General features: G+C 70.3%; 58 protein-coding genes, 1 tRNA gene and 1 pseudogene (1 of these 60 cut by a window edge). 16 read left to right on the top strand and 44 right to left on the bottom strand.

Translation table 11 applies throughout. The annotated features are described in order from the left end of the window. The 4 genes from GC203_RS20705 to GC203_RS20690 form a co-directional block, all read right to left on the bottom strand. On the bottom strand, positions 1-250 hold the 5' portion of the coding sequence (locus tag GC203_RS20705) for a CBS domain-containing protein (RefSeq protein WP_293458448.1). Its footprint begins 188 nt before the window's first position; only the first 250 of its 438 coding nucleotides appear in the window; its start codon is at positions 248-250; the stop codon falls past the left edge of the window. Between the two features lie 90 nt (positions 251-340). Continuing rightward, positions 341-889 carry a type 1 glutamine amidotransferase domain-containing protein gene (locus tag GC203_RS20700; protein WP_293458447.1) on the bottom strand — a complete coding sequence of 183 codons (549 nt, stop codon included), beginning with the start codon at positions 887-889 and terminating at the stop codon, positions 341-343. A 47-nt stretch (positions 890-936) separates the two neighbouring features. Next, entirely contained in the window at positions 937-1,191 is a 255-nt protein-coding gene (locus GC203_RS20695) for a hypothetical protein (RefSeq protein WP_293458446.1), read from the bottom strand. Further along, entirely contained in the window at positions 1,175-1,840 is a 666-nt protein-coding gene (locus GC203_RS20690) for a hypothetical protein (protein ID WP_293458445.1), read from the bottom strand. Before GC203_RS20690 ends, GC203_RS20695 begins: the two co-directional genes overlap by 17 nt. Between GC203_RS20690 and GC203_RS20685 the strand changes: the two genes are divergently transcribed. Further along, on the top strand, positions 1,839-2,231 hold the full coding sequence (locus tag GC203_RS20685) for a DUF4142 domain-containing protein (protein ID WP_293458462.1): 393 nt from the start codon (positions 1,839-1,841) through the stop codon (positions 2,229-2,231). The two genes, GC203_RS20690 and GC203_RS20685, sit on opposite strands and share 2 nt — an antisense overlap. A 68-nt stretch (positions 2,232-2,299) precedes the next feature. Continuing rightward, positions 2,300-2,548: a hypothetical protein gene (locus GC203_RS20680; RefSeq protein WP_293458444.1), complete on the top strand. Its 249-nt coding sequence runs from the start codon at positions 2,300-2,302 to the stop codon at positions 2,546-2,548. Positions 2,549-2,557: 9 nt separating this feature from the next. Here the strand turns inward: GC203_RS20680 and GC203_RS20675 are convergent, their stop codons facing one another. After that, a complete protein-coding gene (locus GC203_RS20675; protein WP_293458443.1) occupies positions 2,558-3,286 on the bottom strand; it encodes a DUF4396 domain-containing protein in 729 nt (242 codons plus the stop codon). A 101-nt stretch (positions 3,287-3,387) separates the two neighbouring features. Here GC203_RS20675 and GC203_RS20670 point away from each other — a divergent pair, with 101 nt between their 5' ends. Further along, positions 3,388-4,650, top strand: a complete 1,263-nt coding sequence (locus GC203_RS20670; RefSeq protein ID WP_293458442.1) for a sodium:proton antiporter — start codon at positions 3,388-3,390, stop codon at positions 4,648-4,650. 5 nt (positions 4,651-4,655) lie between these two features. On the opposite strand, the gene GC203_RS20665 is transcribed toward GC203_RS20670, so the two are convergent. The 14 genes from GC203_RS20665 to GC203_RS20600 form a co-directional block, all read right to left on the bottom strand. Beyond that, positions 4,656-4,994 carry a hypothetical protein gene (locus GC203_RS20665; RefSeq protein WP_293458441.1) on the bottom strand — a complete coding sequence of 113 codons (339 nt, stop codon included), beginning with the start codon at positions 4,992-4,994 and terminating at the stop codon, positions 4,656-4,658. A 79-nt stretch (positions 4,995-5,073) separates the two neighbouring features. Beyond that, entirely contained in the window at positions 5,074-5,349 is a 276-nt protein-coding gene (locus GC203_RS20660; RefSeq protein ID WP_293458440.1) for a cytochrome C oxidase subunit IV family protein, read from the bottom strand. A 3-nt stretch (positions 5,350-5,352) separates the two neighbouring features. Next, positions 5,353-5,991, bottom strand: coding sequence for a cytochrome c oxidase subunit 3 (locus GC203_RS20655; protein ID WP_293458439.1), 639 nt, complete (start codon positions 5,989-5,991; stop codon positions 5,353-5,355). Then, a complete protein-coding gene (locus tag GC203_RS20650) occupies positions 5,984-7,615 on the bottom strand; it encodes a cbb3-type cytochrome c oxidase subunit I (RefSeq protein WP_293458438.1) in 1,632 nt (543 codons plus the stop codon). Before GC203_RS20650 ends, GC203_RS20655 begins: the two co-directional genes overlap by 8 nt. Then, positions 7,612-8,556: a cytochrome c oxidase subunit II gene (gene coxB, locus GC203_RS20645; RefSeq protein ID WP_293458437.1), complete on the bottom strand. Its 945-nt coding sequence runs from the start codon at positions 8,554-8,556 to the stop codon at positions 7,612-7,614. The genes GC203_RS20650 and coxB overlap by 4 nt, the downstream gene beginning before the upstream one ends. After that, positions 8,553-9,347, bottom strand: a complete 795-nt coding sequence (locus GC203_RS20640; RefSeq protein WP_293458436.1) for an SCO family protein — start codon at positions 9,345-9,347, stop codon at positions 8,553-8,555. Before GC203_RS20640 ends, coxB begins: the two co-directional genes overlap by 4 nt. Next, on the bottom strand, positions 9,344-9,715 hold the full coding sequence (locus GC203_RS20635; RefSeq protein ID WP_293458435.1) for a hypothetical protein: 372 nt from the start codon (positions 9,713-9,715) through the stop codon (positions 9,344-9,346). Before GC203_RS20635 ends, GC203_RS20640 begins: the two co-directional genes overlap by 4 nt. Then, positions 9,712-10,758, bottom strand: coding sequence for a hypothetical protein (locus tag GC203_RS20630; protein WP_293458434.1), 1,047 nt, complete (start codon positions 10,756-10,758; stop codon positions 9,712-9,714). Before GC203_RS20630 ends, GC203_RS20635 begins: the two co-directional genes overlap by 4 nt. Beyond that, positions 10,748-11,281, bottom strand: coding sequence for a cytochrome c (locus GC203_RS20625; RefSeq protein WP_293458433.1), 534 nt, complete (start codon positions 11,279-11,281; stop codon positions 10,748-10,750). Before GC203_RS20625 ends, GC203_RS20630 begins: the two co-directional genes overlap by 11 nt. Next, positions 11,278-11,838, bottom strand: a complete 561-nt coding sequence (locus GC203_RS20620; protein ID WP_293458432.1) for a DUF3341 domain-containing protein — start codon at positions 11,836-11,838, stop codon at positions 11,278-11,280. Before GC203_RS20620 ends, GC203_RS20625 begins: the two co-directional genes overlap by 4 nt. Then, on the bottom strand, positions 11,831-13,186 hold the full coding sequence (nrfD, locus tag GC203_RS20615) for an NrfD/PsrC family molybdoenzyme membrane anchor subunit (protein WP_293458431.1): 1,356 nt from the start codon (positions 13,184-13,186) through the stop codon (positions 11,831-11,833). The genes GC203_RS20620 and nrfD overlap by 8 nt, the downstream gene beginning before the upstream one ends. Beyond that, complete coding sequence (locus GC203_RS20610; RefSeq protein WP_293458430.1) at positions 13,179-16,097, bottom strand: TAT-variant-translocated molybdopterin oxidoreductase; 2,919 nt, start codon at positions 16,095-16,097, stop codon at positions 13,179-13,181. The genes nrfD and GC203_RS20610 overlap by 8 nt, the downstream gene beginning before the upstream one ends. 25 nt (positions 16,098-16,122) lie before the next feature. After that, a complete protein-coding gene (locus tag GC203_RS20605) occupies positions 16,123-16,788 on the bottom strand; it encodes a cytochrome c3 family protein (protein WP_293458429.1) in 666 nt (221 codons plus the stop codon). A gap of 119 nt (positions 16,789-16,907) precedes the next feature. Beyond that, positions 16,908-17,846 (bottom strand): cation diffusion facilitator family transporter, encoded by a 939-nt coding sequence (locus tag GC203_RS20600; RefSeq protein ID WP_293458428.1) that lies wholly within the window; start codon positions 17,844-17,846, stop codon positions 16,908-16,910. A gap of 79 nt (positions 17,847-17,925) precedes the next feature. Here GC203_RS20600 and GC203_RS20595 point away from each other — a divergent pair, with 79 nt between their 5' ends. Next, a complete protein-coding gene (locus tag GC203_RS20595) occupies positions 17,926-18,924 on the top strand; it encodes an SDR family oxidoreductase (RefSeq protein WP_293458425.1) in 999 nt (332 codons plus the stop codon). Here GC203_RS20595 and GC203_RS20590 read toward each other — a convergent pair. Genes GC203_RS20590 through GC203_RS20580 form a run of 3 tightly spaced genes read right to left on the bottom strand, consistent with a single transcriptional unit; the run spans position 18,921 to position 24,726 of the window. After that, positions 18,921-21,866, bottom strand: coding sequence for an FAD-binding and (Fe-S)-binding domain-containing protein (locus tag GC203_RS20590; RefSeq protein ID WP_293458423.1), 2,946 nt, complete (start codon positions 21,864-21,866; stop codon positions 18,921-18,923). The genes GC203_RS20595 and GC203_RS20590 overlap by 4 nt on opposite strands. Next, complete coding sequence (locus GC203_RS20585) at positions 21,863-22,957, bottom strand: enolase C-terminal domain-like protein (RefSeq protein ID WP_293458422.1); 1,095 nt, start codon at positions 22,955-22,957, stop codon at positions 21,863-21,865. The genes GC203_RS20590 and GC203_RS20585 overlap by 4 nt, the downstream gene beginning before the upstream one ends. 11 nt (positions 22,958-22,968) lie before the next feature. Continuing rightward, positions 22,969-24,726, bottom strand: coding sequence for a thiamine pyrophosphate-dependent enzyme (locus tag GC203_RS20580; protein ID WP_293458421.1), 1,758 nt, complete (start codon positions 24,724-24,726; stop codon positions 22,969-22,971). Positions 24,727-24,853: 127 nt separating this feature from the next. Between GC203_RS20580 and GC203_RS20575 the strand changes: the two genes are divergently transcribed. After that, entirely contained in the window at positions 24,854-25,228 is a 375-nt protein-coding gene (locus GC203_RS20575; protein ID WP_293458420.1) for a sensory rhodopsin transducer, read from the top strand. A 126-nt stretch (positions 25,229-25,354) separates the two neighbouring features. Here GC203_RS20575 and GC203_RS20570 read toward each other — a convergent pair whose 3' ends face one another. Together GC203_RS20570 and GC203_RS20565 are read right to left on the bottom strand one after the other, a co-directional pair. Next, positions 25,355-25,612, bottom strand: coding sequence for a hypothetical protein (locus GC203_RS20570; protein ID WP_293458419.1), 258 nt, complete (start codon positions 25,610-25,612; stop codon positions 25,355-25,357). Between the two features lie 54 nt (positions 25,613-25,666). Continuing rightward, positions 25,667-25,912, bottom strand: coding sequence for a hypothetical protein (locus tag GC203_RS20565; RefSeq protein WP_293458418.1), 246 nt, complete (start codon positions 25,910-25,912; stop codon positions 25,667-25,669). 169 nt (positions 25,913-26,081) lie between these two features. On the opposite strand from GC203_RS20565, the gene GC203_RS20560 reads away from it, so the two are divergent. Beyond that, positions 26,082-27,173: an FAD-dependent oxidoreductase gene (locus GC203_RS20560; protein WP_293458417.1), complete on the top strand. Its 1,092-nt coding sequence runs from the start codon at positions 26,082-26,084 to the stop codon at positions 27,171-27,173. A gap of 115 nt (positions 27,174-27,288) precedes the next feature. Here the strand turns inward: GC203_RS20560 and GC203_RS20555 are convergent. Beyond that, positions 27,289-27,378, bottom strand: a tRNA-Ser gene (locus GC203_RS20555). 164 nt (positions 27,379-27,542) lie between these two features. Between GC203_RS20555 and msrA the strand changes: the two genes are divergently transcribed. Together msrA and GC203_RS20545 are read left to right on the top strand one after the other, a co-directional pair. Further along, positions 27,543-28,196, top strand: a complete 654-nt coding sequence (gene msrA, locus GC203_RS20550; RefSeq protein WP_293458416.1) for a peptide-methionine (S)-S-oxide reductase MsrA — start codon at positions 27,543-27,545, stop codon at positions 28,194-28,196. A gap of 45 nt (positions 28,197-28,241) precedes the next feature. Then, positions 28,242-28,577, top strand: a complete 336-nt coding sequence (locus GC203_RS20545; protein WP_293458415.1) for an MmcQ/YjbR family DNA-binding protein — start codon at positions 28,242-28,244, stop codon at positions 28,575-28,577. Between the two features lie 31 nt (positions 28,578-28,608). On the opposite strand, the gene GC203_RS20540 is transcribed toward GC203_RS20545, so the two are convergent. From GC203_RS20540 to GC203_RS20500, 9 genes are all read right to left on the bottom strand, one after another. Next, a complete protein-coding gene (locus tag GC203_RS20540) occupies positions 28,609-29,301 on the bottom strand; it encodes a DUF599 family protein (RefSeq protein ID WP_293458414.1) in 693 nt (230 codons plus the stop codon). A 1-nt stretch (position 29,302) separates the two neighbouring features. Next, the gene (locus tag GC203_RS20535) at positions 29,303-30,604 is read right to left on the bottom strand and encodes an MFS transporter (RefSeq protein ID WP_293458413.1); all 1,302 of its coding nucleotides are present in this window, start codon (positions 30,602-30,604) and stop codon (positions 29,303-29,305) included. 98 nt (positions 30,605-30,702) lie between these two features. Next, positions 30,703-31,116, bottom strand: a complete 414-nt coding sequence (locus tag GC203_RS20530) for a DUF983 domain-containing protein (protein ID WP_366502140.1) — start codon at positions 31,114-31,116, stop codon at positions 30,703-30,705. Positions 31,117-31,167: 51 nt separating this feature from the next. After that, positions 31,168-31,305: an entericidin A/B family lipoprotein gene (locus tag GC203_RS20525; RefSeq protein ID WP_293458412.1), complete on the bottom strand. Its 138-nt coding sequence runs from the start codon at positions 31,303-31,305 to the stop codon at positions 31,168-31,170. 52 nt (positions 31,306-31,357) lie between these two features. After that, on the bottom strand, positions 31,358-31,828 hold the full coding sequence (locus GC203_RS20520) for a DUF5615 family PIN-like protein (protein ID WP_293458410.1): 471 nt from the start codon (positions 31,826-31,828) through the stop codon (positions 31,358-31,360). A 61-nt stretch (positions 31,829-31,889) separates the two neighbouring features. Next, complete coding sequence (locus GC203_RS20515; protein WP_293458409.1) at positions 31,890-32,630, bottom strand: hypothetical protein; 741 nt, start codon at positions 32,628-32,630, stop codon at positions 31,890-31,892. Between the two features lie 48 nt (positions 32,631-32,678). Then, positions 32,679-33,248, bottom strand: coding sequence for an OmpA family protein (locus tag GC203_RS20510; protein ID WP_293458408.1), 570 nt, complete (start codon positions 33,246-33,248; stop codon positions 32,679-32,681). A gap of 97 nt (positions 33,249-33,345) precedes the next feature. Beyond that, a complete protein-coding gene (locus GC203_RS20505) occupies positions 33,346-34,125 on the bottom strand; it encodes a DUF1080 domain-containing protein (RefSeq protein ID WP_293458407.1) in 780 nt (259 codons plus the stop codon). Next, positions 34,122-35,573, bottom strand: a complete 1,452-nt coding sequence (locus tag GC203_RS20500; protein ID WP_293458406.1) for a Gfo/Idh/MocA family oxidoreductase — start codon at positions 35,571-35,573, stop codon at positions 34,122-34,124. Before GC203_RS20500 ends, GC203_RS20505 begins: the two co-directional genes overlap by 4 nt. Positions 35,574-35,676: 103 nt before the next feature. Between GC203_RS20500 and GC203_RS20495 the strand changes: the two genes are divergently transcribed. Both GC203_RS20495 and GC203_RS20490 read left to right on the top strand, forming a co-directional pair. Further along, positions 35,677-36,966, top strand: coding sequence for an amidohydrolase family protein (locus GC203_RS20495; RefSeq protein WP_293458405.1), 1,290 nt, complete (start codon positions 35,677-35,679; stop codon positions 36,964-36,966). Positions 36,967-37,001: 35 nt separating this feature from the next. Further along, positions 37,002-37,661, top strand: coding sequence for a glutathione S-transferase family protein (locus GC203_RS20490; protein ID WP_293458404.1), 660 nt, complete (start codon positions 37,002-37,004; stop codon positions 37,659-37,661). Positions 37,662-37,670: 9 nt separating this feature from the next. Here GC203_RS20490 and GC203_RS20485 read toward each other — a convergent pair whose 3' ends face one another. Continuing rightward, positions 37,671-38,915: a cytochrome P450 gene (locus GC203_RS20485; protein ID WP_293458403.1), complete on the bottom strand. Its 1,245-nt coding sequence runs from the start codon at positions 38,913-38,915 to the stop codon at positions 37,671-37,673. A 172-nt stretch (positions 38,916-39,087) separates the two neighbouring features. Between GC203_RS20485 and GC203_RS20480 the strand changes: the two genes are divergently transcribed. Then, positions 39,088-39,663, top strand: coding sequence for a hypothetical protein (locus GC203_RS20480; protein WP_293458402.1), 576 nt, complete (start codon positions 39,088-39,090; stop codon positions 39,661-39,663). 19 nt (positions 39,664-39,682) lie between these two features. On the opposite strand, the gene GC203_RS20475 is transcribed toward GC203_RS20480, so the two are convergent. Further along, entirely contained in the window at positions 39,683-40,270 is a 588-nt protein-coding gene (locus tag GC203_RS20475) for a PEPxxWA-CTERM sorting domain-containing protein (protein ID WP_293458401.1), read from the bottom strand. 336 nt (positions 40,271-40,606) lie between these two features. On the opposite strand from GC203_RS20475, the gene GC203_RS20470 reads away from it, so the two are divergent. After that, positions 40,607-42,400: an ATP-binding protein gene (locus GC203_RS20470; protein WP_293458400.1), complete on the top strand. Its 1,794-nt coding sequence runs from the start codon at positions 40,607-40,609 to the stop codon at positions 42,398-42,400. Between the two features lie 12 nt (positions 42,401-42,412). Here the strand turns inward: GC203_RS20470 and GC203_RS20465 are convergent, their stop codons facing one another. Further along, positions 42,413-43,021, bottom strand: coding sequence for a response regulator transcription factor (locus GC203_RS20465; RefSeq protein WP_293458399.1), 609 nt, complete (start codon positions 43,019-43,021; stop codon positions 42,413-42,415). 190 nt (positions 43,022-43,211) lie between these two features. Between GC203_RS20465 and GC203_RS20460 the strand changes: the two genes are divergently transcribed. Next, entirely contained in the window at positions 43,212-43,982 is a 771-nt protein-coding gene (locus tag GC203_RS20460; protein ID WP_293458398.1) for a glucose 1-dehydrogenase, read from the top strand. Positions 43,983-44,120: 138 nt separating this feature from the next. On the opposite strand, the gene GC203_RS20455 is transcribed toward GC203_RS20460, so the two are convergent. Further along, positions 44,121-44,495 (bottom strand): GIY-YIG nuclease family protein, encoded by a 375-nt coding sequence (locus GC203_RS20455; protein WP_293458397.1) that lies wholly within the window; start codon positions 44,493-44,495, stop codon positions 44,121-44,123. 357 nt (positions 44,496-44,852) lie between these two features. After that, the gene (gene lepA / locus GC203_RS20450; RefSeq protein WP_293458396.1) at positions 44,853-46,658 is read right to left on the bottom strand and encodes a translation elongation factor 4; all 1,806 of its coding nucleotides are present in this window, start codon (positions 46,656-46,658) and stop codon (positions 44,853-44,855) included. Positions 46,659-46,808: 150 nt separating this feature from the next. Here lepA and GC203_RS20445 point away from each other — a divergent pair, with 150 nt between their 5' ends. Continuing rightward, positions 46,809-47,423, top strand: coding sequence for a DUF1134 domain-containing protein (locus tag GC203_RS20445; RefSeq protein WP_293458395.1), 615 nt, complete (start codon positions 46,809-46,811; stop codon positions 47,421-47,423). Between the two features lie 156 nt (positions 47,424-47,579). On the opposite strand, the gene GC203_RS20440 is transcribed toward GC203_RS20445, so the two are convergent. Continuing rightward, positions 47,580-48,035, bottom strand: coding sequence for a VOC family protein (locus tag GC203_RS20440; RefSeq protein WP_293458393.1), 456 nt, complete (start codon positions 48,033-48,035; stop codon positions 47,580-47,582). An 84-nt stretch (positions 48,036-48,119) separates the two neighbouring features. Here GC203_RS20440 and GC203_RS20435 point away from each other — a divergent pair, with 84 nt between their 5' ends. Both GC203_RS20435 and GC203_RS20430 read left to right on the top strand, forming a co-directional pair. After that, positions 48,120-48,437: a metalloregulator ArsR/SmtB family transcription factor gene (locus tag GC203_RS20435; protein WP_293458392.1), complete on the top strand. Its 318-nt coding sequence runs from the start codon at positions 48,120-48,122 to the stop codon at positions 48,435-48,437. A 17-nt stretch (positions 48,438-48,454) separates the two neighbouring features. Then, positions 48,455-48,883 carry an SRPBCC domain-containing protein gene (locus tag GC203_RS20430; protein WP_293458390.1) on the top strand — a complete coding sequence of 143 codons (429 nt, stop codon included), beginning with the start codon at positions 48,455-48,457 and terminating at the stop codon, positions 48,881-48,883. Here the strand turns inward: GC203_RS20430 and pheT are convergent. From pheT to GC203_RS20410, 4 genes and pseudogenes are all read right to left on the bottom strand, one after another. Next, positions 48,880-51,249: a phenylalanine--tRNA ligase subunit beta gene (gene pheT, locus GC203_RS20425; RefSeq protein ID WP_293458388.1), complete on the bottom strand. Its 2,370-nt coding sequence runs from the start codon at positions 51,247-51,249 to the stop codon at positions 48,880-48,882. The two genes, GC203_RS20430 and pheT, sit on opposite strands and share 4 nt — an antisense overlap. A gap of 13 nt (positions 51,250-51,262) precedes the next feature. Next, positions 51,263-52,375 carry a phenylalanine--tRNA ligase subunit alpha gene (gene pheS, locus GC203_RS20420; protein ID WP_293458387.1) on the bottom strand — a complete coding sequence of 371 codons (1,113 nt, stop codon included), beginning with the start codon at positions 52,373-52,375 and terminating at the stop codon, positions 51,263-51,265. A gap of 254 nt (positions 52,376-52,629) precedes the next feature. After that, positions 52,630-52,986 (bottom strand): 50S ribosomal protein L20, encoded by a 357-nt coding sequence (gene rplT, locus GC203_RS20415; RefSeq protein ID WP_293458385.1) that lies wholly within the window; start codon positions 52,984-52,986, stop codon positions 52,630-52,632. Positions 52,987-52,999: 13 nt separating this feature from the next. Then, a pseudogene (locus GC203_RS20410) lies at positions 53,000-53,068 on the bottom strand (50S ribosomal protein L35); the annotation flags it as partial.

The following is a 53,068-nucleotide window of genomic DNA, read 5'->3' as shown; positions in this document are numbered from 1 at the left end:
CTTCCTGATCGTCGTAGCAGTAGAGGACCTCGGCGCTCATTACCTCGCGCACCTTGGCGTCGCAGCCCTTGCCGTCGCCCACGGCGCGTATGGCGATGTCGCGGTCGGTGATGGCGCCGACCAGGCGCTCGCCTTCACCGACCGGGAGCATCCCGATATCGCCGGCCGCCATGGCCTGGGCGGCCTGCTGGATGGTGTCGTCGGGACTGGCGAACCTGACCTCACCGGTCATGCATTCAGTGACCTTCATCGCTAACTCCGATTGTCTGGATTCGGCGCCGCGTTGCGCCCATCGAATCCAACGGGGCGGCCGCCAGCTCGTTCCTACGGACGCGCCTGTTCAGCGGCGGGCCGCGAACGTCTCGATCATGCGTGCGCAGAACGCCGGCAGGTCGTCGGGTTTGCGTGAGGTGATCAGGCTGCGATCGACGACGACGTCCGCGTCGACCCAGTCGGCGCCGGCGTTCGTGAGGTCCGTCCTGAGCGAGGGCCAGGAGGTCATCCTGTGACCGCGCGCGATTCCGGCGTCGATGAGCGTCCAGGGCCCATGGCAGATGGCGGCGATCGGCTTCGAGGCGTCGCCGAAAGCCCTGATGAAGTCGATGGCGCGCGGCTCGAGGCGCAGCGCGTCGGGATTGATCACGCCGCCTGGGAGCACGATGGCGTCATAGTCGTTAGCGCTCGCGGCGGAGAGTTCGCGGTCGACGCTCGTCTCGGCCGCCTTGTCGTGATGGCGGAAGCCCTGGATGCGGCCGGCCTTGGGCGCGACCACCTCCACCTGGGCGCCCGCTTCGCGCAACGCCTCCACGGGCCGTGTGAGCTCGACTTCCTCGAAGCCGTCGGTGGCGAGCACCGCGACCTTGCGGCCGCGCAGTTCATTGTTGGGCATTGATCCCTCCGGGTTCTGTTTCAGGAACCGCCTGCTTCGGCGCGGCGTCAGCCGTCCGCGAAGTAGCGGCGGGTGGCGATGACGAGGGCGGAGCGGTCGGCGACGGCCACCAGGACGTCATGGCCTGCCGTCGTGAGCTGGGCGGCCAGCGCCGCGGCAGCCCGCTGGGCCAGAAGCTCCGACAGGAAATAGATGGGCTGGAAACGCTGGTCGCAGCCAAGACTCCAACCGCCACCGGCTGGCGACACCCGCAGGTGGATGTCCGACGCCATCGGCGCGGACGGCCTAGCCGTGGGCTTCATGGCGGCGGGTCTCCCAACCCTTCTTCGCCGCCGCGGAACGCTTGGCGTGGGACTGGCTGGAGCCGCCGATCCGGCCGCCCTTGCGGGAGGCCGCGTGGCTTTCGGCCTTGCCTCGGCCCGAGCCCGATTTGTTGCCGCCGCCGGATTCCTTGTTGACCGTCGCCCAGGCGCGCCGTTCGGCCTCCTCATGGCTGACGCCGCGGCTCTCGTAGCCCTCCTCGATGTGCTCGGCCTTGCGCTTCTGCTTGTCGGTGTAGCTGCTCTTGTCTCCGCGGGGCATCGCGATTCCCTCCTTGGTTGGGAAGGACAACGGCACGGCGGCGATCGGGTTCACGGCGCCGCTGGAGACGCTCCGATCCAGCTTGAGCGTGGGGAACGGGTTCGTGAACCGGGGGTTTGGGTCCCACGCCGCCAGTGCAGCGGCGCATCCAGAACGGGAGATACCCATGAACCGCCAGCTATCCGTCGCGGTGACAGTCGTCGCGGCGCTCAGCGCCGCCGCCTGCAGCCCCAAAACCGACACCGAGGGCGCGGCGACGCCAGCTGAACAGGCGGCGACCCCGTCGGCCAACCCGGCGGCGACGATACCAACGCCGGCCGACGAAACCGCGGCCCCGGTGTTCGTCCAAATGGCGGCCGTGAGCGACATGTTCGAAATCCTGGCGGCGCGCCTGGCGCAGCAGCGCGCCCAGAGCCCCGCGGTGAAGTCGTTCGCGTCGCAGATGATCAAGGATCACACCAAGTCGACGAACGACCTGACCGCCGCGATCACGGCGTCCGGCCAGTCGCTGACCGTTCCGACCACGCTGCCCCAGGCCAAGCAGGCCGTCCTCGACGACCTGAACAAGGCTAGCCCGGCCGAGTTCGACAAGGACTACATGGGCGGTCAGGTCGACGCGCATCAGGACGCCTTGAACCTGTTGCAGCGCTATGCCGAGGACGGCGACGTCGATCAGCTGAAGTCGTTCGCCGCGGCCACCGCGCCGATTGTCCAGCAGCACCTCGATCGGGCCAAGACGATCCGCGACGAACTGAAGTAGCGGCGCGCGCCGGACCGCCGGGGCCGCCGGCGGTCCGCGCCCGCTCAGATGACGAGAAGGAGAACGGAATGCTGTTTGGGCAACGAGGACTGGAGACCCTGGCGATGTTGATGATCGGCGACGGCCTGCTCGCGCTGGCCTCGCCGCGCCGACACGTGTCCGTCTGGCGCCGGGGGCCGGAGCCTTGGCGGCGATTCCTGGACTACTTCGGGGAGCGGCCGGCGCTGACCGCCGGGCTCGGCCTGGCCGAGACGGTCGCGGGCTTCTGGCTCGCCCGCCGCCAGACGCAACAGCGCCAGATCGAAGAGCAGGCCTGAGGCGCCGGCCTACATCGCCTCCTTCACGCCCTTGCGGATCAGCCACCAGTTGACCGGATAGGCGGTGACGAAGCCCGCCAGCATGGCCGCCTGCATGACGAACCAGAACTCGGGCGAGGCCACCGGCGCGATGGCGCCGTAGGCAGGCTTGAGCCAGGCGAACTGGCCGACGGCCATCGCGCCGTACATGCCCACCTGCCAGGCTGAGATTGACAGGAGATCGGCCTTCAGCGCCTGCCAGACGCCTTCGCCGACGGTGAGATCCCGCATGGGCTTGATGGTGAAGTACTGGAAGCCGACGCCCAGCGTGGCGGCGACCAGGAAATCCAGGATCCAGACGGCGAAGGTCTTCTCGGCGAAGATCGCGCCCCAGCCCAACGCGACGGCCAGGCCGGGCCAGGCGAAGGCCGCCCACTCGGCGATCAGGTCGCCAAGGGCGCATCCGGCCCCGCAGTGGCTTGCGCCCTTGGCGACGCTCACCGCGAATGGCGGTTTGGCCGCCTCTCCGCCGCCGCCGCCGCCGCCGCGCGGCTGGGCGCGTCCCCACGCGAAATAGCCGGCCAGCCACAAGAGGCCGCCGAACAACGCCGTCAGAGGCCAGACGAGGTTCATGATCCACATCTTCTGGGGGCGCCGGGCGAGATCGACGGCGATCAGCGCGGCGCAGGCGAGCGCCAGGGCGAGACTGGCGGAGGCCAGCAGGTGAAGCCAGACGGGGAATGTTTCGTTGGATTGCATCCGTCTTCAACGCGCGAGCGGCGGATCGGCTCGGAACCAAGACGGCGCGCCGCCATTGCCCAGGCATTCCTTGATCGATCTGTGCGCGGAAGGAGAAGCGATTGACCGTCAGCGGGTTTGATCTCGCCGCGGCGTTCCTTGTCGTCGTGGCCATCGCGGGATGGCTGAACGTCCGCTTCACGGGATTGCCCACGGCAGTGGCCATGGTGCTGGCGGGGATCGCCTGCGCGGCCCTGCTGAGCGCGCTCCACAGGCTCGGATGGGCGCCGGAAGAGGTGGGGCGGGCGCTGGAGGCCATCCGCAGCGTGAACTTCCCGATCGCGGTCCTGGGCTATCTGCTGGCGTTCCTGCTGTTCGCCGGGGCGATGCAGGTGGACCTCGCCGAACTTCGCCGCCGCCTGGCGGCGATCGCGTCCCTGGCCACGCTCGGCGTCGTGATCTCGACCCTGCTGGTGGGCGGCGGGCTCTGGGGCGCGGCGCGGCTGCTCGGCGTGGAGCTTCCACTGGCCTGGGCGATCGCGTTCGGCGCGCTGATCTGCCCCACCGATCCGATCGCCGTGCTCGCCACGGTCCGCGAGGGCCGGTTCTCACAGAATTTGAAGTCGATCCTGCTGGGGGAGGCGCTGTTCAACGACGGCGTGGGAATCGTCGTCTTCGGCGCCGCCGTCTCGGTCGCGTCCGCGCAGGCCGCACCCGACCTGCTGCTGCTCGTGGGCCGCGTGGCGCTCGAGGCCCTGGGCGGGCTGGCGCTGGGCCTCGCCGCCGGCGCGCTGACCGTGCGCGCGCTTCGCGCGATCGACGACTATGCGGTGGAGGTCATCGCGACCCTGGCCCTGGCCATGAGCGTCTACGCCATCGCCCAGGCCGTCCACGTGAGCGGGCCGATCGCCGTGGTCGGCGCAGGGCTGCTGATGGGCGCGCGCGGCGTCGAGACGGCCATGAGCGACATGACCCGCCGCTACGTGCGCGGCTTCTGGACGCTGGTGGACGAGGTCCTGAACGCCGTCCTGTTCCTGTTGCTGGGGTTGGAACTGATCGTGGCCCCGCCTCGTCCCGAATACGCGGGGTTGGCCCTGGCCGCGATCGTCCTGGTGACCGCGGCGCGTTGGGCCACCATCCTGCCGTGGGGGCTCACCTTCAGTCTCCGGCGTGGCGGAGCGCGCGCGACCACGGTGCTGGCCTGGGGCGGCGTGCACGGCGCGATCTCGCTGGCGCTTGCGCTGTCGCTGCCGCAGTCGCCGGCGCGGCCGGCCCTGTTGACCGTCACCTTCGCGGTCGTGATCTGCTCGGTCCTCGTCCAGGGCCTGACATTCTCGAAGCTGGCCCGGACCCTGGCGCCGGTCGCCGAGGATCGCGGGGCCTGACGCCGTCAGGCCTCGGGGCGCGACAACGGCGCGGCGGCCGCCGCGCCCTCGACGGTCAGCCGGGTCGCCGCGTCGTCGCGGCTTGAGCGTTCGGCCATCACCCCGGCGAAGACCAGCCATGCGAGCAGAAGCCCACAGATGATGAAGACCAGGGGCGGGACCGTCCGGTTGGGATGGTGATCGGGGGAACGGTCGCTTTCGCCGGGGCTGTCGTACAGGCGGTGCGCCCCGACCTCGCCGCGGACGTTCTGGGCCCGACTGGCGTGGGCGCTCTGATAGAGACCGTAGGCCAGGCCCAACCCCAGCAGCAACGCGCCGAGGCCAAAGCCGATTTCCCAGCTCATGGCGTCCTCCTTTCCTGGTGATGGACGGGCGTGGGTGTCATCAACGAACCGCGCCCGGCGGGATGGGTTCCGTCCGCCCTCAGAAGAGACTGCGCGTCATCAGGTCGGCTTGGGTCAGCGCGATGAGCATCAAGAGCCACGCCACGGCGGCGACCGCGGCAAGCCGCGCCAGCCACGGTTGTTCGCGCAGGTGCATGAACACCCAGAAGACCAGGCTCGCCTTGGCGAAGGCGATGCCCAGATTGAGCACCGGCTTCAGCGCGCCGAGCGGCGCGAACGTCGCCGCGACCGTTGCGGCGAGAAGCAGCATCAGCGCCGCCCAGACCGCGACGAGCAGCGTCGTCTCCCGGGACATCGGCTAGCCCCTCGCCAGGTAGAACAGGGGGTAGATGAACACCCACACCACGTCGACGAAGTGCCAGTAGAGGCCGCCCATCTCGACGACGACAGCCTGGCTCGGCACACCCTTGCGCCGGCCGCCCACAAGGGTCGCGATGGTCCCCAGAAGCGTGAGGCCGACGGTCATGTGGATGGCGTGCAGGCCCGTGGCGACGAAATACAGGTCGATGAACAGGGCGGCCGGCCCGTCGCGGACGCTGGCGTGTGGCCCGATCAGCGGCATGAGCCCTTCGGTGTAGTCCTTCCAGTACTCGACGCCCTTCAGCGCGAGGAAGGCGGCGCCGAACGCGATCGCCAGCCCCAGCCAGCCGGCCACCGCGCGGCGCCCGCCGCGGCGGGCGGCGTGCACGGCCAGGGCGACGAACAGGCTGGAGGTCAGCAGCAGCGCGGTGTTGGCCGTCGCGATCCACAGCCGCATGTGACGCGCCGCCTCGGCGACGGCGTCCGGGTGCAGCGTGCGATAGGCGAAGACCAGGGCGAAGATGCCGCCGAACAGCATCGTTTCGGTGCCGAGGAAGACGTACATGCCCATGAAGTCGGCCTGCCGCTGCTGCCGCGGCTCGACATAGGGCTCGGTCAGGGTGACGTGCTCAGCCATCGGCGGACCGCTTGGCGAGCGGGTAGTCGTAGGCGGGCCGGTCCACCTCCGGCGTGGTCTCGAAATTGTGCTTCGGCGGCGGCGAGGGCGTCGTCCATTCCAGGCCGGCGGCGTTCCACGGGTTGGGGCCGGCCGGCGCGCCGTTGCGCAGCGCATAGACCAGATAGAAGAACGGCAGGACGTAGGCCGCTGCGAGCAGCGAGGCGCCCGCCGAGGACAGCACGTTCAGGGTCTGGAACTGCGGCGGATAGACGTGATAGCGCCGCGGCATCCCGAGGTAGCCCAGGATGAACTGGGGGAAGAACGTCAGGTTGAAGCCGAAGAAGATCAGCCCGGCGCTGATCCGGCCCCAGATCAGCGAGTACATGCGGCCGGTGATCTTGGGCCACCAGAAGTGCAGCGCGCCGAAGAACGCGCTGACCGCGCCGCCGACCATGATGTAGTGGAAGTGCGCCACCACGAAGTAGGTGTCGTGGACGTGTACGTCGATCGCCAGCAGCGCCAGCATCAGGCCGGTCAGCCCGCCGATCGTGAACAGGCCGATGAAGGCCATGGCGAACAGCAGCGGCGGATCGATGCGGATGTCGCCTTTGTAGAGCGTGGCCGTCCAGTTGTAGACCTTGATGGCCGAAGGCACGGCGACCACCAGGCTGAGGAACGAGAAGATCGCGCTGGCGTAGATCGACTGGCCGGCGACGAACATGTGGTGGCCCCAGACGAGGAACCCCACCGCGGCGATCGCCAGGCTGGCGCAGGCGATGAACCAGTAGCCGAACACCCGCTTGTGCGCGGCGGCCGAGACCAGCTCGCTGATCACGCCCATGGCCGGCAGGATCATGATGTAGACGGCCGGGTGGCTGTAGAACCAGAACAGGTGCTGGAAGAGCAGCGGGTCGCCGCCCAGGGCGGGGTCGAAGATGCCCAGGTGGAACAGCCGCTCGGAGGCCAGCAGCACCAGGGTCACCGCCAGCACCGGCGTCGCCAGCACCAGGATCAGCGAGGTCGCGTAGTGCGACCAGATGAACAGCGGCAGGCGGCCCCAGGTCATCCCCGGCGCCCGCAGCTTGTGGATCGTGACGATGAAGTTGAGCCCGGTCAGGATCGACGAGAAGCCGACGATGAAGACCGCGATGGCCACGGCGATCACATGGCCATTGGCGAACATGGTCGAGAGCGGGGTGTAGAAGGTCCAGCCGGTGTCGACCCCGCCGACGATCAGGACGTAGACCGTGAACAGCCCGCCCAGCACGTAGATGTACCAGCTCAGCAGGTTGAGCCGCGGGAACGCCACGTCCTTGGCCCCGATCATCAGCGGGATCAGGAAGTTGCCGAAGGTGTTGGGGATCGACGGGATCAGGAAGAACCAGACCATGACGATGCCGTGGAGGGTGAAGGCGCGGTCGTAGCCCTCGTTGGTCAACAGGTCGCCCTGGGGCGTCAGCAGATCGAGGCGGATCAGCGCCGCGGCGATGCCGGCGATGAAGAAGAAGCCGGTGATCGAGATCAGGTAGAGGATCGCGATCCGCTTGTGGTCGGTGGTGAGCAGCCACGAGCGCACGCTATGGCCGGCGGCCAGGTAGCTCACCTTCTCTTCGGGGGTCTGCAGGGCGGGCTCGGCGGTCATTGGGCCGGCTCCTTCGGTCCGAGCGACTTCAGATAGGCCACCAGCCGCAGGACCTCGGCCTCCGAGAGCTGTCCGGCGAAGGTGGGCATGATGGGGGCGTAGCCGGCGGCCACGTCGCGCGCCGGATAGAGGATGCTGTCGCGCAGGTACTGGTCGTCGGCGGTGACGATCCGCCCGTCCTCGAGCGGGGTGGCCCGGCCGTAAAGCCCGGCGAGAGCGGGCGCGCGGCGGGTCGACTGGTCGCTGTGGCAGCCGCTGCACCCATGCGCGCGGAACAGCTTGAAGCCCTGGTCGGCCAGCGAGCCGTCCGTGCCGGCCTGGGCCAGCCAGCGGGCGTAGGCTTCCGGCCGCATCACAATGAAGCGCCCGCCCATCACCGAGTGGTCGAAGCCGCAGAACTCCGCGCAGCGGATGGCGTAGACGCCGGGCCGGTCGGCGTTGAACCACAGGCTGGTGTAGCGCCCCGGCAGCACGTCCTGCTTCAGGCGCAGGGCCGGCAGGTAGAGGCTGTGGATCACGTCCTGGGACGTCATCACCAGGCGCACCGGCCGGCCGGTCGGGACGTGCAGCGCATCGATCTCGCGCTGCCCGCCGGGATGCTCGAACTTCCACATCCACTGCTTGCCGACGACGTTGATCGTCAGGGCGTCCAGCGGCGCGCGACTGCCCTGGAAGAACAGGAAGGTCCCCCAGACGAAGAACCCGATGGCCAGCAGGAACGGGATCACGGCCCAGGAGGTCTCGATCAGCGGGCCGCGGCTGGGGGCGTGCGTGCGGTCGGCCGGGCGGCCCTGCCGATACTTCGCGGCGTAGTAGATGAGCAGCACGAACACCGGGGCGGTGAGCAGCACGGTAAGCGCCAGGAAGCCCAGGAAGATGTGGTCCACCTGGGCGGCGTGGGCCGACGCCTCAGGCGGCGCCAATTGGAACAGCCCGCTCATGCGACCCGCCTGCGGCGACGTTCGCGCAGCATGGCGAAGCCGATGATCCCGGCGAGGCCTGCGATGGTGAGCCCGCCGCCCCAGCGCAGCGCCGACCAGATGAGGTTGCTGTATTGGCCGGTGACCGGGTCGTAGTGGTAGCAGAGCAGGCGGATCTGATCGCCCAGGTCGCCGACCTGCCCCTGCCCGGCGTCGATCAGGGCGAGGTGGAAGTCCTCCGGCTTGGGCGCCAGGCCGTAGAGCCAGCGCGCCAGCTTGCCCTTCGGCGTCAGGACCGCCACGGCGGCGATGTGGGCGTACTGGCCGATGCGGGGATCCCAGGCGTAGCGGTAGCCCAGCGCCTTGGTGACCGCGGCGATGTCTTCCGGCTTGCCGGTCAGGGCGTGGATGCCGCTGGCCGCGTCCGGCCCGCCGGTCATGCGCCGCTCGGACAGCTCCGCGGCGTCGCGGGTCTCGTGGGGATCGATGCCCAGCGCCACGAGCACGAAATCCTTGCCGGGCTTGAACGACTGTCCGGTGAAGGCGTCGCGCAGGCCTTCCAGCGTGAGCGCGCACAGGTTGGGACAGCGATGCTGCACTGGCGCCAGCACCAGCGGCTTTCCGTCGGCGAGCTCGCGTAGGCTGACCGTTCGGCCGGTCTCGTCCTGGAACCGGCGGTCGAGCGGGATCTGCGCGCCGGGCTTCTGGTCGACGCCCGCGGCGCCGAACGGATCGAACGGTTCGGGTCGCGCGGCCGCACCGGCGGCCAGGACGAGGGCGACGATCACCGCCAGGACCGCGCGCGAGATCATGGCCGGGCCTCCGCGTCGGGCCAGCCGCGCGTGGCCTGGATCGCCATGGCCCGCCCGATGGGGATGCGCGCCAGCCCGGCCTGGCGGTCGATCCAGGCGTAGCCCGAGAGCCGGTCGTCCGCGGCGCGCTCGATCACCAGCCGCTCCGCCATCGGCGCGGCCTGGAGCTGCGGGGCCGGAGCAGCGGCCGTCGAGGGCTGGGCCGGCGTCGGCGGCGGGCCGGGCCGCCAGGCGGCGAACGCCAGGAACATCGCCCACATCAGGAGAGCGCTCAGCGGGATCAGCGCGATCAGGCCCAGCAGCGTGAGGCCGGCGATGCGGGCCGAGGTCTCGTCGACCTGGTATCCCGGGTTGGCGCGGCGGCTCATGGCGCGCGCCTCGCGTCGCGCCAGGCCAGGGCGCGCGGCGCCAGTCCGGCCATGAGCGCCGTCATGGCGACAAGAGCGAGGCCGTAGAGCGCCCCGTCGAGCGGCGTCGCGCTGCGCCCGGCCCCGTCGGCCGGCAGGATCAGCCACGCGGCCTCCAGCACCGTCCCGCCCAGCACGACGAGGCTGAGAACGAGCAGGCGCGGCGGGCTCTTTCGCACCGCCCGGAAGAACAGGAGGAAGGCCGGCGCCAGCCGGGTGGCGGCAATCGCCCACATCAGGAGTCCCCAGCCGCCCGATCGCCGCTGGTACCAGCGCACGCCGGCCGGAAGGTTCTCCGACCAGACGATCAGGTAGTGCATGAAGGCGAAATAGGCCCACAGCAGCAGCAGGCTGAGCAGCACCCCGCCGAGGATTCCGGGTCGCTGGATCGTCCGGCCCGAAGCGACCAGCGCCGCCATCGCCATCGCCATCGCGCTGAGCGCCTGGATGCAGATGACGTAGAGGCCGAACCCCGACGACGCGAAGTTCGGGGCGAGCGACAGCACCCAGTCGATGGCGACGAAGGCGCCGAGGACCGGGAAGAGGATCACGCCCACGCAGGCGATGGCGGGGGCCGTGAGTCGCCGGACCACGAGGAGGAACGCCAGGCCGATCAGCAGGGCGAACCACAGGATGGTGCGCGCTGCGAAGAACAGCGGGGAGAGCCACGCCGCCTTGAACGCCGTCGGGGCCTGCTCCGTCATCCAGGGATAGATCGCGCCGACCTCGACGAGCACCGGGACAAGCAGGACGGCGCAGAGCGGCAGCAGCAGCACGCCGGCCTCCATGAACGGCCCCAGCTCCTGCGCCCAGTCGCCGGGCACGAGCCGCATGGTCATCAGCAGCGCCATGGCGCCGATCGGGGTCGCGCCGCAGGCGAAGGCCGCGGCGAGCCAAGCCCGCCAGGCGGTCGGCGGGAGCACGGCGGCCAGGACGAGCGCCGCGCCGCATCCCGCCAACCCGGCCAGCGCCAGGCGATCGCCGCGCGTCAGCCTACCGGCCATGCGGGGCCTCCAGTCGGGCGCGGTCCCCAGCGGCCAGGTCGGCGGCGGGCGCGTGCTGGCTGAGTTGGAGCGCGCGGATGTAGGCGGCGATCGCCCAGCGGTCGCCGGGCGGCACGCGATCGCCGTAGGCGAACATAACGCCATGGCCGTGACCGATCACGTCGACGAAGGTCTGGGACGAAGCCTGGCGCAGGCGCTCGGAATTGAAGTCGGGCGGCTGCGGGAAGCCGCGAGCTGGGATGATCCCGTGACCCGAGCCCGACGCGTCGTGGCAGGGCTGGCAGAAGATCCGATATCGCTCGCGGCCGCGGGCCAGCAGCGCCGGCGTCATGGGCGGCCGCTCGGCCAGCGCCGCGTCCCAGGCCGGCGCGTCGCGCGCCACGGCTCCCGGCGGAGGCGCCTGCATCGCCGCGCCGTCGGCGAACAGGGGCGAGGCGCGATAGACGTCGTCGCGCGGCTGTCGGGACATCTCGTCGCAACCGGCCAGCGCCGGCAACAGGAGGAGGACGAGCCACGGCCTCATGCTTGCGCCTCGGCGAACGGCGCCTCGTCGACGCGCACCGGATCCAGCTTCTCCAGGAAGTCGCGGCTGCGGCGTGGGTGGAACTTGGGGTCGCGCGCCTCGATCACCAGGAAGAAGCGGTTGAGGCTCGCGAGATGGAAGCGCTCCAGCTCGAACAGCGGATGGTGCAGGCGCGGCAGGCGGTCGAGCGCCAGCATGGTCACCACGGCGCCCAGCACGCCGAACAGGATCAGGAACTCGAAGGTGACGATGGCGAAGGCCGGCGGGGCGACCAGCGGCCGGCCGCCGATGTCGATGGGGTAGTCCTGCGCCGCATAGACCTGCAGGCCGTAGCCCAACGCCACGCCGGCGATCGCGCCGAGCAGGGTGGCGAGCGGCGTCCAGGGCTCGTGGAAGCCTATGACCTCGCTCAGGCCCTCGATGGGGAAGGGCGAGCAGGCCTCGAAGCGCACGAAGCCGGCCTCGCGGGCGCGCCGCGCGGCCTCCAGCAGCTTCTCCGGCCGGTCGAACTCGGCCACGAGCCCATAGATGCGGTCGCCGGCCTTCCGGTCAGACATCGACCGACTCCTCGTGCTCGAAGATCGCGGCCTTGATCTCGAAGGCCGACATCATCGGCGCCAAGCGCACGAAGAGCAGGAAGCCGACCATGAAGAGGCCGACCGTCCCGGCGAAGAGCAGCCATTCCCAGACGCTGGCGTGGTAGGCGCCCCAGGACGACACCAGGTAGTCGCGGTAGAGCGAGGTGACGACCAGCATGTAGCGCTCCAGCCACATGCCGACCGCGCCGCTCAGGCCCACCAGGAACAGGCAGGCGGGGTTGCAGCGGAACCGCCGCAGCCACATCAGCTGGAGCGGGACGAAGTTGAGGATGACCGCCCCCCAATAGCTCCAGGCATAGGCGCCGGCGAACCGGTCGCGCAGGGTCTGGAGCTCGTGCGCCTCCCCGGAATAGAGCGCGTTGAACGCCTCGGCGAAGTAGCCGTAGGCGGTCAGCATTCCGGTCACGAGCATCAGCTTGCCCAGCATGTCGAGGTGCTTGGCGGTGACCAGGTCCTGCAGGCCCAGGGTCTTGCGCAGGACGGTCGCCAGCATCGCCACGACGGCGAAGCCCGAGAACGCCGCGCCCGCCACGAAGTGGGCGGGGAACACGGTCGAGGCCCAGCCCGGGATCGGCCCCGCCGACATCAGCAGCGAAACCTCGGAGTGGAACGACACCACCAGCGGCACCGCCAGGGCCGCGCTGAGCCGGTAGGCCTGGCGCCAGCGGGCCCAGTGCCGCGCGGCGCCGCGCCAGCCCAAAGCGAGGAGGCCATAGAACACCTGGGCGCTGCGCCGCTTGGCGCGGTCGCGGGTCGAGGCGAAGTCGGGGATCGCGCCCACGTACCAGAAGACGATCGAGACGGTCAGGTAGGTGACGACGGCGAAGAAGTCCCAGGCCAGCGGGCTCTTGAACTGCGGCCACACGCCCATGGTGCTGGGGTAGGGCGCCATCCAGTAGAAGAGCCACGGTCGGCCCAGGTGCAGGATCGGGTAGATGCCGGCGCAGATCACCGCGAACACCGTCACGGTCTCGGCGAAGCGGTTCAGCGAATTGCGCCAGTGCTGCTGCACCAGCAGCAGCAGCGCCGAGATCAGGGTGCCGCCCTGGCCGATCCCCAGCCACCAGACGTAGTTGGAGATCGCGATGCCCCAGTTGACCGGGATGTTGTTGCCCCACACCCCGACGCCGCGGGCGAACAGCACGGTCACCGAGACGAGGAAGACGGCCAGCAGGCCGAGCGCGGCGAGGAAGAACAGCCACCAGGCCAGGCGATGCGGGTAGTCGAGCGGGATCCGGGTGATCGCGCGCGTGACCGCGGCGTCGCGGTCGGCGTCGGAGGCGCGGTTCGGGCGGCGCTCAGCCATCGCCGCGCTCCCGGTCGGCCAGCCGCGCCAGGTAGGTGGTGCGCGGCCGCGTCCCCACCTCCTCCAGCAGGGCGTAGTTGCGGCGCTGGGCCTTCAAGCGGCTGACTGCGCTGTCGGGGTCGGACACGTCGCCGAACACGATGGCCTCCGTCGGGCACGTCTGCTGGCAGGCGGTCCGCACCTCGCCGTCCCGTAGCGGCCGGTTCTCGACCTTGGCCTGGATGCGCGCCTTCTCGATGCGCTGGACGCAGTAGGTGCACTTCTCCATCACGCCGCGGTCGCGGACGGTCACCTCGGGATTGCGCGCGGCCTGGCGCTCGGGCGGGTCGTCGCCGGTGAAGTCGAACCAGTTGAACCGCCGGACCTTGTACGGACAGAACGACGAGCAGGTCCGCGTGCCGATGCAGCGGTTGTAGACCTGCAGGTTCAGTCCGTCGTGGGAGTGGACCGTCGCATTGACCGGGCAGCCCATCTCGCAGGGCGCCTCCTCGCAGTGCATGCACGGCACCGGCTGGTTGAAGAGCTGCGGATCGTCGGGCGGCCCCTCGTGGTACTGGTCGATGCGCATCCAGTGCATCTCGCGGCCCTTGGCGACCTGGGCCTTGCCGACCATGGCGACGTTGTTCTCGGCGTCGCAGGCGGTGACGCACGCGTTGCAGCCGATGCAGAGGTCGGTGTCGACGGCCATGCCCCACTGCGGCCCCTCGCGGACCTTCTCGGGATAGAGCGTCGGCGGCGGCTCGGGGGGCGGCGCGGGCGCGACGTCGGCCCGGCTCGTGGTGCGGACGAAGTCGAAGCCGTCCAGGGCGGTGTTGAGCTGGGTGCTGGCGAGTTCGGCGCGACGGCCCGTCCGCTCGAGGCGCGCGCCGTCGAGCCGCCAGGGCGAGGCGGCGGTCCGCAGGGGCGTGGCGTCGAAGCCGCGGCCATCGCAGAGCTGCCGCGGGGCCCGCCGGCCGTAGCCGGTGTGGACCAGCACCGTGCGCCGGTGCAGGCCGGGAACGACCCAGACCGGGCCGGTGATCTCGCGGCCCGCCGCGCCCAGGCGCACGACGTCGCCGTTCTTCAGCTTCGCCGAGGCGGCCAGGGCGGGCGCCACCAGGACGGCGTTGTCCCAGGTGAGCTTGGTGAAGGGCTTGGGCAGTTCCTGGAGCCAGGGATTGTTGGCCCGCGCGCCGTCCCAGAGGCAGGGGTCGGGCCGCACCAGCACCGTCAGGCCCTCCGCGCGCGGCGCGCTCGACGGCGGCGGCGCGGCGGTCGGCGAGGCCGAGACCTCCCCGGCCGGCTGGTCGAGGAAGCCGGCGGCCAGGGCGGCGTTCCAACGTGGATCGCCCCAGTCGCCCAGGCGCGCGCGCCAGGTCTCGACCAGCAGGTCCCGCGGGTTCGCGTCCAGTCGGCCCTGGAGGTTCTCCAGCACCGCCGAGCGGGCCCGCACGCTGTAGAACGGCTGCACCAGGGGCTGGATCAGACTGGGGCGACCGTCGACGGCGCGGGCGTCGCTCCAGCTTTCCAGGTCGTGCGCCAACGGCGCGTGCCAATGGCACAGGGTCGCCGTCTCGTCGGCGTGCAGCCCGGCGTGGATGCGCAGGCGCACCTTGCGCAAGGCGGCGGCGAAGCCGAGGTCTGCGGGCGCGGAATAGGCCGGGTTGGCGTCGAGGATCGCCAAGGTGTCGACGCGCCCGGCGGCCATGTCGGCGACCAGCGCGGCCAGGGAACCGTCCCCGTCGGGCCAGGCCTGGATCGGCTCGACCAGGCTCAGGGTCCGCCCCAGGCCGCCCAGGCGCGCGGTCAGCCGCAGCGCGAGCGCCTGCGCCGCCGGATCGCACCAGGGTCCGGCCGTGACCAGCGCCGCGCCCGGCGCAGCGCGCAGCGCGGCCTCGGCGGCGTTCAGCCATTCGACCTGCCGGGCCGTGAGGGCGAGGCTCGGCTCGGGCCCTTCGCTGAAGCGCGCCGCCAGCGCCCGGAGCAGCAATCCCGTCTCATCCGCCGAGGCGACGAGCCGCTCGCCGGCGATGGCGCCCGTCAGCGTCGGGGCCGGCTCGGCGACCAGCAGGCGGCACGGTTCGCCGTCGGCCTGGAACGCCTTGCGGGCGGCCGACCAGTCGCGGGCGTTGGCGGTCTGGCGCGGGCCAGGGCCCAGGAGGTCGTCGTCGAAACTGACGATCGCGGCGCAGCGGTCGAGGCGGGGCAGAGCGTCCAGCGGGCGGCCGAACGCGAACCGCGTCGCCTCCCGGCGCAGGTCGCCGCCCGCCGGGTCGTGCACATGCCACCGCGCCCTGGGCCAGCGCCGGAGGAGGGCCGCCACCTGGCGGGCCAGGGTCGGCGAGGTCGCGGGTCCGGTCAGCAGGCGGAAACCCTCGCCGCCGGTGGCGTCGAGATGCGCCCCGTTCTCCACCATGGCCGTGTCGAACGCCGCCCAGTCGCAGGGCTGGTTGAGATGCAGCGGGCCCCGCGACCGGTCGGGATCGTATAGGTCGAGAATGGCGGCCTGGGTGAAGGCGTCGGCGCTGCCGCGGACGGCCGGATGCTCGGGCAGGCCTTCCAGCTTGGTCGGGCGGCCTTCGTGCGTCTCGCCCAGCACCGGTTGCGCATAGCCGTCGAAGGTCACGGCGGTCGCGTAGAAGCGCGGGCGGCCAAGGACGGTCTGGTCCGGCTGGGTGACGTAGGGCCGCGCATCAGGGGCGGGCGCCGGCGTGCAACCGCCGAGCCCGGCGAGCGCCAACGAGGCGCCCATCACCCGCAGGACGTCGCGGCGGTCCGTGTCGGAGACGCCTTCGAACGCGTTGGGGAATTCGGCGCGCAGCGCGCGGCGGAACGATGGGGCGTCGGCCAGTTCTTCCAGCGCGCGCCAGAACCGGCGGCCGGTCCGTCCGGCCAGCGCCCCGGCCGCCTGGGCCTGGGCGCGTCGCTTCACCGATCCCGTCCGCGCCGCCATCCGATCACCTGTGGCAGACGTTGCAGTCGGTCAGCTTGGCCGGCTGGATGTGGAACCTGCGCATGGCCCGTTCGCCGAAGCCGCGGTTGGCCGGGTCGCTCGCCCAGCCCGTCCAGTCCATGCGCGTGACCTGGTTGACGGGGCGCAGACGGGGCGCGGGATCGCGGTGGCAGTCGATGCAGAATCGCATCTGCAGCGGCTTGGCGCGCCAGGTCAGCGGCATCTCGTCGATGCGCCCGTGGCACTCCACGCACGGGACCCCGCGCGCGACATGGATGTGGTGGTCGAAATAGACGTACTCGGGCAGGGCGGCGACGCGCTTCCACGCGATCGGACGGTTCTCGGCGAAGCTCGCCCGGACCGGTTCGAGCACTTCCGCGCCCGTCCAGAGCTGCGAATGGCAGGTAATGCAGACGTGGCTGGAGGGCAGGCCGGCGTAGCGGCCTTCTTCCACGTCGCTGTGGCAGTAGCGGCAGTCGAGGCCCAGATCGCCGACATGGTGCTTGTGGCTGAACGGAACCGGCTGCTCGACGGGCCAGCCCGCGCGCGTCACCCAGTCGGAACGGGCCACGCCGGCGCCGAACAGCGCTGCGGCGATCAGGCCAAGCGCAGCGACGGCCGCGAAGGTGCGCAGCCAGGTATCGGCCGAAGGCTTGAAGATCTGTGGCATTCCCGTCCGTCGCCGACCCGGTCGCTCCGCAATCCAATGGTGGCGACAAGCGGAACCGTCAGACCCGGCCTAGGTTCCGCGCAGGGGAGCCAATTCGGAAAAAAATATCGCGGCACGATCTAATATGCGTCAGCCGACGGACTGTCGGGCCGCAGGAACACCTCGAAGATGCGTCCGTCCACCTTGGCGATCTGCGCCGCCGTCTCGCGGACGGCGCGATCCAGCTCGGCGCGCGAAAGGCTGGGGGCGAACTCGATGGACAGGCCGACCAGGATGCGCTCGGGCCCGACATGTAGGCTCTGGATTTCCCGCACCTGTTCGACGTGGGGATGTCGGGCCGCCGTTTCGCGAATGGCGCGCACCACCCGGGCCGAGGCCCCTTCGCCGGTCAGCAGGCTGCGCGTCTCGTTGGCCAGGAAGGCCGCGACGAGGATCAGCAGGGCGCCGATCAGGCACGAAGCCGCGCCGTCGGCCCAGGCGAGGTGCAGCCAGACGCTGGCGGCCAAGCCGGCGGCCGCGACGAGCAGGCCGGTCAGGGCGGCCGAGTCCTCCAACACCACCGCGAACACGGTGGGGTCCTTGCTGCGCCGGATGGACGCCAGCAGACCGCCCGACCGGACGCGGTTGAATTCCCGCAGCGCCACTGTGAACGAGGTCCCCTCGAACACGATCGCGACGCCGATGACCGCGAAATTGATCCAGGGCTGGCTGATCTCGGCGGGCGCGCGGATCTTCTCCACTCCCTCCCAGATCGATACCGCCCCGCCGACCGCGAAGATCAGCAGGGCCACGACGAAGGTCCAGAAATAGACCTCCATGCCGTAGCCGAACGGGTGGCTGTCGTCCGCCGGACGGTCGCCGCGCCGCAGGCCCAGGTACATCAGGCCCTGGTTGCCCGTGTCGACGAACGAGTGGATCGCCTCGGTCAGCATCGCCGAACTGGCCGTGAAGGCGAACGCCACCAGCTTCGCCGAGGCGATGGCGAGATTGCCGGCCAGGGCCGCGAAGATCACCACCTTCGAACCCTGCCGCGCGTGTTGGGGCGATCCGGCGCGCATGACCAGAAGCGCAACAGTCCCCGCGCCGGTCGGTTCCGCCGCGCGGGGAACCGTCGCGGCCCGTGCGAGTTGCCAAGCCATGTCCCAGCAGGAAACCGTGATCATCACCGGGGCGTCGGCCGGGGTCGGCCGCGCCACGGCGCACCGCTTCGCCCAGTCCGGCGCTCGCGTCGGCCTGATCGCCCGCGACCCCGACGCCCTCGCCGAAGTCGTCCAGGAAGTCGAGCGCCTCGGCGGCGAGGCGCTGGCGCTGCCGGCCGATGTCTCCGACGCCGCCGCCGTCTTCGCCGCCGCCGACAAGGCCGCCGAGGCCTGGGGACCGCCCGACATCTGGATCAACGACGCCATGGCGACGGTGTTCTCGCCGGTCGAACGGATCGAACCGGCCGAGTTCCGGCGCGTCACGGACGTCACCTATCTGGGCTGCGTGCACGGGACCATGGCCGCCCTGCGCCACATGCGGCCGGCGGGCGGCGGTGCGATCGTCCAGGTCGGCTCGGCGCTGGCCTACCGCGGCATCCCGCTCCAGGCGGCCTACTGCGGCGCCAAGCACGCGATCCGCGGCTTCACGAATTCGCTGCGCGCGGAGCTGATCCACGAACGCGCCGGCATCCACGTCTCGATCGTCGAGCTGCCGGCGGTGAACACGCCCCAGTTCGATTGGGCGCGGGTCCATGTGGAGCGCCAGCCCCGGCCGATGGGCCGCATCTATGCGCCCCAGGCGGCGGCCGACGCGATCTGGCGCGCGGCCCACGGCTCGGAACGTGAATACTGGCTGGGCCGCACGACCCTGCTGACCATCGTGGGCAACATGATCGCGCCCGGCTATCTGGACCGCCGCCTCGCCCGGTCGGCGGTGAAGGGCCAGGAGACCCGCCAGCCGGTCGGCGCGCATCGCGAGGACAACCTGTTCGCGCCCGTCGCCGGGCCGCATCGCACCGAGGGCTCGTTCGGCGCCAAGGCCCATCGCCGGGCCGTCCTGCTGCCGGGGCCGGGGGTCCGCATGGGCGCGGTCATCGGTGGCGCGCTGGCCTTCCTCGGAGCCGGCGTCGCCCTCGGCCGCAGCCTGCGCAGCTAGAGGGCTCGCGCCAGCAATTCGGCGACGTGGAGGGTCTCGCGGCCCGAACCCTGCTCGATCTGTTCGCGGCAGCTGAAGCCGTTGGCCAGGACCACCGTGTCCTTGGGCGCCTCGCGCACCGCGGGGAGCAACACGCGCTCGGCCGCTGTCATCGAGACATCGTACTTCCCGGCCTCGAAGCCGAACGATCCGGCCATGCCGCAGCAGCCGGACGGAAGCGGCCGGGCCTCGACGCCGCTCGCGGCCAGGACCCGGGCCTCCGCCTTGGGATCGAGGACGGCGTGGTGGTGGCAGTGGAGCTGCTCGATGGCGTCGGTCGGATCGCGCAGCACGGGCCGGCGGCCCTCGCGGTCGAGGAACTCGGTGAGGAACAGGGTCTGCTCCGACAGCCGCTTGGCCAGCGGATCCTTCGGGAACAGGCCCGGCAGTTCGTCACGGAAGGCGCTGACGCACGCCGGCTCCAGGCCCACGATCGGCACGCCGGCCCGGATGTCGTCGCCCAGCACGTCGAGGGTGCGCCGCCACAGGCCCTTCGCCTGGTCGATCCAGCCCCAGTCGTAGAGCGGTCGTCCGCAGCAGAGCGAGGCGCGCGGCAGCTCCACCGCATAGCCCAGGCTCTCCAGCACCTTCACCGCGGCGACGGCGGTTTCGGGGCGGAAGAAGTTGTTGAAGGTGTCGGGCCACAGGATGACGCGCGGTCCGTTGGCGCCGCGCTTCGGCCGGCTTCGCCACCAGGCCTGGGCCGTGCGGCCGGCGAAGGCGGGGACCGTCCGCGCCGGCGCCAAGCCGCCGACGCGCTTGGCGAGCCCGCCAATGCCCGGCGTGCGGAACACCGCATTGGCCAGCCATGGCGCGTGGCTCGCCAGTTCGGCCCAGCGGCGGATCTGGCCCATGGCGTAGGCGCCGCGCGGGCGCAGCCGGCCCTCGTAGTGGTGAGAGCGGAACTCGGCCTTGTAGGTCGCCATGTCGACGTCCACGGGACAGTCGCGCTTGCAGCCCTTGCAGGCGAGGCAGAGGTCGAGCGCCTCCTCGACGGCCTCGCTCCGCCACACGTCGTCGATCGGACCGCCGTGGATCATCTCGAACAGCAGGCGGGCGCGGCCGCGGGTGGAATGCCGTTCCTCCAGCGTCGCCATGTAGCTGGGGCACATGACGCCCGAGGGATTGTCGGTCTGGCGGCAGACGCCGATGCCCACGCAGCGCTGCGTCGCCTGGGCGAAATCGCCGCCGTCCTCGGGATAGGCGAAGTGCGGGGTGATCTTCGGCGGCTTCAGGTCGGGCCCGATCCGCAGGTTGGACGTGATGGGGTAGGGGTCGATGACCTTGCCGGGGTTCATCCGCCCCTGCGGATCCCACAGGCGCTTGAACTCGCGCTGCGCGGCCATCAGCTCGGGGCCGTACATCTTCTCCAGCAGTTCGGCGCGGGCCTGGCCGTCGCCGTGCTCGCCCGAGAGCGAGCCGCCGTACCGGACCACGAGGTCGGCCGCCTCGTCGAGGAACCGCCGCCAGTTGGCGACGCCCGCCTCGCTCTTGAGGTCGAAGTTGATCCGGCAATGCACCAGCCCGTCGCCGAAATGGCCGTAGACCGAGGCCTCATAGCCGTGGCGATGGAGGAGGGCCTTGAAGTCGCGCAGATAGTCGCCGAGCTGGTCGCGGCGCACCGCGCTGTCCTCCCAGCCGGGATAGGTCTCGCCCTCGCCGGGCACATGGGCGGTCGCCGCCAGCGCGTCCTCGCGCAATTTCCAGATTCCCTGCTGGGATTCCTTGGAGGCGAGCAGTTTTCCGCCGTGGCCGCGGGACGTGTACGCGTCGAGCAGCCGGTTGGCCTTGGCGCAGGCCTCGTCGCGGGTGTCGGCGCCGAACTCGGCCATCAGCCAGCCGCCGCCCTCGGGCAGGACGTCCACTTCGGAGACGTCGAGATGCTTGCGCGTCAAATAGTCGACCAGCAGGTCATCGAGGCCCTCCAGCCCGATCGGCCCATAGTCCAGCACGTCGCAGACCGCGTCGGCCGCGGCGAAGACATCCTCGAAGCCGACGAGGGCGAGCACCCGGCACGGCGGGCTCTCGATCAGGTCCAGCGTCGCGCCCAGCACGAGGGCGCAGCCGGCCTCGGTGCCCACCAGCGCGCGGGCCACGTTGAACCCCTTCTCCCACGAAAGCTGGTCGAGGTTCTCGTAGCCGGACACGCGGCGCGGGATCTGGGGATAGGCCTTCTCGAACAGCGCCCCGTGCCGGTCCCAAAGCTCGCGCATGCCGCGGTAAATCTCGGCGCGGCGCCCGCCCTCGGCGAGGATGCGCCGGTACTCCGCCTGGCTCGTTTCGCCGACCGTCATGCGCAGACCGTCGTAGGTCAGGATGTCCAGCGCCCGCACGTTGTCGGCCGTCCGCGCCGCCATGATGGAGTGCACGCCGCAGGAATCGTTGCCGATCATGCCGCCCAGGGTGTTGCGGCTGTGGGTCGCCGGGTCGGGGCCGAAGGTCAGCCCGTGTTCCTCGGCGGCGTCGCGCAGGTGGTCGAGCACGCAGCCGGGCTCCACCTCGGCTATGCGCCGCTCGGGGTCGAGCGCGGTGATACGGCGCAAGTACTTCGAGGCGTCGATCACCACGGCGGTGTTGCAGGTCTGGCCCGCCAGGCTGGTGCCGCCGCCGCGCGGGGTGATCGGGGCGTCGAACTCGCGGCAGGTCGCCACGGTGGCGATGATGTCGTCGACGGTCCGCGGCACGACCACGCCGATCGGCGTCTGGCGGTAGTTCGAGGCGTCGGTGGCGTAGAGCGCCCGGTCGCCGGCGCTGAACCGGACCTCGCCCTCGATGCGGCCGGCGAGGGCGCGGGCGAGCGCGGCGGCGCGTTCGGGAGAGTACTCCAGGCCTTCGGCGGCGACAGGACGGCGGCCGGCGCTATCGATCACCGTGCGCATGCGGCGGGCGGGCGCTGCGGTCATGCCGCGTAGCGGGCCGCGTCGGGCCGCTTCAGGCCCAGGCCCAGGCCGGGCCGGGACAGGTCGGGTTGCAGCTCGCCGTCCGCAAGCTGAGGCGCGCCGTCGAACAGCATGGCCTCGATCCGCACGTGATCGTGGAACCATTCGACGTGGCGCAGTCGCGCGGCGGCGCAGGCGGGGTGCAGATGCAGCGCGGGCGCGCAGTGGGCCGAGACGTCCCGGTTCCAGGCGGCCGCAAGGTCCGCCGCCTGCAGGAATCCTGTGACGCCGAGGCAACGGGTGGCGTCGGCCTGCAAGACGTCGACCGCGCCCGCCTCCAGCATCCGTCGGAAGTAGAACGGGTCGAACCCGTATTCGCCCGCGGCGATGTCCATGACCGACGGTGCGCGGTCGCGCACCAGCGCCAGGCCTTCCAGGTCGTCGCTTGAGACGGGTTCCTCGAACCAGCCGACGCCGCACTCGGCGAAGGCGTCGGCCATCTCCAGCGCCTGTTTGGGGTCCCAGGCGCCGTTGGCGTCGACGAACAGCTGGGCCTCGCCGATCACGCCGGCCGCGCGTCGTGCGCGGGTGCGGTCCGCTTCGGCGTCGCGGCCGACCTTCATCTTCACCCAGCGGCATCCCTGGTCGGCCCAGCCGCCGAGCTGCGCGCACAGCCGTTCCTCGTCGTAGGACGTGAAGCCGCCGCTGCCGTAGGCCGGGGCCGCGACGCGCCGCCGGCCCAGCAGGATACAGAGCGGCATGGAGAGCAGCTTGGCCTTCAGGTCCCAAAGCGCCGCATCAACCGCCGAGATGGCGCAGGCGCAGACGCCACGCGAGCCGAGGTTGCGCACCTGCGCCCGCATACGTTCCCACGCGCCGGCGACGTCCAGAGCGTCCAGTCCGACGACATGTTCGGTCAGCGTGTCGGCGATCACCTGGGCCGCGGCGGATGAGGCGTAGGTGTAGCCGAGGCCTTCATCCCCGCCGCCCCGGACCCGCACGAGGACCAGGGTCGTGGTGTCCCATTCCAGGGTGCCGTCGGACTCCGGCGCGTCGGTCGGAATCCGGAAGACCTCGGTCTCGATGGCGGTAATCGGCGCGGAGGAGAGGGCCATGGCCGAGGCCCTCAGATCAGCTCGCGGATCTTGTCGCCGGCCACCGTGCGAACGATGGAGCCGCGGTGTGGCGTGCCTTTGGCGAGGGCTTCGGCGAAGTGCTTGGCCTGGGCCAGTTTGATGCTCGGCGGCATCGGCGGCTCGTGCGGATCGACGACCGCCTCGATCACCGCCGGGCCTGGGGTCTCCAGAGCCACGCGCAGAACCTGGGCGCAATCGGCCGGGTCCTCGATGGTGTAGCCGCTGACGCCGAACCCGCGCGCCACGGTGGCGAAGTCGATGGGCTGCAGGTCGCAGACGTATTCGGGGTGGCCCAGGAAGACCATCTGCTCCCATTTGATCTGGCCCAGCACGTTGTTCTTGATCACCACGACCTTCACGTTGAGGCCGTACTTCACGCAGGTGGCCAGCTCGCCCATCAGCATGGTCAGGCCGCCGTCGCCGACGAAGGCGATCACCTGCCGCTCGGGATAGGCCACGGCCGCGGCGATGGCGTAGGGCAGGCCGCAGGCCATGGTCGCCAGGTTGCCCGAGCACGAGAACATCTGGCCCTCGCGGAACGTCATCTGGCGCGCGATCCAGGTGGTGATGGTCCCGGAGTCGGTGGCGACGATGGCGTCGTCGGCCAGCAGCTTGTCGAGCTCGCGCGCGACCACCTGCGGCTTCATCGGGGTGTCGGTCCGCTCGCCGCGTTCGGCCATCAGGGCGCGCCAGTCGCGCATGGCGGCCTGCGCCGCCTCGAGGAAGCTGCGGTCCTCGTGGTGGGTCAGCTTGGGCAGGAGCGCGTCCAGCGCGCTCTTGGTGTCGGCCACGAGGCCGACCTCCACCGGATAGCGCAGGCCGATACGCTCAGGGTCCAGGTCGATCTGCACGGCCCGCGCCTTGCCGGGCCGGGGGTAGAATTCGATGTAGGGGAAGCTGCTGCCCACGATGAGCAGGCCGTCGCAGTTGGCCAGGGCGTGTTCGGACGGCTGGGTGCCCAACAGGCCGACCCCGCCGATGCACAGCGGATCGTCGTCCGGGAACGCGCCCTTGCCCAAGAGCGGCTTGGCGATCGGCGCGCCCAGGCGCTCGGCCACGGCGCGCAGTTCGGCCGTGCAGCCCAGCGCCCCGCGCCCGGCCAGGATCACCGGGCGTTCGCAGGCGTTCAGCACCTCGGCCGCGCGGTCGACCCAGATCTCGGGCGCGGCGACGCGCGGTGGCGCGCGCAGGTCGGTCACGTGGTGGGCCACGTTGCGGGGCGAGCGCATGTCGCGCTTCACCGGCTCGTCCTGCACATCGACGGGAATGGTGATGTGCGCCACGCCGCGGCGCGCCAGGGCGGTGCGGATGGCGAGGTTCGCGACGTTTTCGATGTGCGCCGCGCCCATGACGCGGGAATTGTAGACGGCGACGTCCATGAACAGCTTGTCGAGTTCGACGTCCTGCTGGGTGTGGGTGTGCAGCAGGTCGTGGAACTGCAGGCCGGTGATGGCGAGCACCGGCTGTCCGTCGAGCTTGGCGTCGTAGAGGCCGTTCAGCAGGTGGATGCCGCCGGGCCCGGAGGTCGAAAGGCAGACGCCGAGCCGGCCGGTCCACTTGGCGTAGGCGCAGGCCATGAAGGCCGCCGCCTCCTCGTGCCGGGTCTGGATGAACCGGATCTCGTCCGATCGCCGTCGCAGGGATTCGATGACGCCGTTCACGCCATCGCCGGGGATGCCGAACACGGTGTCGACTTCCCAGTCGATAAGGGTCTGCGCCAGCACGTCGCCGGCGGTCATCTTGCTCATGGCTTGTCCCGGTTCTTGCGCGGCGCAGTCGGCGCCGCCTGCCCCTATTCAATCCGCCACGCCCCCGTCCGTTCCGTCATGAACGCCGACCGCCCGACGGCGTTGTCCCGTGGCGAAAGGAGAAGCCATGACCACCATCGGACGAACGATCTGGGCCATTCCCGAGGGCTACATCCCCAGCGGCTCGATGAGCCAGGCCCACGACCTGGTCTCCCACGAAGCCGCCTGCCTGCTGAACGCCGGCGACGATCCGGCAGAGGTGCGGCTGACGCTCTATTTCGAGGATCGTGAGCCGGCCGGACCTTATTGCGTCACCGTGCCGCCGAAGCGCACGCTGCACCTGAGGTTCAACGATCTGGACGATCCGGAACCGGCGCCGCGCGACACCTCGTACGCCTCGTTGATCGAGAGTTCGGCGCCCATCGTGGTGCAACACACGCGGCTGGATTCGCGCGACCCGCACATCGCGTTGCTCTCGACGCTGGCCTATCCCGTCGCCTGAAGCCTTCCCGGATCAGGTGGGACCACTTGATCCGGACGGGAAGGCTCCATCTCCAGGAGTCTAGAGCCCGTCAGTCTGGAGCCCGTCCGGGCCGCCGAACCGGCGCCCGCTTCACCCTGACGCGCTCTAGTTGCGCGTGTCCGTATCGGGTGTCGGCGCGACTGGTCCGGAATGGACTTCGGAAGGCGCGCCGCCGGGCTGGCCGTATGCAGGCGTCTGGTCGGGCTTGGCGCTTGCCTGCCGGCCGCCTTCGTTCGCCACCAGGCCTCGCGCGCCATCGCCGGGCTCGGGCGTCGCGACATCGGCCTTGCCGCAGGCGGCGACTCCGATTGCGATGCCGGCGAGGGTGGCGGCGATCCGCAGGTTGTTGGTTGATTTCGACATGCTCGCTCCCGCTTCGGTTTCACACCTAGGGGAACACATGGGCCGCGGGCCGGTTCAGCCCGCCATGGCCTCCGGCGGCCGTGTCCAGCCGGCGTAGCGGTGCGTGCCGACGACGAAGCCGTCGAGTCCATAGACTGATACTTCGACGGTCAATCCGGCCCCGCAGAGGTTGTTTGCAATGCGCCGCGCAATGTGTTCGGCGCGCGCGCCGGAGCGATAATAGGTAGTTTCCAGAGGCAGGTCGCAATTGATCGACCAGCCACTTGCTGCGGGCGAAACCCGCACGTTCACATCTTTCACTTGATTGCCTAACTGCGCACCATCTCCCTGCAGTGCGCACGCACAGCTTAGCATTTCCACGCGCTGTACTGGGTCACATCATTTTGTGCGCCGCACTGGGACAGCCCCATTGGAACCTTCGCTGGTCAGGGAGGTTCGAAGGTCTTCCAACCTGTGCAGGGAGATGCATATGGCGCGCCCGGAGGTGCTCATTGTCGGCGCCGGCGCGACGGGCTTGGCCGCCGCCGTCGAACTGGCGCGCCGCGGCGTCGCGATCCGGATCGTCGACCGCGATCCAGGCCCCACGCCGCGCAGCAAGGCGGTGGGGGTCAGCTCGCACACGCTCGAATTGCTCGAGCTCTCGGGCGTGGCGGCCCGGCTGTTGGCGCGCGGTCTTCGCATTCGTCGCGTCCGCGTCCATGACGGCGACGAACCGCTCGGCGCTATCGATTTCAAGGGCCTGCCGCACCGGTTCAATTTCCTTCTCTCGCTGCCGCAGAGCGAAACCGAGGCGATCCTCGCCGAGAGGCTCGGAGAACACGGGGTCGAGGTGGAATGGCGGCGGCGGCTGGCCTCCCTCGAACAGAACGACGACGGCGTGATCGCCGAGCTGACCGGGCCCGGTGGAGACCGGCATGTCGTGACCGCGGATCGGGTCCTGGGGGCCGACGGCGCAGACAGCACGGTGCGGGAGCAGTCCGGCTTTCGTTTCGAGGGCTATGTCCATCGCCGCGAGTGGAGCATCGCCGATATTGAGGTCGATGCCTGGCCCTACGATCCGACGGAAGCCCAAGCGTTCTTCGGCGAGGACGGGGACCTGGCCTTCGTGATCCCGATCGGCCAGGGCCGCCACCGCGCGGTCTCCAACACGCCCAGCGCGCTGGCCCACATTCCCGGCGATTTCGCCTTGCGACGGACGGAGCGCACGGACCGCTTCCATCTGCCGATCCGCCTGGCTGACAGCTTTCAGAGGGGTCGCGTGTTCCTCGCCGGGGACGCCGCACATGTGCACTCGCCCCTTGGTGCGCGCGGCATGAACCTGGGCATCGAGGACGCGGTGTGCTTTGCGGGTCGGTTCGCCGACGGCCGGCTCGACGGCTATTCCGCCGAGCGAAGGCCCATCGGGCGGCGCTGGATCCGCTTCAGCGAGCGGTTGCTGCGCGCCGCGGAGTCTCGCAACGGCGCGGCTGTCTTCGCGCGCAATCTCGCGATCCGGGTCGTCGGACACGCACCCTGGATGCAGCGTCCGATCCTGCAGCGGGTGGCCGGCCTGGTTGAATAGCAGCCACTGGCGCCTCGCGCCCGAGAGTCGAGCTGGCGGCGGCAACCCACGATCGACGCCCTACTCCGGGGCTTGGGCCTTTGCCGAGAATCTGGAGACAGGCTTGCTGGCTAGGTGGCGGTGAGAGAGGGATTCGAACCCTCGATAGAGTTTCCCCTATACACGCGTTCCAGGCGTGCGCCTTCAACCACTCGGCCACCTCACCCCGCACCTTGAAGGGCGGGCCCTTCGCGGAAGGCGCGCAATATAGTCAGGACGCTTCGCCGGGCAAGCGGCGGTTCGCCGCTCCCGCCCCGTTGCCGCGCGCGGCGTGCAAACCGGACGTGATCGTCCTATCTGTTGGACCGACACCTGCCCTGGAGGCGCGCGATGTTCTTCACCAAGAAGCCGATGGACCTGCCCACCGCCGAAACGGCCCTGCCGGGCCGCGCCCACGCCATCCCGACCGCCGAGTCCCACTTCGTGAACGGCCGCCCGCTGAAGGGCCCCTATCCCGAGGGGCTGGAGGTCGCCTATTTCGCCATGGGCTGCTTCTGGGGCGTCGAGCGCATCTTCTGGCAGGTTCCGGGCGTGTGGGTCACCGCCGTGGGCTACCAGCAGGGCGTGACGCCGAACGCCACCTATGAGGAAGTCTGCTCGGGCCGCACCGGCCACACCGAGTCGGTGCTGGTGGTCTACGACCCCCGGGTCGTCACCTACGGCGACCTGCTGAAGGTGTTCTGGGAGAACCACGACCCCACCCAGGGCATGCGCCAGGGCAACGACATCGGCACCCAGTACCGCTCGGGGATCTATGTGACCAACGACGCCCAGGCGGCCGAGGCCGAGGCCTCGCGCGAGCGCTACCAGGCCGCGCTGGGCGGGGAGGGCTTCGGCCGGATCACCACCGAGATCGCGCCGGCCGACACATTCTATTTCGCCGAAGACTACCACCAGCAGTACCTGGCCAAGAACCCTCACGGCTACTGCGGCATCGGCGGCACCGGCGTCTCGTGTCCGATCGGCGTGGGCGTCGGGGCCTGAGCCCCGGGTCGTCCGGAGGCGGCGCGTGGAACGGGGCCCGGCGGGATGACGCGTGGCGAGGTCGAGGCCGTCGCCCTGGCGCTGCCCGCGGCGACCAAGGTGGTCCAGTGGGGCGGCTCCGACGTCTACAAGGTGGGCGGCAAGGTGTTCGCCATCTGCGGCCTGCGCGGCGGGCTCTCGTTCAAGGTCTCGGAGATCGGCTTCGAGGTGCTGACCGCCGATGGGCCGGGCCGCCAGGCGCCGTACCTCGCCAAGGGGCACTGGGTGATCGTCGACCTCGACGATCTCGATCCGCGGGATGCGGCCGGCTGGATCGAGACGGCCCATAGCCTGATCGCCGCCAAGCTCACCCGCGCGGTCCGCGCCGAGCTCGGCCTCTGAACCTTCGAAGGCGAGGCCTTCCCGCAGGGCTCTAGCCGCCTTCGAGCAGCCGCCGCAGGTCGCGCGTGGCCGAGGCCGAGGCCGAAGCGCTCTGGCGCCATAGCAGCAGGGCGACCGCGCCGGTGGTGGTCGCCATGAACGCCCAGGGGCCGAACAGCCACGCCGCGGCCGCCAGGGCGAAGTAGTAGCCGCGCACGCCGGCGTTGAAGGCGCTGAGGGCCGGGTTGATCAGGCGGGCGGCGACGGCGGCGTATTTCGCCTGGTCCTCGGGCGGCGTCGGGTCGGGCGCGGCGCCGAGGGCGGCGATGCAGTAGTTGAGCTGGCGGATCGACCAGATGAAGTCGAGCAGGCCGCGCGCCAGGGCGATCAGCACCAGCGCCAGCTGCACCTCGAACAGCAGGCGCGAGGAGGTGCGCACCAGCTCCAGCGCCGAAACCGAGGCGAAGGTCCGTTCGCCGCCGAACAGGGCGCCGGCCGTCGCGGCGATCAGGATCAGGTTGGACGAAGCGAAGAACGAGGCCGAATTCAGCGCGTGGCCGAAGAGCTGGCCGTCCATGAACCGGCTCTCGCGGCGGATCATGTTGGCCATCCAGGCCGCGCGGATCACCGTCATGTCGGTGTTGAGCACCCCGCCGCGCCGCTTGGCGAGGAGGGTCAGCATCGGTTCGTAGAGGAGCCAGGCCGCCAGGAAGACCGACAGCGCGGCGATGTCGGCAGGCCGCATGTCAGTCGTCGAGGATGAGGCTGGTCTTGTTGGTGTTGCGCAGCCGCGCCGCGACGACGGCCGCCACCGCCATCACCAGCGCGACATAGATGTAGAACGCGCTCTCGTGGCCGAGCTTCTTCAGCCAGCCGGCGACATACTCGGCGGTGCCGCCGAACACGGCGTTGGCCACGGCGTAGGGCAGCGCCACGCCCAGCGCCCGGACGTGGGCGGGGAAGAGCTCGGCCTTGATCGCGGCGTTCACGGCCGAATAGCCCGAGTGGCAGAGCACCAGGATCATCACCAGGCCGAACGCGGCGACCGGCGCGTCGGCGGTCGCGATCGCGCTCATCACGGGGAAAGTCGCCAGCGCGCCGGCGGCCAGGCCGACCGCCATGGTCGTCTTGCGCCCGACGTGGTCCGACAGCCACCCGACGCCCGGCTGGATCAGCATGTAGATGATAAGCACGCCGGCCATGATTCCGGTCGCCGTGTCCTTGGCGAAGCCGGTCGTGTTGACCAGGAATTTCTGCATGTAGGTGGTGTAGGCGTAGAACGAGAGCGACCCCGCCGAGGTCAGCGCCAGGATGGCCGCCGTCTCCTTGGGATGCTCACGCAGCAGGGCCAGCGTGCTGCCGCGGTTGGCGTCGTTCTCGGCGGCGATGAACGAGCGCGTTTCCTCCAGGCCCGTCCGGATCCAGAAGACGACGATCGCCAGCGCCCCGCCGATCGCGAAGGGAACGCGCCAGCCCCAGGCGTCGAGCGCCTCCTTCGAAAGCGTGTGCTGCAGGATCACCAGCACCAGCAGCGCGGTGAGCTGGCCCGCCACCAGGGTGGTGTACTGGAACGACGACCAGAAGCCCCTCCGCTTCGCGCCGGCCATCTCGGACATGTAGGTGGCGCTCGCGCCGTATTCGCCGCCGAGCGAGAGGCCTTGCACGAGGCGCGCGCCCAGCAGCAGCAGCTGGGCCCAGACGCCGATCTGGGCGTAGGTGGGCAGGATGGCGATCGCGAACGAGCCCAGGCTCATCATCGCCACCGACAGGGTCAACGCGGCGCGGCGGCCGCCCTTGTCGGCGTAGACGCCCATCAGCCAGGCGCCTAGCGGGCGGGCGATGAAGCCGGCCGCGAAGATGGCCGCGGTCTGTAGCTGTTGGCCGACCGCGTCCTCGCCCGGGAAGAAGTGCCGGGCGAAGTAGAGGCTGGTGGAGGTGTAGGCGAACCAGTCGTACCACTCGACCAGATTGCCGGCCGACCCGCCGAGGATGGCCTTGATGCGGCCAAACGCTGAAAGTCCGCCCGTCGCTGAATCCTTCGCCGCCATACGCCCTCCGCCCCAATAGGAACGGATGCTAGAGCGCAACCCGCCAGCGTGGGAACCGATCGATCAGAAAAAACCGTCGCTCGCGCCGCGCGGCGCGGTCAGTCGGCCGCGTCGGCGGTGTGCAGGCGCGCGTCGCGCCCCGTGACCTGGAAGGCGTACATCACCCCGATCCAGCCGCCCTTCACGCGCGGCAGCAACGCCAGGGTGACGCCCAGCAGGCTGCTGAGCAGGATGGGCAGGGTGTAGAGCGGCGAGGCTTCCCAGACGATCGGGATGAACAGCAGGGGCGCCACGACGAAATGCCCGATCAGCAGGATGGTCAGATAGGCCGGCCCGTCGTCGGCCGGATACTGCGCCAGCTCATGGCCGCAGTGCGCGCATTGCGGCTCCACCTTGAGGTAGCGGCCGAACAGTGAGCCCTGGCCGCAGGCGGGGCACCGGAACGACAGGCCCCGGCGAATGGAGCGGCCGAGCGGGTGGGCGATTTCCTGCATGGCGTCCATATGCGCCATCGCGGGCCCCCGCGAAAGGGGCCCGGCGCTTTCGTCGCAATCGCCCGGCGGCTACTTCTTGACGTCCTTGGCGGTGTTGGACACGGCCTTCCCCGCGGCCGAGACGTCCTTGCCGACGCCCTCCACGGTGTTGCAGGCGGCGACCAGAAGCGCGGCGGCGGCCGCGGAAAGCACGATCAGCTTGCGCATGGCGAAACCCCTTCGACGATGACGTCTAGCTCGTCTGCGCCGCCCTATGTCGTCAAGCTTGCGGCGGCATTGCGGCGTCGCGGGCCAGCCTCTGGAGCCGGGCCTCCATCCGTCGCACGTGGCTGCCGGGCCAGTAGGCGCGACCGCAGGCCGGGCAGGTCCGGAATGGCCCGGGCAGGCCGCGGGCCCGGGCGGGCAGGGCGGCGATCTCGGCGGCGTCGGCGTCGCGCAAGTGGGCGTTGTCCATCATGCAGCGGGTGAACGGCGCGAACGTCCAGTCCATCACCACGGCGCGCGACAGGCTGTGCGCCTCGGCGTCGACGCCCCAGCCGCCGATCAGCACCGATTCCTCGGCCGCCGCCGCCAGGCGCTTGTCGCGGGTCAGCAGGATCCGGCCCTCGCGGCGCGCCGCGCGGATCAGCTCGGCGTCCGGTTCGCCGTCGGCGGCCAGGTAGGTGTCATAGCCCGCCGCCCGCAGCAGCCGCGCCAGCCGCACCAGCATCTCGTCGCAGAGGAAGCGCATGACCTTCCAATCCGGACGCCAGCCTAACGTTCCGCGGCGGCGAGGGGGAGCGTGGTCGCGGCTAGCGTCGCAGACGCACGCCGCCCTGTGGGGCGTGCAGCAGGTCCGACCATCGCCAGGTGTTGGCGCCCAGCACCAGGCGCGCCGACCCGGGGCCGTCGTCCAGGGTGATCAGCACCAGGCCGCGGACGGGCTCTGCGCGGCAGGCTGCGGGCGCGAAGCCCACCTCCCACACGATCGCCTCGCGGACGGCGGCCAGGCCGTGGCCGTCCTGGCTCCCGTGGCGCACCCAGTCGCCGTTCCAGATCCACAGCGCGCGGCGCGGGTCGTCCACGGCGGCCCGCACCCGGGCGTCACGGCGCAGCGCCGCCTGCAGCCGGCCGGCCATGTCGCAGCCGTCGCCCCGCCCCGAGCCGGCGCGGGCGGCTCCGGCCAGTTCGGCGGCGCTGGGCGTCGGCGGACCCTCGTCGGCCTCGCCCGCGGACCCTTGCGCCACGACCAGCGGGGCGGCCGGCGGCGGGGCCTTGGCGGGACGCGCGGCGACGTGCGGCGCCGACCTGGCCGTTTTAGGCTTGGGCTTGGGCTTGGGCGTGGGCGGGGCCTTCGCGGGCGTCCGCGCCGCCGTCGGCGCGTCATGCGGCGCGGGCGGCGGCGGCTCGATCACCGGCGGTGGCGGCGGTGGCGGTTCGACCAGGGCCACCTGGATCGGCGGGGGCGCCGCCTCGGGCGGTGGGGGCCCGGGCTGGACCCCGACGAACACCGCCAGCGCCGCGAGATGGCCCACGGCGCTGACGAGGGTCACGGCCGCCGGGCGCCGCCAGGATGGGCGGCGCGGCCGGTTCGCCGTCACCTAGCTGAGGACGATCAGCACCACCCGGCGGTTCTGCTGACGGCCCTCGCGGGTGTCGTTGGGCGCGACCGGCGAGTCCGGGCCGTAGCTGATGGTGCCGATACGGTTCAGCGCCACGCCGTGCTCGTTGAGATAGCGCCGCACCGCCTCGGCCCGCTCTTCGCCGAGCTTGTAGTTGTAGTCCTTCCCGCCCGTCGCGTCGGTGTGGCCCTGCACCTCGACATAGACGTTGCGGTTCTCGGTCTTCAGCTTGTCGACGAAGGAGTCGAGCCGCTGCTCGGCCTCGGGCGACAGCGTCGCCTCGTTCACCGGGAACTTCATGGAATCGTCGGACAGGACCTCCTGGTAGAGGAACTTGCCCTCCGCCAGCTTGCCCGCCGCGGTCGCGCGCTGCAGCGCGTCCTTCGCCGTTCCGTCAACCTGATCGACGTGGTTCGCCACCACGTCGACGCGCTGTCCGACCATCGCGGTCTGTTCGCGCACGAAGCCTTTGGTGGCGCAGCCCCCAAGACTGACGATACCAAGCAGGGCCGCTCCCGCGACCAGCACACTCGACCTACGCCGACTCATCCACGTTCCTCCGTCTGCCTGCTCCCCAAGGGGCTCAAAACGCGGCGGAGCCGTTTGGTTTCCCGATCGGCGAGGAACTTTTTGTCGCACCCCCGATTCAGGGCGCGAGTTCGCGGATCCAGATGTTGCGGAAACTGAGCGGCGGACTGGGATCTCCGTGCGCCTGCAGCTTGATCGGCGCGGTCTCGTAGGGCCGGTATTTCGGCTTGCCGATGAACACCGTCTCCCCCGAAAGCTCGGCGTTGTTCTGGATGAGGACGCCGTTGAAGAAGGCCGTCACCCGGGCCGGCGCGGTCACGGCGCCGTCGGCGGCGAAGACGGGCGCGGTCCACACCACGTCGTAGGTCTGCCACTGGCCTGGCGGGCGGTTGGGGTTCGCGAGCGGCGGATGCTGCTTGTAGACGGCGCCGGCCTGGCCGTTCACGTAGGTCTCGTTCTCGTAGGAATCGAGGATCTGCAGCTCGTAGCCGGCGTCGCCGCCGCCCGTGGAGGCCAGGAACAGGCCCGAGTTCCCCCGCGCCTGGCCCGATCCGGTGACGTCGGCCGGCACGCGCCATTCCAGGTGGAGCTGGAAGTTCCGGAAGCGCCGCTTCGTCTCGATGTTCCCGGCGCTCTTCTTCACCGTCATCACGCCGTCGGCGACGGTCCACCCGGCCGGCGATCCGTCCTTCACCGAGACCCACTGGCCCAGGTCCTTGCCGTCGAACAGGATGATGGCGTCGGATGGCGGCGCGCCGGGCGTGGCCCCCGGCGTCACCACCGGAGGTTTGGGCTCCCACTGCTCGGTGTCGGCGGGCTTCATGATCCCTTGTGCGCAGGCCGCGCCCAGGGTCGCAAGCGCGGCCCCGGCGGCGGCGATCCAGACGCGGCGCCTCACAGCTCCCACCCCGGCCGGTAGGTCCGGCCCAGATAGGCGTTGGCGTCGGCGTCGTTGGTGATCCGGCCCGTGGCGCCGTCGTAGGCGATGGCCTTGTCGGCCCTAAGCGCGGCGATCCCCAGCAGCATGGTCTCGTTGAGCGGCGCGGCGTAGTCGAACGGGCAGGAGACCTTCTCCTCGCCGCGGATGGCGCGGATCCAGTTCATCTCGTGGCCCTCCAGGCCGCCGGCGATCCGGGGCAGGGTCTGCGGGACCTTGGCGGCCGCCTCCAGCCCCTCGCCGATCAGCTTCGGCTTCTCGCCATAGGTCTCGTGCATCAGCATCCCCTTGGACCCCACGAAGAGGACGCCGCCCTCCGGGTTCATCGGCAGGTCGGGCGGGAAGCCCGGCGGCGTCGGCGGCAGGATGCCCCCATCGTACCAGTTGATCGCCAACGGCCCGCCCTTCGCGCGGCCGAACTCGTAGCGGGTGATGCAGGCGAGCGGATAGCTGGTCAGCACCGCCGGCCGCTTGGTCGCCCACAGGCTGGCGTTGCCCGCCCACTTGGTGTGCCGCGTCTCCACCCGCGTCGGCAGGCCCGGCTCCAGCGCCCAGAAGGGGAAGTCGATCAGGTGGGCCCCCATGTCGCCGAGCGCGCCGGAGCCGAAAGGGATCCAGCCGCGCCAGTTGAAGTGGGCGTAGTCGGGATTGTAGCCCCAGTCGACGTCGGCCGGGCCCAGCCAGGTCGGCCAGTCCAGGCTCTCGGGCGCGGGCTGCGCCTCGGGCTTGGGCACGCCCTGCGGCCACACCGGCCGATTGGTCCAGACGTGGACCTCGTGGACCTTGCCGATCACGCCGGCCCGCACCCACTCCACCACGCGCCGGCCGTCGGCGCCCGAATGGCCCTGATTGCCCATCTGGGTGACCAGCTTGGGGTTGGCCTTCGCCAGGGCCTCGAGCTTGCGGCTCTCCTCGATGGTGTTGGTCAGCGGCTTCTGGACGTAGACGTGGATTCCCCGCTCCATCGCCCAGCGAGCGGCCACGGCGTGGTGGTGGTCGGGGGTGGCGATGACGACGGCGTCGATGTCCTTCCGCGCGTCCAGCATCCGGCGGTAGTCGCCGAACCGCTCGGCCCGGTCGTAGGCGTCCTTCACCGCCTTCCACTCGGGACGGATGTTCCCGGCCTTGTCCGACAGGCCACGGCGAACGTGCTCGAAATCGACGTCGCAGACCGCGACGATGTTCTGGCTCAGCAGCTTGCCGGCGTTCGACGCGCCCTTGCCGCCCGCGCCGATCATGGCGACGTTGACCTTGTCGCTGGGCGCGAGCTTGCGCGCCGCGGCGAGAGCCGGAGCCGCCACGGCTCCAGCGGCGGCGCCCAGCAGGCTTCGGCGCGTGACGGCGCCCAGGCGCGATGATCCCCAGTGTCCGGCCATATCCTCCCCCATGATCTTGTCGTTGCCCGGCATTTGGCCCGTGCTCGCCAAGGCTTGGCAAGCGGATGTGTCAGCCGCTTGCGCGGCCGGGGCGGCTCGGTCACGGTCGCCGCGGATTTCGGGGAGCGCGCGCGACATGAGGGGCGGGGTTCGATCGGCGGTCGCTGCGACGCTCTGGCTGCTGGCGGCGGGCGGGGCGAACGCCGCGACGCTCTACGTGCACGCGGGGCGGCTGGTCGATCCCGTGCGTGGCGAAGTCCTGGCCGACCGGCGGGTGACGGTCGTCGACGGCAGGGTCGCGGCGGTGGAGCCCTGGTCGGCGCCGCCGGCGGGCGAGGAGGTGCTGGACTGGTCGGCCTTCACCGTCCTGCCGGGCCTGATCGACATGCACACCCATGTGGCCGACGGCTTCGGCCAGTCGAACGATCCGGCTGAGCCGCTGAAGCACTCCGAGGCCGCCACGATCCTCAAGGGCGCCGAGGCCGCGCGGACCATGCTGCGCGCCGGCTTCACCACCGTGCGCGACGTCGGCGCCTTCCGAGGCCTGACCGATGCGGCGCTGCGCGACGCCATCGCGGCCGGCGAGGTCGACGGCCCCCGGATGGTGGTGGCCGGCGCCTACATCACCATACCGGGCGGCGGCGGGGCGGTGACCGGCGCTCCGAAGGGGACGGTCGTCCCCGAGGCCTTCCGCCTGGGCGAGACGCGCAGCCCGCAGGAGGCGCGTGATCGGGTGCGCTATCTGCTGAGCCACGGCGCCGACTTCATCAAGCTGATCGCCACCGGCGCCGTGCTGGCGGTGGGCAGCGAGCCCGGCGCGCTGGAGCTGACCCCCGAGGAGATGCAGGCCGCCTGCGACGAGGCCAAGGCCATGGGCAGCTACTGCATCGCCCACGCCCACGGCGCGGCGGGCGTCAAGGCGGCGATCCGGGCCGGCGCCCGAACCATCGAGCACGCCAGCCTGATCGACGACGAGGGGATCGCGCTCGCCAAGGCGCGCGGCGTCTGGCTCGACATGGACATCTACGACGGCGACTGGATCGAGGAGATCGGCACGAAGGAAGGCTGGCCGGCCGAGTACCTGCGCAAGAACCGCGAGACCACCGACGTCCAGCGCGAGGGCTTCCGCAAGGCCGTGGCGGCGGGCGCGAAGCTGACCTTCGGCACCGACGCGGGGGTCTATCCCTACGGCCTGGGCGCGCGCCAGTTCCGCTACATGGTCCGGTACGGCATGACGCCGGCCCAGGCCATCCGCGCGGCGACCACCGAGGCGGCCTCGGCGCTGCGCCTGGAGCGCGAGGTGGGGCAGGTGGCCCCGGGCTTCTCCGCCGACATGGTCGCCGTGAAGGGCGATCCGCTCGCCGACGTGACCTTGCTGGAGCATGTCGCAGGCGTGATGAAGGCTGGGCGGGTCGTCGCGCCCTAGGTCGCCGCCGCCCCCAGGAAACGAAAGGCTCCCCGATGTCGCTCGCGCTCTATGGCCACCCCTTCTCGTCCTATACGCAGAAGGCGCTGATCGCGCTCTACGAGAACGGAACGGCCTTCGAATTCCGCGGCATCGCGCCCGACACGCCGCAGCACACCGAGGACTGGCTGACGCGCTGGCCGATCGCCAAGTTCCCGCTGCTGGTGGACGGTGAGCGCCAGTTCGCCGAGGCCAGCGTCATCATCGAATATCTGCAGCTCGCCCATCCGGGTCCGGCGCCCTTGTTGCCGGCCGATCCGATGGCCGCCCTCGACGTGCGTTTTCTCGACCGCGTCTTCGACCTCTATGTGATGGATGCCGTGCAGTTGGCGGTCGACAGCAAGCTGGGCCGCATCCCGATGACGAGCGAGGAGGGCCTCGCCCTCGCCACGGAGCGCCTGGAGCGCATCTACGCCTGGCTGGACGGACATCTGGCGAGGCGCACCTGGGCCGCCGGCGAGGACTTCACCCTGGCCGACTGCGCCGCGGCGCCGTCGCTGTTCTACGCCGACTGGACTTACCGGATCCCCGAGACCTATCCGGCGCTCAGGGCCTACCGCGCGCGCCTGCTGGCGCGTCCGTCGTTCGCGCGGGCCGTCGACGAGGCGCGGCCGTTCCGGTCGTACTTCCCGTTGGGCGCGCCCGACCGGGACTGAAGTTCGCCGTCAGGCGCGCAGGCGGACCGGCAGCTCGGAATAGCCCTGCACGAAGTTCGACAGCACCCGCACCGGCTCGCCGACCACCTCCACGTGGCGGAAGCGCTTCAGGATCTCCTCCCAGAGGATCTTGAGCTGCAACTCGGCCACGCGGTTGCCCATGCAGCGGTGGATGCCGAAGCCGAACGACATGTGATGGCGGGGCCGCGGCCGGTCGATGATGAAGGCGTCGGGGTTCTCGATCACCGTCTCGTCGCGGTTGGCCGAGACGTACCACATCACCACCCGGTCACCCTTCTTGATGGTCTGGCCGCCGAACTCCACGTCGCGCGTGGCCGTGCGGCGCATGTGGGCCAGCGGCGTCTGCCAGCGGATGATCTCGGGCACCATGGTCTCGATCAGCGCCGGATTGGCCTTCAGCTTCTCGTACTCGGCCGGATAGCGGTTGAGCGCCAGCACGCCCCCGCTGATGGAGTTCCGCGTGGTGTCGTTGCCGCCCACGATCAGCAGCATCAGGTTGCCCAGGAACTCCATGGGGTCGTCGACCATGCCCCGGGTCTCGGGCGCGTGGGCGAGCAGAGAGATGAAGTCGAACTGCGGCGGGGCGGCGGCCCGTTCGCGCCAGAGCCGGGTGAAATAGGCCAGGCACTCGCCCAGGATCCGCTCGCGCTCGGCCATGTCGACCTCGACGCCCACCGTCTCCGAGGTGGTGGTCACGTCCGACCAATAGGGCAGCAGCCGGCGGTCCTCCCACGGGAAGTCGAACAGGGTGGCCAGCATCTGGGTGGTGAGTTCGATCGAGACGCGGTCCACCCAGTTGAAGGTCTCGCCCACCGGCAGTTCGTCGAGGATCCTGCCCACCCGTTCGCGGATCAGCAGCTCCAGGTCGGCCAGCCGGCGCGGGGCCACGGCGGGTGAGACCACCTTGCGCTGCTGGTCGTGCCGCGGCGGGTCCATGGCGATGAACATCGGCGGGGCGAAGCCCTCGGGATTGTCGCCGATCACGATGTCGCGGTTGGACGAGAAGGCCTCGTGGTTGGTGTCGACGGCCATCACGTCTTCGAAGCGGGTGATCGACCAGTACGGCCCGAACATGCTGTCGGGCGTGTAGTGGACCGGCGCCTCCTTGCGCAGCCGGCGGAACCATTCGTGCTGCGCGCCGGTCTGGAACAGCTCGGCCCGGCTGGGGTCGAGGCCCTCCAGCGGCAGCGACCAGACCTCGGACCCAGGCGTCACCGCCGCATTGCCGTCCATTCGAGCCTCCCAGGGTGATCGTTGTTATCTTTGGCGAGAACCCTAGACCCGGGACGCACGGATGCAAGCCGTCAGGCGCGCCGCGGCGTTCCGGCTTGCAGCCCCCGGAAACCGGCGCACTATGCCTCCAGGTCGCGCCCGCCAGAGGCGCGCAACGGGAAGGGGGGACGAGATGTCTGGACGCATCGGACCGACCGTCGCGATCCTTGCGGCCGTGGCTGCGTCGTCGGCGGCCCTCGCCGGGGAGCCGAAGCTCATGGCCGGCGACATTCCCGTCGCCCACACGCCGCCGGGCGGATACGGCCACACCTTTCCCGCGCCCGTCCTGGCCGCCTGCGCCGAGCCGCTGGCGCCCGGCGCGCCCGATCTGCGCGGAATCTGGCGGCTGATCGACCTGAACGGCGGGGCGCCCGCGCCCGGCGCGCATCTCGAAAACTACGTCGAACGCATCGAGCAGTGCGGCGACCGCATCGTCGACATGGGCGGCGGGACGATCGCCGACGCCCGCGCCGACGGCACCGAGGCCAACGCCGTCCACGACGTCTCGGTGCGCGACTACAAGACGCCCATCGTGGCCATCGCCACCTACGAAGACGGCGCGTTCATCCTGCGCCCCAAGGGGATGCCGGGCGTCGAGGTGCGCCGCGCGCTCGACGCCGATGGTCACATGGTGTGGACGCGCCCCGACTACGGCCGCGTCGTCCTGGAGCGCATCGGCGGGCCGAACGACCCCTACACCCGCCCCTGACCCGCCGGTTGTTCCAGGGTTAGAGCGGCCGGAGGAGCGCCTGGTCGGACGGGCGGACGCGCCGGCTCCGGCGCAGGGCGGACCCCAGGCCACCGAAGCCCAGCAGCATCAGCGCCCAGGCGGCCGGTTCCGGCACCGGGTCGGTGAGGGTTACCGAGCCGCTGGTCGGGCTTGTCGTGTAGTAATAGTCCCCGTTGGCCTTGGTATATCCGAGCTGGTTGAACGACGGAGAGGTCCCGAAGTCGGCCAGCTGCAGATAGAAGTCGTTGCTGAAGAACTGCACGAAGTCCGGGCCGAGCTGCAGGCCGCCGACGTATAGCCAGCCGGCATATGCGCCGGTCGTGCTGTAGTTGAACGATAGCGTGGACCCAAGGTCGATATTCAGGGACAGCAGCTGAATGTCGGCCGTGTCGTTGGTGTAGTCCTGCGTCGTGTCGAGCGTGATCAGGAACGATCCGGTCACGGGATCCGTCGGCGTCACGCCCGGAGCGCCGGTGAAGCCGGTCGCCGAGAAGTCGACGATCTTGGTGATGGTCACCGCGCCGGCCTGTCCGGCCGACATGGCGAGGCCCGCGGCGAGTGCGGCGGCGCCAAAGTGTTTCAGCATCTGTGGTCTCCTTAGAACCCAACCCACGATGCGAGCCTCAAGCGAAAAGAAATCGATCTGCGTTCTTGGCTTTGAAACGACTTGGCTGAGTACTCGCTCTACACCTGATGCTTGCCGCGCGCCGAAATTCGCCGAGCAGACTGTAGCAACTTGCCAATTAAGCCGTGGGCGATAACTGGGCCGCAAGTCCCGACGAGGACTCGGTTTCATTCGCGACCTGGTCTCGAAATCCAGTCGAAAAGTCCCGGGACTGGTCTCGGGACCTCCCGAGACTGCCTGTCGCGGATCGGAGGTCTGTGCGAAGCTGAACCGCGGAGGGTGCAGGCGCCGCGTGTCATGACTGGCTTACAATCGCCGCCACGCGGGGTCCGCCCCAGCGACCGCGAGCAGGCGGAACTGATCCGCGGGCTCTACGACAATACGCCGGTGGGCGTGGCCGGCGCCCTGTTCGGCGTGGCCGTTCTCTGCTGGGTGCTGCTGTACATCGCCCCTGAGCGCGCGCCGTGGGTATGGGGCTACATCGCGGTCACCGGCGCCAGCGCCGCCTGGCAGCTCATGCTCTGGGGCCGATATCGTCGGGCGCGTCCCGCCGAAGCGGCGTGGCCGCGATGGGCGCGCTGGTTCGTGATCGCGAGCTTCGTCGAAGGCGTCCGCTGGGGGCTCGGCACGCTCTTCCTGCCCGCGCCCTTCGCCATCGAGCAGCAGCTGTGGGTGACCATGGTGATCGCCTGCGCCGCGGCCAGCTCGGTCTCGTCGCTTGGCAGCTACGTTCCGGCCTTCTACGCCCTGTTGATCCCGGCCGGCCTGCCCATCGCCGCGCTCGGGATGATCTATGGCCTTCCCCGCTATTGGGCGATGTCGCTGCTGTCGGCCGTTCTGGTGCTCACCATCGGATGGCTGGGATGGCGCCAGAGCCACACGCTCGCCGAAGCGCTGCGCCTGCGGTTCGAGAACATGGACCTGGTCGAGGATCTGAAGCGCCAGAAGGAGCGGGCCGAGCAGGCCAATGTGGCCAAGAGCCGGTTCCTCGCGGCCGCCAGCCACGACCTGCGCCAGCCGATCCACGCGCTGGGCCTGTTCGTCGGCGCGCTCCGCCGAGAACGCATGTCGCCCGCCGCGCGCCGGCTGACGGACCAGGTCGGCGAGAACATCGACGCCATGACCGGCCTCTTCGACGGCCTCCTCGACCTGTCGCAGCTCGACGCCGGCGTCGTGCGGCCCCACGAGGAGGCTTTCGCCCTCGAGCCGTTGCTCGACCGGATCTGCCGCGAGGAGGCGGCCGACCTGCAGGGCAAGCCCGTGGTCCTGCGCCGCGTCGCGACCTCCGCGGCGGTGAGGACGGACCCGGTCCTCCTCCAGCGCATGGTCCGCAACCTCGTCTCCAACGCGATCCGCCACACCGCCGAAGGGCGCGTGCTGGTGGGCTGTCGCCGGCGCGGCGAGGTCGTCGTGATCGAGGTGCGCGACACGGGCCCCGGGATCGCGCCGGAGGACCAGGAGAAGGTCTTCGAGGAATACGTCCAGCTCACCAATCCGGAACGGGACCGGACACGCGGCCTGGGGCTCGGCCTCGCGATCACGCGGCGGCTCGCCAACCTGCTCGGCTGCCCGCTCGACCTCGTTTCCGTCGTCGGGCGCGGCTCGACGTTCCGCATCGCCATACCGGCGGCCCGGCTCGAGTCGATCCCGCCCGGATCGGCCGACCCGCCACAGGTCGCGCCGCGGGGCCTCGTGTTCGTCGTCGACGACGAGCCGGCCGTGCTGCAGGGCACGGCCGAACTGCTGGGCGCCTGGGGGTACGAGCCGGTCGTCGCGGGGTCGGGCGACGAGCTGGTCGCGCGGATCGATCCGAGCCGCCCGCCGGACCTGGTGATCTGTGACTGGCGACTGCGGGGCGACGAGACGGCCGTCGAGGTGATCGATCGCGTCCGAGCCCTGTTCGGGCGGGACGTGCCGGCCCTGCTCATCACCGGCGACACGGCGCCGTCGCGCCTGCAGGACGCGGACCGGACGGGCTTCGCCCTCCTGCACAAGCCCGTGGCCCCGGGAAGGCTGCGCGCCATGGTCGGAAACCTGATCCGCCAGGCCCAGGAGAAGATGGCGGGCCTGCCGGCGGGAAGCGGCCGCTAGGCCGAGCGCCTCCTAGAGGATGCCGATGACGCGAGCGGCGCGCACCGCGTCGCCGCGATCTCCCGCCGCCAGGGCCCTGAGCAGCCCGGTCACATGGCCCTTCACGGTCTTTTCCGAGATTCCCATGCGCTGGGCTGCGGCCTTGTTCGAAAGACCCTCGTCCAGATGGCGCAGCAGCTCGCGCTGGCGCGCCGTCAGCGCCGAGGTCTCGTTGCGCGGCGCCCGCGCGCGCACCATCAGCGACGGCACGAAGATCTCGCCCTGCAGCACCAGCCGCAGCGCGGCCAGCAGCGTGTCCGAGGTCGCCGATTTCGGAACATAGCCCAGCGCGCCGGCGGCGAAGGCCTGGTGCGCCGACTCCGGGTCTTCCGAGGCCGTCAGGACGATCACCGGAAGGCCCGGCTGCGCATCGCTGATCGCGCGCAGCGCGGTCAGGCCGTCCATGCCGGGCATGGCGAGATCCAGGAAGACCGCGTCGAGCTCATCGTCGCTGCGGACGATCTCCAGCGCCTCGGCGCTGCCGCCCGCCTCCAGCACCTCGGCTCCGGGCTCGGCGAGCTGCAGCAGCACCGAGATCCCTGTCCGCACCATCGCATGGTCATCGACGACGAGAAGCTTCACCATTCCCTCCGACGGGCGGTTGCGCCCGGCCATGGTAGGGAACGAGGCGGCCAGGCCAAGTCGGCTCAACTGTGAGGCGATAATATACGCCGGTGAAGCTAGTGCTGCGCCCCTCATTCCCGAAGTCGCGCGCTAGCCTGACGCGACGGCCGGGCCGATAGCCTGCGGGGCGCAGGCGCGGGAGGAACGCATGGCGGGACGGGTGGACGGCAAGGTCGCGGTGGTCACGGGCGGGGCCTCGGGCCTGGGCGCGGAGAGCGCGCGGCGGTTGGCGCGGGAAGGCGCCGCGGTGGTGGTCACCGACCTCGCCGAAGAGGCCGGCCGGGCCGTGGCCGACGAGATCGTCGCGGCCGGCGGACGCGCGGCGTTCATGGCCCAGGACGTCACCGAGGAGGCCCGCTGGACCGAGGTGGTCGACACCACGCTGCAGCGGTTCGGCCGTCTGGACGTGCTGGTCAACTCCGCCGGCATCGGCGAAGGCGGCCAGCCGATCCTGGAGGCGACGCTGGACGCCTGGCGGCGCACCATCGGCATCAACCTGGAAGGCACCTTCCTGGGCGTGAAGGCGGTGGCGCCGACCATGGCCGCGGCCGGACGTGGTTCGATCATCAACCTGTCCTCGATCCTCGGGAAGGTGGGCATGCCGGGCACGGCGGCCTACTGCGCGTCCAAGGGCGGCGTGCTGATGCTGACCAAGGCCGTGGCGCTGGAGCTGGCGCCCCTGGGCGTGCGGGTGAACTCGGTCCACCCGGGCTTCATCGAGACGCCGATGGTGCTGAACACCTTCCGCCGCTCGGAGAACGAAAACGAGATGCGCGACAACATCGTCTCGCGCCACGCCATGGGGCGTCTGGGCGTTCCCCGCGAGATCGCCGACGCCATCGTCTTCCTGGCCTCCGACGAGTCGAGCTTCATGACCGGCGCCGAGATGGTCGTGGACGGGGGCTATACGGCGGCTTGAGGCGATCAGCGCGTCATCGCCCGGCACGTCCGGGCGATCCATGAACACGAGTGGTTCCGATTGGAGTAGGCGGTCTCCTCGCTATCAACTCCGCTTTCCCGCGTTCATGGATGGCCCGGACAAGCCGGGCCATGACGCCTAGAGGGAGCGTGGCGGTCGACTAAGGTGAGCAAGCGGACCTTCGGCGTGGAAGAACTGCGGAAAGAGATCGTCCCAGTTCGGATTGTCGCGCTCGATCAGATTGATCTTCCACTCGCGCTTGTACTTTTTCAGCCGCTTTTCGTGATGGATCGCAGTGAGGATATCGTCGTGAAGCTCGAACCACACGAGCCGCTTCACGCCATGGCGCTTGGTGAAGCCCCCGATTAGCCCTTCGCGATGCTGGCTGACCCGCCCGAGCAGATCGCTCGTGACGCCGATGTACAGCGTGCCGTGCTTGCCGCTGGCCATGATGTAGACCGCGTTCATCGCCACCCCCACCACGTCATCGCCCGGCTTGTCCGGGCGATCCATGAACACGAGGCTTTGAAATTGCGTTGCGCTTCAGTCCATCCAAACGGGCCTATGTGAAGCTGGCCCGAACCACTGGAAATCTCGCAACGTGTCGACGAACCGCCGCCGATCATACTTGCGGCCGCCAGCACGGGTCGGAACTACCGCCACCCAGAGACCGCGCTTCCTCGCCACCGACCGGATCTTGCGCTCCGTGTTGGGACTTACGATGAGGGCGCCAGATGACGCCCCAAAGGCCGGTAGGAACACCTCACATGCGATGGCGTCACCATCAATCTCGACGGCGTAGGGAGATTTGACCTCAATCTCGAGATCACTTGCAGCTTCCCGCCAAGCCTCAGCGAGCCGCTCATCCATTCAATCCGCGTCCATCTTAAGCGCGGCGATAAACGCTTCCTGCGGGATCTCCACCTTGCCGAACTGGCGCATGCGCTTCTTGCCCTCCTTCTGCTTGTCGAGGAGTTTGCGCTTCCGCGTGATGTCGCCGCCGTAGCACTTGGCCGTTACGTCCTTGCGCAGCGCCCGCACGGTTTCTCTCGCGATGATCCTGCCCCCGATGGCGGCCTGGATCGGGATCTGGAACATGTGCGGCGGGATCAGCTCCTTCATCTTCTCCACCATGCCCCGGCCGCGCGCCTCGGCGCGGTCGCGGTGGACCAGCATGGAGAGGGCGTCGACCGGCTCGGAATTGACCAGGATCGACATCTTCACGAGGTCGCCGACCCGGTACTCCTCGATCGAGTAGTCGAAGCTGGCGTAGCCCTTCGAGATCGACTTCAGGCGGTCGTAGAAGTCGAACACCACCTCGTTCAGCGGCAGGTCGTAGACCACCATGGCGCGGGAGCCGACATAGCTCAGCTCGCGCTGCTGGCCACGGCGGTCCTGGCACAGCTTGATGATCGCGCCCAGGTACTCGTCGGGCGTGAAGATGGTGGCCTTGATCCAGGGCTCGGCGATGGTGTCGATCTTCACCGGGTCGGGCAGGTCGGCGGGATTGTGCAGCTCGATCTCGTCGCCGTTGGTCAGCTTCACGCGGTAGACCACCGAGGGGGCCGTCGCGATCAGGTCCAGGTCGAACTCGCGGCTCAGGCGCTCCTGGATGATCTCCAGGTGCAGCAACCCTAAGAACCCGCAGCGGAAGCCGAAGCCGAGCGCGGCGCTCGTTTCCATCTCGTAGGAGAAGCTGGCGTCGTTCAGGCGCAGGCGGCCGATGGCGGCGCGCAGGTCCTCGAAGTCGGCGGCGTCCACGGGGAACAGGCCGCAGAACACCACCGGCTGCACCTCGCGGAAGCCGGGCAGCGGCTTGTCGGTGGGCTTCCTCTCGTCGGTGATGGTGTCGCCGACGGCGGCGTGGGCGACCTCCTTGATCGAGGCCGTGATGAAGCCCACCTCGCCGGGCCCCAGCTCGGCCACCTCGGTCTGCTTGGGGCGGAACACGCCCAGCCGGTCGATCTGATACTGGGCGCCGGTCTGCATCATCTTGACCTTCTGACCCACCTTCAGGGTCCCGTCGAAGACGCGCACCAGCACCACCACGCCCAGGTACTGATCGTACCAGGCGTCGACCAGCAGCGCCTTCAGGGGGGCGTTCGCATCACCCTTGGGCGGCGGCAGGCGATGGACGATGGCCTCCAGCACATCATGGATGCCGACGCCGCTCTTCGCCGAGCACTCCACGGCGTCCGAGGCGTCCAGGCCGATCACGTCCTCGATCTGCTGGCGCACGCGCTCGGGCTCGGCGGCGGGCAGGTCGATCTTGTTCAGGACCGGCACGATCTCGTGGTTGTTGTCGATGGCCTGGTAGACGTTGGCGAGCGTCTGGGCCTCGACGCCCTGGCTGGCGTCCACCACCAGGATCGAGCCCTCGCAGGCGGCCAGGGAGCGGCTGACCTCGTAGGCGAAGTCCACGTGGCCGGGCGTGTCCATCAGGTTGAGGACATAGGTCTCGCCGTCGTCGGCCTTGTAGTCGAGCCGCACGGTCTGGGCCTTGATGGTGATCCCGCGCTCGCGCTCGATCTCCATGTTGTCCAGCACTTGCTCGCTCATCTCGCGCGCGGTCAGGCCGCCCGTCTCCTGGATGAGCCGGTCCGAGAGCGTGGACTTGCCGTGGTCGATGTGGGCGACGATCGAGAAGTTGCGGATCTTGTCGAGAGGCGTGGTCATTGCCGCGCCCCTCTAGCACATCCGCGGGTCCCGCATAGGCCGCCCTCTTGTCGCCCCCCTTTTCGTGGTTAATCGGCCGTTAAGGCGGCGCCGGTCATCCAGGCGTCCGGGCGGGTTGAATCGCGGGAATTCGGAGGCAGGAAAGCGCCCATGGACCGTCGCAAGCTGATCGTTTCGGGGCTCGTCGCGCTGGGCGCGCCGCAGCTCGCCCACGCTCAGGGCTCGCCGCCGCAGGCGCCGGCCCGGCCCAACACCGATCCGGCCTACCGCACCGATGGCCCGTCGACCTACAGCCAGGACGAGATCGTCCAGGGCGTCTCCGACTTCCTCGGCGTGACCGCCGAGACGGCGGGCGGGGCGGTCGAGAAGCTGTTCGCCAAGAACGGCCGGCCCACGGCCTATATCGCCGGGGAGGAGGGCTCGGGCTCGTTCATCCTCGGCCTGCGCTACGGCCGCGGCCTGATGTACATGAAGGACCGCCCGCCGATGGAGGTCTACTGGCAGGGCCCCTCGGCCGGCTTCGACTGGGGCGGTAACGCCAGCCGCGTCTTCACCCTCTGCTACGACCTTCAGGTTCCCGAGGCGATCTTCCAGCGCTTCCCGGGCGTCGAGGGCTCGGCCTACCTCGTGGGCGGCCTGGGCGTGAACTACCAGCGCGCCGGCGGCGTCACCCTGGCGCCGATCCGCGCGGGCGTGGGCCTGCGGCTGGGCGCCAACATCGGCTATCTGAGCTATTCGCGCGAGCGCCACGCGTTCCCGTTCTGAGGGGCTTCATGCTCCTCCCCCGCTCGCGGGGGAGGGGGACCGCGGAACGCGGTGGAGGGGGCGCGAACGCCGGCGCCGCAAGACCCCCCCTCCGTCTCGCCGCAGGGCGGCGATCCACCTCCCCCGTCGTCTTCGCGACAGGGGAGGAGCGAGGGGTCACCGCGGGTCGAGGTCGGCCCCGACACGGCCCGTCGCCGTGTCGAACAGGCCGCGGCCGGGCACGTGGTTGACCTCCAGACGAATGCCGTCGGGATCCTCGAACAGCACCGAGTAGTAGCCCGGCGCGAAGCCGTCCTCCTGCGGCCCGTGGACGATGGTCGCGCCGATCGAGACGAGGAAGTCGTGCACCGCCTCCACCTCGGCGCGGTCGCGCACGCGCCAGCACTGGTGGTGCAGGCTTCCCGGCCGGAACTGTGCGTATTTCACGCCCGCATGCTCGGGCGCCGGCCGGCGGATGCCAAAGCCGGTGCGGCCGCCCACGCAGTAGTAGGTGTCCGGGCTGTCGGCCACCTCGCGCAGGCCGAGGAACGGCAGCAGCTGGCGATAGAAGGCGACGCTCTTCTCGAAGTCGCCCGCGGTGATGAAGGTGTGCGCGACGCCGTTGATCTCCATGACCGGCAGCCTGGCGCGGCGCCCCTAGCGGCAGTCAACACATAAGCGTTGACTTATGAATAAGCGTTCGCTTATGGATTGGCCATGGAGCCCGCCGACCTCTTCCGCACCCTGGCCGACGGAACCCGCCGCGGCCTGTTCGAGCGGCTGACGCGGGAGGGCGAGCTCAGCGTGGGCGCGCTGACCGCGGGGACAGGGGTCTCGCAGCCGGCGGTCTCGCAGCATCTCAAGGCGTTGCGCCTGGCCGGACTGGTCGGCGAGACGCGCCAGGGCCGCACGGTGCTCTACCGCGCCCGCCCCGAGGGCCTGCGCCCGCTCGTCGACTGGATGGGGCTCTACGGCCGCTTTTGGGCCGAGCGGTTCGACGCCCTGGAAGACCTCCTCGCCCGCATGGACCAGTAGACGCCGGAAACCCCGCCATGACCGACACCAAGAGCATCGTCGTCGAACGCACCATGCCGCACCCGCCGGCCAAGGTGTGGCGCGCGCTGACCCAGTCGCCGCTCATCGCGGAATGGCTGATGCAGAACGACTTCCAGCCGGTCGTCGGCCACAGGTTCCAATTCCGCGCCACGCCCGTGCCCGGCTGGAGCGGCGTGACCAACTGCGAGGTGCTGGAGGTCGATGAGCCGAAGCGGCTCGTCTACGCCTGGGGCGACGGAACCGAGTCCGACAGCGGGCTCAGGACCGTCGTCACCTGGACGCTCACCCCCGTCGAGGGCGGCACGCACGTGCGCATGGAGCACGCGGGCTTCCGGCCCCAGGACGAAGGCGGCTACCGCGGCATGGGCGGCGGCTGGCCGCGCATCGTCGCCGGGTTGGAGCGCGTGGCGGGCGCGGCGGGCTAGCCGCGCAGCTTCGCGCCCACGGCCTTCTCGGCTGCGGCCACGATGCGGCCGCTCAGCCCCTCGATCTCGGCCTCGGTCAGGGTCTTCTCGCGGGGCTGGACCAGCACCTCCACGGCCACCGACTTCATCCCCTCCGGCACGCCGGCGCCCTGGTAGACGTCGAAGATGCGCGCCTGGGCGATCAGCGCCTTGTCGGCGCCGAGGATGGGACGGATCAGGTCGCCGGCCGGCGTCTCGGCGCCCACCAGAAACGCGAAATCGCGGCGCAGCGGCATCAGCGGCGACAGCTCCAGCGCGGCCTTGGTCTTCAGGCCCTTCTTCTTGGGCTCGGGGATCGCGTCGAGGTCGATCTCGAAGGCCAGCATCGGGCCCTCGGCGTCCAGCGCCTTCAGGATGCGCGGGTGCAGCTCGCCGAACTCGGCGATCACCAGCTTGGGGCCGAGCTGCAGGCGCGCCGAGCGGCCGGGATGCCACCAGGTCGAGGCCTGGCCCTGCACGACCTGCAGCGCGGGGGCGCCCAGCTCGTCCAGCAGCGCCAGCAGGTCGGCCTTGAGCTGGAACAGCGGATCGCCCGCGCCCCCGCCCCAGTGCTTGGGCAGGTGCGGCGCCACCAGGGCGGTCACCGCCGTCCATTGGTCGGCCGGCTGGTCGCCGCGGAAGTTCGGCCCCACCTCGAACAGGGCCGCGTCGTCGAAGCCCTTGTTGGCGTTGCGCGCCGCCGCCTCGACGAGGTTGGGCAGCGCCGAGGGCCGCATGGTGTCGAGCTCGGAGGCGATCGGGTTGGCGAGGCTCAACGCCGCGTCGCCGCCGCCGAACAGCTCGGCCTTGGCCCGCGCCGTGAAGCTCCAGGTCACCGCCTCGGAATAGCCGCGCGCGGCCATGGTTCGCCGCGCGTCGCGCATCCGGCGCTGGCGCAGCGTCAGCACGCCGCCGGGGGGGCGCGCCATCTCGGGCAGGGGCTCGGCCGGCAGTTTGTCGTAGCCGACGATGCGGGCGATCTCTTCGACGAGGTCGGCCTTGCCTTCCACGTCGCGCCGCCAGGTGGGCGGGATCACCTGGTTGCCGCTGCCGGTGAAGCCCAGGGTGGCCAGGATCTGGTCGACCCGGTGGGCGGCCACCTCCAGCCCGGCAAGCTTGCGGACATAGCTGCGGTCGAACACGATCGGCCCGGGCGCGGCCGGGGCCTCGCCGGCGACGCGCACCTCCGAGGTCTCGCCGCCGCACATCTCCAGGATGAGCCGGGTGGCCAGTTCGAGGCCCGGGACGCACGACTGCGGATCGACCGTGCGGGCGAACCGGTACTGGGCGTCGGAGACGATGCCGGTGGTCCGGCCGGTCTGGGCCGTGCGGATCGGGTCGAACCAGGCGCTCTCGACGAAGACGTCGACGGTGGCCTCGGAGCAGCCCGTGGACTCGCCGCCCATCACACCGCCCAGGCCGATGGCCCCGGAGCCGTCGGCGATGACGCAGATTTCGGGCGTCATCTCATAGGTCTTGCCGTCCAGCGCCTCGACGCTTTCGCCCTCGCGGCCCAGCCGGGCCTCGATGACGGTCCCGGTCAGCTTGGCCACGTCGTAGACGTGCAGGGGCCGGGCCCGGTCGTAGGAGATGAGGTTGGTGACGTCCACGAGGGCGTTGATGGGGCGCAGGCCCACCGACACCAGCCGCCGCTGCAGCCATTCGGGCGAGGGGCCGTTCTTGACACCGCGGATCAGCCGGCCGGCGAAGACCGGGCAGGCCGAGCCATCCACCTTGATCTCGATGGGGCAGGGGAAGGCCCCGGCCACGGGCTTGGTCGCGTCGGGCTTCAGCACGCCCAGGCCGGCGGCGGCCAGGTCGCGGGCGATGCCGCGCACGCCCAGCCAGTCGGGCCGGTTGGGCGTGACCTCGAAGTCGATCACCGCCTCCAGGCCGAACGCCTCGGCGGCGCTGACGCCCACGGCCAGGCTGTCGGGCAGCTCGACGATGCCGTCGGACTCCTCGGCCACCCCCAGTTCCTTGGCCGAGCAGAGCATGCCGTTCGAGACCACCCCGCGGACGGGCCGCGCCTCCAGGGTGATGCCGCTGCCGGGCACATAGGCGCCGATGGGGGCGTAGATGGTGGTCAGGCCCGCGCGCGCGTTCGGCGCGCCGCAGACGATTTCCAGCCGGCCGTCCTTGGTGTCGACCTGGCAGACCCGCAGCTTGTCGGCGTTGGGGTGCTGCACGGCCTCCACGATCTTCGCGACCGTGAACTTGGCGAGCTTGGCCGCCGGGTCCTCGACGCCTTCGACTTCCAGGCCGGCCATGGTCATGGCGTCCACGATCTGGTCGACCGTGGCGGCGGTGTCGAGGTGCTCCTTGAGCCAGGAGAGGGTGAACTTCATTGGATCCTCTCCCTCAGCTCAGGCCGGTCGCGGGGTTGGGCGCCTGGAAGGCCGAGAAGCCCCAGTGCTCCAGCCAGCGGGTGTCGGCGGCGAAGGTGTCGCGCAGGTCGGGGACGCCGTACTTCAGCATGCCGAGGCGATCGACGCCCAGGCCGAAGGCGAAGCCCTGCCACTCGTCGGGGTCCAGGCCGCAGTTCCTCAGCACGTTGGGGTGCACCATTCCGCCGCCCAGGATCTCCAGGAAGTCGGTCCCCTCGCCGATCTTGATCGAGCCGCCCGAGCGGTCGCACTGCACGTCCATCTCGGCCGACGGCTCGGTGAACGGGAAGTGGTGCGGCCGGAAGCGCGTGCCGACGTTCTCGCTCTCGAAGAAGCGGCGGATGAAGGCGTCCAGCGTCCACTTCAGGTGGCCCATGTGGATATTGCGGTCGATCACCAGGCCTTCGAGCTGGTGGAACATGGGCGTGTGGGTGGCGTCGCTGTCCGAGCGGTAGACGCGGCCCGGCACGATCACGCGGATCGGCGGCGCCTGGCCCTGGGCGATCCAGGCGGGCAGCGACCGGTTCTGGCCCTGCTGCATGACGCGGACCTGCACCGGGCTGGTGTGGGTGCGCAGCAGCTTGCGCTCGCCGTTGGCGTCCTCGGGCAGCCAGAAGGTGTCGTGCATCTCCCGCGCCGGGTGCTTGGGCGGGAAGTTCAGCGCGGTGAAGTTGTGGAAATCGTCCTCGATGTCGGGGCCTTCGGCCAGCGCGAAGCCCATCTCGGCGAAGACGGCGATCATCTCGTCCAGCACCTGCATGGTCGGGTGGACGCGGCCCTTGCGCTCGGGCGGCGGGGGCAGGGTGAGGTCGACGCGTTCGGCGGCCAGCCGGGCGTCGAGTTCGGCGGCCTCCAGCTCGGCCTTGCGCGCGGCGACGGCGGCGGCGACGGCGTCGCGCAGGCCGTTGATCTTCGGCCCCTGCTCGCGGCGCTCGTCCGGGCTCATCTTGCCCAGGCTCTTCAGCAGCTCGGAGATCGAGCCCTGCTTGCCCAGCGCCTCGACGCGAATCGCTTCGAGCGCGGCCAGATCAGCGGCGGCGGTGACGCGGGCCGAAAGGTCGGCCTGCATTGCGGTTAGATCGGTCATGGGAGCGGTGTCCTAGACGACGTTCGTTGGGAGTGGAACCCGCTCCTCCCCCGAAGGGAAACTCTTCGGGGGAGGGGGACCACGAAGTGGTGGAGGGGGCGTTCGACCGGTTGGCTCCCAGCGCCCTCTCCGGCCCTTCGGGCCACCTCCCTCGCCGTCTGCGCGGCAGGGGAGGAGCGGCGCATGAAAAAAGCCCTCCGGCGGTTCGGCCGGAGGGCTCTTTGAAAGCGTCAGGGTCGAACGGGACCCAGGCCTCAAGCCAGCGCGGCGCGAACCTTGTCGGCGATGGCCTTGAAACCGGTCGGGTCGTTGCCCGCGATATCCGCGAGGACCTTGCGGTCCATCTCGATCCCGGCCTTCTCAAGGCCGTGGATAAATCGGGAATAGGTGAAGCCTTCCAGGCGCGCCGCGGCGTTGATCCGCTGGATCCACAGCGAACGGAAGTTGCGCTTGCGGACCTTGCGGTCGCGGTAGGCGTACTGGCCGGCCTTGTCCACCGCGGCCTTGGCCGTGCGGATGGTGTTCTTGCGGCGCCCGTAGAAGCCCTTGGCCTGCTCGAGAACCTTCTTGTGCTTGGCGTGGGCGACGACGCCCCGTTTCACGCGTGCCATCGGTCAGTTCTCCTTAGAGGCCGTAGGGGAGCCAGGTCTTGATGATCTTGGCGTCGGCCTCGCTCATCACCTTGGTTCCACG

The sequence above is a fragment of the Phenylobacterium sp. genome, from assembly GCF_016124325.1.
GTDB lineage: Bacteria > Pseudomonadota > Alphaproteobacteria > Caulobacterales > Caulobacteraceae > Phenylobacterium.
Note: the sequence above shows the minus strand (reverse complement) of the source record. Positions and strands in the feature narration are given on the sequence as shown.

What these genes read in the sequence shown, in the direction of transcription:
- GC203_RS20700 (WP_293458447.1), bottom strand. Translation starts at nt 889, where the DNA reads ATGCCCAACAATGAACTGCGCGGCCGCAAGGTCGCGGTGCTCGCCACC.
- GC203_RS20695 (WP_293458446.1), bottom strand. Translation starts at nt 1,191, where the DNA reads ATGAAGCCCACGGCTAGGCCGTCCGCGCCGATGGCGTCGGACATCCAC.
- GC203_RS20685 (WP_293458462.1), top strand. Translation starts at nt 1,839, where the DNA reads ATGTTCGAAATCCTGGCGGCGCGCCTGGCGCAGCAGCGCGCCCAGAGC.
- GC203_RS20690 (WP_293458445.1), bottom strand. Translation starts at nt 1,840, where the DNA reads ATGTCGCTCACGGCCGCCATTTGGACGAACACCGGGGCCGCGGTTTCG.
- GC203_RS20680 (WP_293458444.1), top strand. Translation starts at nt 2,300, where the DNA reads ATGCTGTTTGGGCAACGAGGACTGGAGACCCTGGCGATGTTGATGATC.
- GC203_RS20675 (WP_293458443.1), bottom strand. Translation starts at nt 3,286, where the DNA reads ATGCAATCCAACGAAACATTCCCCGTCTGGCTTCACCTGCTGGCCTCC.
- GC203_RS20665 (WP_293458441.1), bottom strand. Translation starts at nt 4,994, where the DNA reads ATGAGCTGGGAAATCGGCTTTGGCCTCGGCGCGTTGCTGCTGGGGTTG.
- GC203_RS20660 (WP_293458440.1), bottom strand. Translation starts at nt 5,349, where the DNA reads ATGTCCCGGGAGACGACGCTGCTCGTCGCGGTCTGGGCGGCGCTGATG.
- GC203_RS20655 (WP_293458439.1), bottom strand. Translation starts at nt 5,991, where the DNA reads ATGGCTGAGCACGTCACCCTGACCGAGCCCTATGTCGAGCCGCGGCAG.
- GC203_RS20650 (WP_293458438.1), bottom strand. Translation starts at nt 7,615, where the DNA reads ATGACCGCCGAGCCCGCCCTGCAGACCCCCGAAGAGAAGGTGAGCTAC.
- coxB (WP_293458437.1), bottom strand. Translation starts at nt 8,556, where the DNA reads ATGAGCGGGCTGTTCCAATTGGCGCCGCCTGAGGCGTCGGCCCACGCC.
- GC203_RS20640 (WP_293458436.1), bottom strand. Translation starts at nt 9,347, where the DNA reads ATGATCTCGCGCGCGGTCCTGGCGGTGATCGTCGCCCTCGTCCTGGCC.
- GC203_RS20635 (WP_293458435.1), bottom strand. Translation starts at nt 9,715, where the DNA reads ATGAGCCGCCGCGCCAACCCGGGATACCAGGTCGACGAGACCTCGGCC.
- GC203_RS20630 (WP_293458434.1), bottom strand. Translation starts at nt 10,758, where the DNA reads ATGGCCGGTAGGCTGACGCGCGGCGATCGCCTGGCGCTGGCCGGGTTG.
- GC203_RS20625 (WP_293458433.1), bottom strand. Translation starts at nt 11,281, where the DNA reads ATGAGGCCGTGGCTCGTCCTCCTCCTGTTGCCGGCGCTGGCCGGTTGC.
- GC203_RS20620 (WP_293458432.1), bottom strand. Translation starts at nt 11,838, where the DNA reads ATGTCTGACCGGAAGGCCGGCGACCGCATCTATGGGCTCGTGGCCGAG.
- nrfD (WP_293458431.1), bottom strand. Translation starts at nt 13,186, where the DNA reads ATGGCTGAGCGCCGCCCGAACCGCGCCTCCGACGCCGACCGCGACGCC.
- GC203_RS20605 (WP_293458429.1), bottom strand. Translation starts at nt 16,788, where the DNA reads ATGCCACAGATCTTCAAGCCTTCGGCCGATACCTGGCTGCGCACCTTC.
- GC203_RS20600 (WP_293458428.1), bottom strand. Translation starts at nt 17,846, where the DNA reads ATGCGCGCCGGATCGCCCCAACACGCGCGGCAGGGTTCGAAGGTGGTG.
- GC203_RS20595 (WP_293458425.1), top strand. Translation starts at nt 17,926, where the DNA reads ATGTCCCAGCAGGAAACCGTGATCATCACCGGGGCGTCGGCCGGGGTC.
- GC203_RS20590 (WP_293458423.1), bottom strand. Translation starts at nt 21,866, where the DNA reads ATGACCGCAGCGCCCGCCCGCCGCATGCGCACGGTGATCGATAGCGCC.
- GC203_RS20585 (WP_293458422.1), bottom strand. Translation starts at nt 22,957, where the DNA reads ATGGCCCTCTCCTCCGCGCCGATTACCGCCATCGAGACCGAGGTCTTC.
- GC203_RS20580 (WP_293458421.1), bottom strand. Translation starts at nt 24,726, where the DNA reads ATGAGCAAGATGACCGCCGGCGACGTGCTGGCGCAGACCCTTATCGAC.
- GC203_RS20575 (WP_293458420.1), top strand. Translation starts at nt 24,854, where the DNA reads ATGACCACCATCGGACGAACGATCTGGGCCATTCCCGAGGGCTACATC.
- GC203_RS20570 (WP_293458419.1), bottom strand. Translation starts at nt 25,612, where the DNA reads ATGTCGAAATCAACCAACAACCTGCGGATCGCCGCCACCCTCGCCGGC.
- GC203_RS20560 (WP_293458417.1), top strand. Translation starts at nt 26,082, where the DNA reads ATGGCGCGCCCGGAGGTGCTCATTGTCGGCGCCGGCGCGACGGGCTTG.
- msrA (WP_293458416.1), top strand. Translation starts at nt 27,543, where the DNA reads ATGTTCTTCACCAAGAAGCCGATGGACCTGCCCACCGCCGAAACGGCC.
- GC203_RS20545 (WP_293458415.1), top strand. Translation starts at nt 28,242, where the DNA reads ATGACGCGTGGCGAGGTCGAGGCCGTCGCCCTGGCGCTGCCCGCGGCG.
- GC203_RS20540 (WP_293458414.1), bottom strand. Translation starts at nt 29,301, where the DNA reads ATGCGGCCTGCCGACATCGCCGCGCTGTCGGTCTTCCTGGCGGCCTGG.
- GC203_RS20535 (WP_293458413.1), bottom strand. Translation starts at nt 30,604, where the DNA reads ATGGCGGCGAAGGATTCAGCGACGGGCGGACTTTCAGCGTTTGGCCGC.
- GC203_RS20530 (WP_366502140.1), bottom strand. Translation starts at nt 31,116, where the DNA reads ATGGCGCATATGGACGCCATGCAGGAAATCGCCCACCCGCTCGGCCGC.
- GC203_RS20525 (WP_293458412.1), bottom strand. Translation starts at nt 31,305, where the DNA reads ATGCGCAAGCTGATCGTGCTTTCCGCGGCCGCCGCCGCGCTTCTGGTC.
- GC203_RS20520 (WP_293458410.1), bottom strand. Translation starts at nt 31,828, where the DNA reads ATGCGCTTCCTCTGCGACGAGATGCTGGTGCGGCTGGCGCGGCTGCTG.
- GC203_RS20510 (WP_293458408.1), bottom strand. Translation starts at nt 33,248, where the DNA reads ATGAGTCGGCGTAGGTCGAGTGTGCTGGTCGCGGGAGCGGCCCTGCTT.
- GC203_RS20500 (WP_293458406.1), bottom strand. Translation starts at nt 35,573, where the DNA reads ATGCCGGGCAACGACAAGATCATGGGGGAGGATATGGCCGGACACTGG.
- GC203_RS20495 (WP_293458405.1), top strand. Translation starts at nt 35,677, where the DNA reads ATGAGGGGCGGGGTTCGATCGGCGGTCGCTGCGACGCTCTGGCTGCTG.
- GC203_RS20490 (WP_293458404.1), top strand. Translation starts at nt 37,002, where the DNA reads ATGTCGCTCGCGCTCTATGGCCACCCCTTCTCGTCCTATACGCAGAAG.
- GC203_RS20485 (WP_293458403.1), bottom strand. Translation starts at nt 38,915, where the DNA reads ATGGACGGCAATGCGGCGGTGACGCCTGGGTCCGAGGTCTGGTCGCTG.
- GC203_RS20480 (WP_293458402.1), top strand. Translation starts at nt 39,088, where the DNA reads ATGTCTGGACGCATCGGACCGACCGTCGCGATCCTTGCGGCCGTGGCT.
- GC203_RS20475 (WP_293458401.1), bottom strand. Translation starts at nt 40,270, where the DNA reads ATGCTGAAACACTTTGGCGCCGCCGCACTCGCCGCGGGCCTCGCCATG.
- GC203_RS20470 (WP_293458400.1), top strand. Translation starts at nt 40,607, where the DNA reads ATGACTGGCTTACAATCGCCGCCACGCGGGGTCCGCCCCAGCGACCGC.
- GC203_RS20460 (WP_293458398.1), top strand. Translation starts at nt 43,212, where the DNA reads ATGGCGGGACGGGTGGACGGCAAGGTCGCGGTGGTCACGGGCGGGGCC.
- GC203_RS20455 (WP_293458397.1), bottom strand. Translation starts at nt 44,495, where the DNA reads ATGGATCGCCCGGACAAGCCGGGCGATGACGTGGTGGGGGTGGCGATG.
- lepA (WP_293458396.1), bottom strand. Translation starts at nt 46,658, where the DNA reads ATGACCACGCCTCTCGACAAGATCCGCAACTTCTCGATCGTCGCCCAC.
- GC203_RS20445 (WP_293458395.1), top strand. Translation starts at nt 46,809, where the DNA reads ATGGACCGTCGCAAGCTGATCGTTTCGGGGCTCGTCGCGCTGGGCGCG.
- GC203_RS20440 (WP_293458393.1), bottom strand. Translation starts at nt 48,035, where the DNA reads ATGGAGATCAACGGCGTCGCGCACACCTTCATCACCGCGGGCGACTTC.
- GC203_RS20435 (WP_293458392.1), top strand. Translation starts at nt 48,120, where the DNA reads ATGGAGCCCGCCGACCTCTTCCGCACCCTGGCCGACGGAACCCGCCGC.
- GC203_RS20430 (WP_293458390.1), top strand. Translation starts at nt 48,455, where the DNA reads ATGACCGACACCAAGAGCATCGTCGTCGAACGCACCATGCCGCACCCG.
- pheT (WP_293458388.1), bottom strand. Translation starts at nt 51,249, where the DNA reads ATGAAGTTCACCCTCTCCTGGCTCAAGGAGCACCTCGACACCGCCGCC.
- pheS (WP_293458387.1), bottom strand. Translation starts at nt 52,375, where the DNA reads ATGACCGATCTAACCGCAATGCAGGCCGACCTTTCGGCCCGCGTCACC.
- rplT (WP_293458385.1), bottom strand. Translation starts at nt 52,986, where the DNA reads ATGGCACGCGTGAAACGGGGCGTCGTCGCCCACGCCAAGCACAAGAAG.